Below are 57671 nucleotides of genomic sequence, written 5' to 3'. Positions count from 1 at the left end.
TTTACTACATATCAAAAAGGGGATTGGCACCCGAATAGGTATAATCTGGGTTATTTTGACGTAATAATCATTAAAGAAGGATTGCTGCACATTGGCGAAGAGGACGAAGTGTGGAAGGTAACTAAAAATTACGCTCTCATTCTTGAACCGGATAAACATCATTTTCCCATTGAGGCATGTACAGAACAAACCTCCTTTTACTGGTTCCATTTTCAAACCAATAGCATGTGGTGCGCACAATCCTCGCCCAATCCTATTATACCCAGCACCCCCATTCCCGAGCTGCACTTTCATTCAGAACATACGACCATTCATTTGCCCAAAATTCAAAAAGTGGTGAATCCACATGAGCTATTTTCGAAATTAGACTATTTACTAGCCTCTACTTTAAAACCTAGAAAACTGGCACTATGGGAGGCCCAACAGACGTTTGCGAGTGTTTTCCAGAGTTTGGAGTATGATCAGAATAATAAAGACAGCTCCTCTAAGTTGGCGGAACAAATCGAAATATACCTAAAACAGAATTACAAAAATACAATCACCAATAAAGATTTGGAGACCCATTTTCACGTACATCAGAACTATCTCGCCAGATGCATGAAGGTCGCTTTCCAGCGCACACCGCTTGAGTATTTAATGGATTATCGCCTGGATCAAGGACGCAGTCTTTTGCTGCAAACTGACTGGTCTGTCCAACAAATTACGGAGGAAACGGGATTCTCCCAAGCAAGCTATTTCTCCAAATGCTTTAAAGAAAAATTCGGAATGTCTCCAAAGAATTACAGACAACAATACTGGAAACCAGTCCATTGAATGCTTACACCTCCTTTACATTCTCTTTACATTTTCATTGTATCCTTTTGATATTCTCGCTTTATACTGAGTCGGTTATATCATTTTTACTTCAGAAAAGGGGCATACATATGAAGTCAACTAAACTAGCATTATTAGCCATGTTAACGGGGATTCTGGTATCACCAGAACTGACCCATGCGGCAGACATTCAGCCATCCGGGTATGCACCACTACGAACACAGGCAGATAAAATGGGGGCGACAATTACATGGGACAGTGATGACCAGTCTGTTTTGGTCAAATTGAAAAATGGCATTGTCGGGACCTTTACAGTGGGTGAGAAGCAATATCGTTTAGCTGGACTAAGCGGAAAAGCGGACCGGGAAATTAAAATAGTGAATGGAAATGTATATCTTCCTACAAAACTTCTTACAGCGCTTGAAGCAGAGAACAGCAAATATGCAGATCCTAAGGACGCAGTTCCCACCTATAAAGTAATCCCCTCTGCCGAAACAGAAGCTGTGGAAGATGGAGAAGACGCAGCCGACGACCCTGCAATCTGGCTCAACCCGGTCGATCCGGAGAAAAGTAGAATTTTAGCAACCAATAAAGGCGGCGGGATTTTAGTCTATGATCTGGAAGGTAAGCAACTGCAAAACATGAAGGTCGGAAAAATGAATAACGTGGATCTTCGTTACGGTTTCACATTGGGCGGCAAAAAAATTGATATCGCAGGGGCAACCAATCGAACCAACAACACGATCGATATCTTTTCCATTGACGGTGCATCAGGAAAGCTGACCAACGTGGTTGGCAAACCTATTAAAGCATCTATGAAAGAAGTGTACGGATTCAGCTTATACCATAGCCTCAAGACAGATAAATTTTACGCGCTCGTGTTGGGCAAAGAGGGTGAATTTGAGCAATATGAGCTGACTGACGACGGAAGCGGCAAAATTGCAGGTAAGCTTGTCCGCCAGTTCAAGCTGAATACGCAATCCGAAGGCATGGTTGCTGATGATGAATATGGTACGATCTACATCGCTGAAGAGGATTACGCTATTTGGAAGTATAGTGCCGAGCCAGACGGTTCAACCGAGCCGCTGCGACGTGTGGATATTGCAGATGGGCGCAGACTTCACGATGACATAGAGGGACTTACATTGTATTACGGTAAAGATGGCAAAGGGTACCTCATGGCCTCCAGCCAAGGAAACAGCAGCTATGCGATCTATGAACGACAAGGAGACAATGCATATATAAGCAACTTCACGATTAGCGCGAGCCCTACCGTTGATGGTACGTCTGTCACAGACGGTATTGATGTTCTTGGCTACGGATTAGGCAAAAATTTCCCGCATGGTATCTTCGTTGCACAAGATGACGAAAATCTCCAAAATGGAAAAAAGTTGAATCAGAACTTTAAAATGGTGCCCTGGGAGCGAATCGCTACGGGAGCCCCTACCCCGCTAACGATAGACGATGGCATCAACCCGCGTGAATTGGTAAACAGAAGCACACAGTAATGCCCTTCGGGGAAATCAACTCAACATTCCGACTCTATTGATAGAAAAAAAGAGGTGTTCCAAAAGCCATAAACCGGCTACTTGGGACACCCCTTTTTGTTTTTAAGCGAGAAAAGGTTTAAGATCCAGCACCAGCACATTTACCGAGTTGGCCGGTAAGTCTAAGAGGACAGAATCTGTATGAAGCGTGATCTGCTGTTCGGTAGGCATTACCTTCTCATCATTCTTCTTGTTCACGTTAGGTACATGAACAAGCGAGGAATCGCCAGTTAGTGTAACCAGCTTAGCGATGGACTCAACACTCAAATCTTGTAGATTCAGCTGTATTACCTTATCCACGTTGTCGGCATTCACCAGCTTCACGTATACATGCTCAGCATCTTGGGTTACCGAGTTGAACACGTCTCTGTTGTAAGCCTCCAGCTTGTAGTCCAGCACCTTGCTGGTTGTCTCGCCGTCGGTGTATGAGCAAATCAGATTACTACCCGTTTCACCGCCGTAGTTCACTGTTATGGTGTAGTCCGTGTTGTCAGCCAACTCTTCATAGCTAGCTGCTCTCAAGTTACCTGCCGCTGTACTGGAAGAGTAGTCACCCAAGGTATAGCCTTCTATGCCTTGCTTGTAAACCTTCATGCCGGTAGCCTTGCCGCCATAGCCGATCGCGTATTCAACGACGTCCTTTTTCTCCGCAGAAATATCGGTGAGACCCGCACCCACATAAAAGCCGTCCGTGCCGGAAATGCGGGAAGCGACCACCTCTACCTTGTAATTGCTCCAGCTGTCGTTCAAGATGTACAGACCATTCAGACCGCTATCCTGAGCTTTGAGGACAAGCCCCTTGCCTTCCTCCACCGTAGAGCCCACGGAACCGGGAATGACCTGCCAGGCCGAATTCAATTCCTGGGTAAAGTCTTGATCCAGCAGCACACTACCGTCATGGTTGGAAGTAACAGTCACACGCTTAATCATAACCTCGGCATTGCCTGTCGCGATTTCAATTCCACCCTGAGGAATGAGATCCGTTGGCTTGCCGTTTTTGTAAGTAGAGAAAGAAGTGCTCAATACTTTATTCCCCAAATATTTAGCATACATTTGCTGTACATAGTAGTTCGGCGTAAACCACACCGTTTCGTCATCGAACCAGATGCAGTCTGGCGTCCATCTGTAGGTTCCATCTGTCAGCACCTTGTTAAACAGCGGTGCATAGGCAGCCAACCGAACGACATCGGCATTATTTTCGAAGCCCGTCATAACCGCTGCCTCTGCTACAGCGCCTGCCAATGTATTTTTATCCGTTGAGGCGTACTCCCCGACAAAAACCTTTGATGTTGCTTTCCAATTTATACTGCCGTCCGCATTATAAGCTCTGTAGTAGTAGTTATAGCGGTCCACGTTATTCAGCAGGTACTCGTTAGAACGATAATAGTGCTCATCTGCAATGGTGTCCATGTAGTCCTTTTGCTTCTCATACCAGGTTACCGTTTCTTCCGTCACCTGGTTACCATCTGCAAAAGCAACCTTAGCCGAACCGGTCAAATTACCGCTTAAGAACTTCCAGCCCTGCTGATATGCATCGTCGTCTGCTTGAGCGCCAACCGTGGAGATGATGTGTAGCTCATAACCCGGATAGTTTTTCTTCATGTACTCATCAATCGATGTCTTGAACACTTCAAAGTTGGCAAAAAACTCTGTACCCCAGTTCTCGTTACCTACACCCAAATAACGCAGATCGAACGGAGCTTCATGGCCCATTTTTTTTCGCATAGCAGCCCATTCATTATGTTCAAAATCCACACTAATCGCAAAGTCGATCAGATCCGTAAAGTTCTTAATATAGTATTCTCTCAATGCGCCTCCAGCGGGATGAGCATAATCCGAGCGGGCTTGGCAGAGCACGCCGCAGGCCATAACCGGAAGCGGAGCTGCATTCAGGTCTTCTGCCAACTGGAAATATTCCATATAACCGAGGCCCATGGTCATCATATAGCCCCATACATTAAAGTTTTCCTTGCGCAGCTCGATATCCCCAATCGATTCCTTCCAATCGTATACGTTTTCCCATATAAATGAACCCTCGGAAATACAACCACCTGGAAACCGCAAAAACTTCGGATGCATGCCAACCAGTGCGTTCACCAAATCTTTTCTCAGTCGGTAGTTAGGATTACCCTGGAAGTTAGCATGTGCCGATGGGGATTGCTCTTCCTCTCCTGCGCCCCATACATCTTGTGGGAATAAAGAAACCATATCAACCGAAATGTCCCCTTCAAATGTAAGCGCCAGCTGCCCGAGAACCGTAGCTGAGCCTGTCAGCACAAGCTTGGAATCGATGCCGTACTTCTTCCACGTGTTGCCGCCCTCCACCTGTATCGTAACCGAATCACTAATAGCCTTTTCATTTGAGTCTTGCAGTTGCAGTGTGATTGTGCCCGCTGAATCGGCCTTCGCCCAGATGGTAAACTCATATTTGGCACCCTCTTGGATGGACATGGCACAATTCTGGTTAGAATCCGAAAAGCCCTTGTTCCGAATCGTTGCACCATCCGCTACCGTCACATAATAAGAGTTCACTTCTTTGTCTTTTGCGCCTAAAAACTCATTTAATCCACCGCTATGTTGTGGAGTCATCTTATCCGTATCACCAGACCAAGCGAACAACGGGTTGCGGTTCCGTCCGGTAGAGCAGCCGCATTCACCGGAAGCATGGGAATACGTATCGAACTCGAAAGATTCGAAGGATCGATTCTGAATGAGTTCTGCATAAATCCCGCCATCTGCTGCGTTATTGATATCTTCATAGAACAAGCCGTACATCACTTCGCTGACATCCACTACTTCCTTATTTCCATGAATGGTCAGCGTGTACGGAGGTAGCTGTTCAGGAAGAACGGATACCTCAAAGCTCTCTTCAATCTTACTTAAGCCCTTCGTCAATAGAGCCGTGACGGTAACCCCTTGTGCGGAGGTAATCGCCTGAATCTGGCCATTGTCAGAGAGTATACTAGGCTGGCTGGATTTCCAGGTTACTTCTACTCTTCCGCCCATCAGAACCGTTGGCAGAGTTATGTCCTTGGTTACAATCGTCGTCGGAAAGGACAAATATTTATCTCTGGCAAGCTTCACGATCTCTTCATCTGTCAACGAATCGCACATGACCTCAATGACTTCATCCGCCGTCAGGCCTGCTTTATAAATTCGAAAGTCTGAAACGGAGCCGGCAAAGTCTACATCCGCCGCATGCTGGGAGCGACCGATAAAATTGTTGCTGTAGTTAGACGAGTCTGTAAACGTTTCGAACCATTTACGCAGCTTGGCATAGTTGCCGCTGGAAGTTTGACTAATGGAACCGTCCGCTACCACCTCACCATTGACATATACCACCGGACCCGCACTGCTTAATGTGCCGCCTTCTGTACCGATTACGGACAAGGCTATATGCATCCACTCATCCCTGACAAAGCCCCTTCCCGGGTCTACGGACAAATCTACCTCGGTGAAAAGAGTTCCGCGCAGATTCCGTGTCATGAACATATAGGGCCCTGTATGGGCTTTACCAAAGTCAAAAACACGTTCCCACATATCTGTGAATCTGCCGAAGTTGACCCAAGCAGTAACCGTCACACCGGTGTTATCGCTTACATCTTTGAATAGATCGGAAGGAAGCTGGATATACGATGTACCGTTGGGGCCTCCCTCAAGCGTCAAAGCTGCTCTACCGGTAGCATGGGAAATCGTAGGTGTTACTGTGCCTGAAGCAACCCCATCGTTACCTTGCCCTGAGCTATCTTTGCCGACGTTCTCTGCATCATCAAACTTGTAACGTGCAATGATTTGATCTTGGAATTTGGTCATCTTCGTTGCTCCTATACCTATAGTTTATTAATGTAATGACTAATTAGTTAATATAAATACATACTATATAGTTATAGTACCTTATCCTGAGTACCTTTTTCAATCCAATAAATCGGATTTATGAAGAAAATACTTGAACAAACTACATAAAAAAGCAGCCATCACAGAAGATACTCTGCGATAACTGCCTTTTGGCTTGCAGGATTGCTTGACCCAGTCGGAACTTTTCCGAAATAAAGAAGCTTGGTCGTAGCTATGGTTATCCGTTCAATTTTTGTCCACAATTCGGACAGAAATTAGCTCCTTCGTTTTTTGTACCGCAATTCGGACAAAAATTGGGCTTATTACCGTCTCCAGATGGAGAGGGGGCAGCAGGTGTAGGCTGAGTCTCAACCGAAGGCTTTGGGTTCGGGTTCAAATTTTTCATCATTTCATTTGCTATATTCATCCCCATCATCATACTCGCCATATCTGAGGCAGCACCACCGCCTTTTACATTACCCGATGCAATCCCGTCCGTCATCGTCACTTGCTGGTACTTTTGCAGATTACCGATCATTTCATGAGAAGCTGTCTTCGTGATCATATCTTGGATTTCTTGAGGATAATTGAAGCTCATCACATGAAAGCCAGTAATCGTCATACCATTGTCCATCACTTGCATATCCAGATCTTCTTGAATACCATTTGAAATGTCAGAGGCATTCGCCTGCAGATTAAACATGTCCTTTCCTTCTCTGCTGATCCACTTCATTAATAACTGATCCAATACTGAAGTAATGCGTATTTTCACATCCTCAACGAGATAACTGTCCTTCACTCCAGCAATTTTATCGATGAGCGTAACATAATCGTTCACTTTAAAATTAAATGTGCCATTGGCACGGATCGGCATACCGCCTGGCAGCTGGGGAGTCGGGATCAGCACTGGATTCTGCGTCCCCCATTTGACAGTAAACTCCTTCGTATTAACGAATAAGACCTCTACCCTCATGCCACTGTTAAAACCAAATTTAAACCCTTTTAAGGTGGACAGAAATGGAATAATGTCAGAGTCCATGTTATACGACCCTTCATTCTCAAAAATACCCTCTATTTTGCCGTTATTTACAAAAATCGCGTCTTGACCGGAGCGGATAATTAACTTACTTCCTTTTTTAATTTCACGATTACTCCACTTCCAGAAAATCATATCATCTCTAAATTCTTCCCATTCTACTACATTTGCAAATTGGTTTCTGAAGAATCCCATACTGTATCCATCCTTTCAGTTAAAATGATCCTCTGCTGCCGCTATGCGAATGACCGCCGCTGGTGGTTCCGCCTCCTCCGCCTGATGAACTGCTGCTACTGCTCTTTTCAATCTTCCGCTTCGTTGTCGTTGTGTGAGTGTACAGATCTTGATGTGCCAGAACCCCTGACGTGCTTGCATCCTCATAGGTCTGCCGATTTACCGTAACCCGACCGCCAGAATTGGAAACCATCTTACCCACGATCAACGCCGCCAATCCCAGCGCTACCGCCAAATGAAGCCATCCTTTAAAAAATATACTGTCTGGATTCACCCCTGGACGGATGGCCAAATATTTGTGCGCACTCAGAATATACTTTTGAAATGCCAGCCCATAGTTGCCGTTCGTCAGATCCGGGCTAATCTCATGGCGTATTTTAGTAAGCCTGTCATCATCCAGATACCGTTCTGCCTTATAAAATCCGGCCAAGTACACCTCTCTATTTCTCATATCCATCGTTAAAATGACCGCGTTCCCATGAGATCTGTCATACCCAGGGCCATGGTCATCATAAAAGTCCTGCGTCATTTTCATAACATCCATATTGTCGGGATTGAGAGTAGTATAAATAATAATGTCCGTTTCTCTTTTCGCTCCGTATTGATTAGCCATAGTGTTCAACACATCATACTCTTCCTGATTGAGCAGACCCGCTTCATCATAAATCAATGGCTTCATTTCTGTCGTTGCTGGTTCGCCCTTCATTTCCATCGGAACTGCCAGAAAAACAGCAAAGAACAACAAGACGGCTATAATGGCTCTATGCTTTTTCAATAGAATTCCCCTCCCATCATCAGCCAAGTGATTAATCTTAATGAGAAGAGAGTAATGCCGAAAATGCCTGCAAACCAAGCTGTTACTTTGAACTTGCTGATCGGAGGCTTACCGACTACCTTGCCCGTCTGTCCGTTCATAGCAAACGTATGCTCCAATTGATTGTAGTCATAGTGTATGACCCATACCGGGAGTAGAACATAATCCGCTTGTTTTAATGTAGTATCAATTTGCTTTTCCGTATAACTCACGGACGTATACTCCGACACCGTAGAATGAATATAAGCATCAATATATTCCTTCACTTTCTCTTTAACTCGCGGGAAGAGCTCTTCTTCGTTATAACTGTACTTCTCCGCAATATAACCTGCTAGATATGGCGTTTTAAAGGGTTTTAGCTGATCGTATGGAAAAGGCTCCAATTTATCCATCAGCTCGTCGTTCATTTTCTCCGCAGCATCAATCGGAACCTTTACATAATTCAAACGGATTTTCCGATATACATCAAAATGCTTCGTTTCCGTATATTCGTAGTCTCCGCTCGTATAGGTTCTCACTTGGGTACCTTCACCTTGAACCTCAATTTTATTATGTAATTCATATAACCAGAAGGGCACATACATCCCGGTTATTCCCTTGATTCGGTCTGCTATCATGAACCGATTCGGCGTCAGACGGCCATTCTTACACCATTTTTTGAAAGCATCTATGGCCTCCTCCTTACTGATCGAAAAAGGAATAACCTGCGCCGGAGCCAGCTTCCCGGTCAGTCGGTCTCCAAGAACCACGGCAGAACCACAAAAGCTGCACACCGTTGCACTCGTCTCCACTTCGGTCATAATCACTGCTCCGCAGTTATTACAATGATACTCATGGGCCTCATCTTCTGAAAAAATACGATTTATCAGAGGATCAGGAATAGATTCGATATTGTCCTCTCTTCCGCAACTATGACAGGATAACATCCCTGTCTCACCGTCAAAGACCATGCCGCTGCCGCAGTTGGGGCATTTGTATTCGATAACCGGCATCTGCTCACCTCTTCATGTAGATACTGTTATGATTCCTTATAAAGAATCCAGGTCGTCCTTCGTTCCTGCCCGAAGCTCGGCTATAGCCATCGCTTCATCATACGCTCTGTTCACCTGCTCTTCCATGACCTCAAAAGCAGAATTCTTGCTGCCCATAGAGTTCAAGGCTTGCTGTGCTTTGGCAACCGCCATCTTCCCTTTAAGTTCAGCGTGCCGCGCTTCTAGTTGCTCCATATCGGACACCAACTTCTCCTGCATTTGTTTCATATTTACGGCGTTTGTCGAAGCTAAATCATAGGATGTTTGTAATTGTTCCAATTTCTCCGCCTGCAAACCTTTTCTCTCCAGAAACTTTCGAGCTTCCTCTTCATTACCAGCTTCCACAGACTTACTGGCATAATGCTGGAGCTTTTTGATCTCGGCTTTGCATTCATCCAGTGCTCTTTTCGTCCTTCTCTCATCAGCCAACACTGAAGCCGTCTCCGCTTTCACCTTGCCTAGATCACTGTTCAAATTCCGCATATAATCGTCAATGGTTTTCTCCGAATCTCCCACCTTATCCATTAAGGCGTTAACATTCATTTTCATAATATCCCTAAACCTTGACAAAATCCCCATGATGACCTCCTTCGAAAGGACTACATTCAACCATATCATACATCAAATCCGGTAAAAAATGTTCATCATAGCTCTATATACTGGCCCATTGATCACTTTCAGATGTGTGTTCGTTTTATTATAAAAGCAAAGGGTCCAAAAACCCGCGACAGATTTTTGAACCCTTCTATTTATTGTTCCTGATTATAGTTCTTCATAGGACTTGGGGTCCTGTCCCCATATCCGTCCATCCTCACTGCTAAATGCCGAAATCACGTTCATTTCCTCTGGAGACAACTCAAAGTCAAAAATATCTAGATTCTCCGTTTGGTGTTTTAAAGAAGAGGCCTTAGGGATCGGGATTGCTCCAAGTTGGATATGCCAACGTAAAATCGCTTGTGTAGTCGTTTTATTATGAGCAGAAGCAATTTTCCCAATCTCTTCATTCTCCAGCATGCTGTGACCGCGCCCCAAGGGGCTCCATGATTCCGTCACGATGCCCTGTTCAGCATCTTTTGCACGCTGATGTTCCTGATTAAATAATGGATGCAATTCAACTTGATTTAAGCTCGGCGTGACACCTGTTTCCCGAATTAAACGTTCATTATGCTCGGGCAAGAAATTGCAGACCCCAATGGAACGGATATAGCCCCTTTTCTTCGCCTCAATTAACGCCTGCCAAGCTTCAACATATCGATCAATTTGGGGATTCGGCCAATGGATCAGATAAAGATCATAATAGTCCAGGCCTCCTCTATATAATGACTCTTCGATCGTTACAATGGCCTCTTGGTAAGCATGTCGGCGACCCGGTAGTTTGGAGCAAATCAACAATTCCTCTCTGGGCACAGAGCTCTGCTGGACCGCTTTCCCGACAGCACCCTCATTTTCATAGTTGAACGCTGTGTCGATCAGACGGTAACCTGCATCAATCGCGCCGGTAATCGCCTTGACTCCATCTGCACCCTTAATTCCAGCAGTCCCAAATCCAATGACGGGCACTTTAATGCCATCATTCAATACCTTCTCCGGAATTTGTTGGTTCATAATTACAGCCTCCTTTACTATTCTCATATAACATAACACCTCTTCAAAGCTCCGGCAAAATATAGCAATCCATTCCGTTCTCTGTATATGTATATACCCACTAGCTCGTAACTTCCCTACCAAGTTCTCTGTGTGCTAAATCAAAAAGCGCCTGATCCCCATTGAAATCATACCTGAAGTCAAGGGGGCAGGCACTTGTACCACTACCAAATCATATATTCCACTTCATGCTTGATGGCTTGGTTGTCCAACACAAAGTTGAAGTGTCTGTATTTTTATTTCAAGCCATTCCATACCCAGTTCTCTACCTCTGGTAGGTCAATACCCTCTTCGCGAATGAATTGATGATGTTTCTTAATCGTAGCATCCATTTCATCCACAGTGTTGGTGTACTTCCCAGCGTCAGGTAAGTTGAGAGCAGCTTCCTTCACTAAGTCAAAACGATCCATTTGATTCAATACACGCATATCAAATGGTGTCGTAATATCGCCATTCTCACGGTATCCATGTACATGCAAGTTATGATTATGACGATCAAAGAACAGATCTTTGATCAGACCTTCGTAACCATGGAAAGCGAAAACAACGGGTTTGTCTTTTGTGAAAAAATGATCAAACTCAGCGTCGGATAATCCACGCGGGTCTAGTTTTTGACTTCTCAGTTTCAGCAAATCTACCACGTTGATGTACCGAATCTTCAAGTCAGGCAGTTTTTCATGCAAAATAGAAATTGCAGCTAAACTTTCAATCGTTGGCTCTGTACCAGCAGAAGCAATGACAAGGTCAGGTTCTCCACCTTGATCTGTACTTGCCCAGTCAATGATCTTCAACCCTTTATCCACCAATTCTTTCGCTTCATCAGCACTAAACCATTGTGGACGTGGATGTTTAGATGAAACAATCAAATTGATCTTTTGACGATCATTTAAAATGGTGTCGAAAACAGCCAACAAGGAATTGGCATCCGCTGGCAGATACTCCCGAATAAATTCTGGTTTTTTATCAGCCAAATGACCTAACAAACCTGGATCTTGGTGTGTATACCCATTATGATCCTGTTGGAACACTGTTGAAGTTGCTACGACATTCAATGATGGGATATCTGCACGCCATCCTTGATCCGTTGCTTTACGCAGCCACTTAAAGTGCTGGGTGATCATCGAGTCAACCACACGCAGGAAGGCTTCGTAACTTGCAAAGAAACCATGGCGACCTGTTAATACATAACCTTCCAGCAATCCTTCAGCTTGGTGTTCGGATAATTGAGAATCAATTACGCGGCCATAGGATGATAAGAATTCATCATTAGGTTCAATAATTTGGTCCATCCATTGGCGTTTGGTTACTTCAAAAACAGGAGCCAAGCGATTAGACATCGTTTCATCCGGTCCGAAGATTCTGAAATTACGATTTTCTTCATTTAAGAGAACCACATCTTTAACGTATTTCCCTAAAACCGACATATCTTGCGCAATCACTTTACCAGGTACGGAATTATCCAGCGTATAGTTACGGAAATCCGGTAATTTCAAGTCTTTAATGAGGTTACCCGCATTCGCAACAGGGTTCATTCCCATACGTTTATCGCCTGTAGGCAGAATTTCAGCAAGCTCAGGGTTTAAACGACCGTTTTCGTCGAACAATTCCTCTGGTCTATAGCTATTCAGCCATTCTAACAAAGCAGGTGCGTGCTGCATATTTTTTTGATCAACCGGAATTGGAACCTGATGGGCACGGAATGAATTTTCATTCGGCACGTTGTCCCATTCCTTCGGACCCGTCCAACCTTTAGGTGAACGGAAGACAATCATCGGCCACGCCGGACGAGTAAGGTCATTATTTTCACGCGCATTCTTTTGAATGGCTTCAATCTTCTCGATAGCCGTATCCAGTACTTTCGCCATTTCTGGATGCATGAGATCCGGATTTTCACCTTCAACAAAGAACGGCTCCCAACCCAAACCTTTAAAGTATGAGGTCAATTCTTCTTTTGATTGACGAGACATAATCGTTGGGTTACTAATCTTAAAGCCATTCAAGTGCAAGATTGGTAGCACTGCACCATCCGTGATGGGGTTGATAAATCGGTTAGAGAACCACGAAGCGGCTAATGGACCCGTTTCAGCTTCACCATCCCCAATAACAACAGCCGAAATCAGATCAGGATTATCCAGAATGGCACCTACACCATGAGAAAGGGAGTAGCCTAATTCTCCACCTTCATGGATAGATCCAGGTGTTTCAGGAGCAGCATGTGAAGCAATACCGCCAGGGAAAGAGAATTGTTTGAACAATTTCTTCATACCTGAGATATCTTGTGTAATTTGCGGATAGATTTCAGTGTAGCTTCCATCCAGATAAGAATTTGAAACCATAACCTGGCCGCCGTGACCAGGACCTTCAATGTAAAGCATGCTCAAATCATATTTATTAATAACACGATTTAGATGTGCATAAATAAAGTTTTGGCCCGGAATTGTGCCCCAGTGTCCAATAGGCTTAACCTTCACATCTGAATCTTTTAAAGGCTCTCTCAACAAAGGATTATCTTTTAAATACAGCTGACCTACCGAAATGTAGTTCGTTGCACGCCAATATGCATCAAGTTTTTCTAAATATGTTTTAGATGAATAATCTGCTAACACGGGTGATAACGACATGGTGTCCACTCCCTAAGTAGTTTTGTTTGTAATTTATTTCCGGAAATTTCATCTACATGTACATCATAACGCTACGCTGATTAAATTCAACCTTTTTCACAAGTGATACGGTCCAATTTTGTGAAATTTTGAACATACTATGAAATATAAATTAAAAAGACAGTAAAAAAGCTCTTACATTAAAATATATAGAATTATTAACCAATAAAATTTGCAATAACGAGGCAATCGCAGACTCCAATCCTTTTCTCAAAACCATAAAAAAAAGACCGGAGAATTCTCCAGTCTTATCATTAGTGAACCGATACAAAGGTGTTAAATTTCAAATATTTGTAATGAAATCGCATATGAGAAAACTCAAATGGCGTACCGTTATCTAAAAAGAACACACCTTCCATAATACCTACAGGCTCATTTTCATTTAAATGTAGCAGCTTTTGATCATTCTCTTGAGACGGTTCTGCAAAAATGGATAAAAAAGATTTGGTGACGGCCAAGTTCCGTGAGTCTTCCAAATAATTAAAAATGGAACCCTCGATAATTGTCTGATTTAAATTCTGGACAATTTTAATGGGGATATAGCCCGTTTCAATCATAAAAGGATCATCATCAAATAGACGTAAGCGAACAATTTTGTAAACAAAATCATGAGTCTCCAAAAACAAATCGCGCTGTAACTCTTCTGTTGGCGGAATGACCTCAAAACTCAGTACTTTGATTTTTGGCTTTTTACCATGCATTTGAAAATTATCAGTGACCCCTAGATTAGAGCCTTCGTAGTTAAAGATAGATTCATTTCTTATGTATAATGGATTAATAAATGTCCCGGAACCTTGTTTTTTGAAAATGATTCCGACATTCTCCATTTTAGTCAGAGCACGTTTAATTGAACTACGACTAACCTGGTAAGTCTCACTAAGACTACGTTCATCTGGCAATCTCATATCTGCAAACTTTCCTGCAAAAATTTTCATCTTGAGATCGTCAATAATTTGCTTATAGACAAATTGTGTCATATAGTACTCCTCTTTCAGGTCTTCTATAACTCTATATAGTTTACCATAACTTGCCCATTTCATCTCATGTTTGTTTCTATATGCTGAGTGGGCTTTCAGCGGATAGGAAGTACCCTCACTTTTACTTTACATCTCTATGCATAATACCATGATTACACATACATAACACCACTGAACGTACCTGCAAAACAGCAGAAGATACAGAACCCCCACCTTAATATCGGTAATAAGACCAAGCCTGTTTCGAACCTGGAGGGATGTTTGACTAGACCAGGCTAAAATCCTTGAATACATTGTTATTATTTATCTTGTTCAAGCGTTTTCTAATAAGAATGGTGGGGGGAGATCATATTGGCTATCCGCTACAGCGTCATCATTCCAACCTATAATCGAGCCCAGCAATTGTTGCTTACACTCGCTTCATTTGAGACACAAACCTATCCAAAGCAACTATTCGAAGTCATTGTAGCTGATGACGGTTCTACAGACGGAACAAAAGAAATGGTCGAAGGCTTCAAAGCATCCTATCCTCTTATCTATGTGTCACATCAGGAACAACGCGGTCGATCTGCCGTTCGAAATTTGGGACTGCGCCGTGCAAAAGGGCTGTACATCATCTTCTGCGACGCTGACTTTGTAGTGTTACCGGAATTCATTAGGATCGTGAGCCGTTATCACCGTAAATATCCCAAGTCCGTGCTTTCAGGCATTCCTCACTCGTGGGACGATGCTTTTACCCACTATTACCCTGACTTTTCCCCTGAAGAAAAAGAACAATGTCGCAACATACTTACGCAGTCCAACTTATGGAATGCTGACTATGAAGCAGCGAACGAAATTACTCCGATCATAACCCCAGAAGATATCCTTCACCAAACGGGTGCACTGTCTAAAGTAGTTAGTCCCACAAGGGTTCCTCCCAATACGCAGAAACAATTTGCCTCAACGGACGTAGCCCCCTGGATGCTGCTGGTTACTCGTTGTGTAGCCATCAGACGCAGTCACTTGATTCGTATTAGAGGTTTCAATGAACGGTTTGTGCTGTATGGACTCGAAGACTGGGACCTTGGCTATAGACTACATCGCTTGAAAATCCCTTTTTATTGCATCAAAGAGGTGGTCGGATATCATCAGGAACATCCAACCTATCTTAGAGGTAACGTGTTAAATACGGAAAATCTGAGAATCATGTATGAAACCTACGGATTCAATGACTCCTCGTTAAATTTATTCGCCCTTATCCCTCCATCCGAGGATTTTGAGACCTACAAAAATACATTGCGGGTATTGCGCAGGGGATTCCGCTCTAGGTTAACACGCTCATCAGCACTGTTATTAAGAAGAACACTACGCATTGCAGCCAAGCAGTTCTACGATCAAAGCCATACTCATGCATACAAAAAATCATTACACTTGATAAAAAAGAAAGCAGCGAACCGGAAAAGTCGAGTCGCTCATGTGTTACGAGAAATGCTAGTGAAGTCTGAAAAGCTGGTGGAGTAGCAAGAGGCCGGAAGGACACGAAACACATGAATTTTTCCCGTAATAAAAAGACTCCTCCATCTGAGAGCAGGCCAAACTCGGCAAGCTGTCTTATGGAAGAGTCATATGCAACTTTTTCTTACTTTTGTTTTTCCGTTAATGTTCTCACTTTAATAGGATGCAGATTCGCCTCGATTTGAGCCCGCTGCGGTTCATACCACTCTGGCAGCATTAATTCCTGTCCCAAAGATTCAGCAGGTTCATCGTTAGCAAATCCCGGTGGGTCTGTAGCAATTTCAAATAAGATGCCGCCCGCTTCTCTGAAATATATCGCATTAAAATATTGGCGGTCTATGATTGGAGTCGGCTGATAGCCATAATGCTGGACTGCGTTTCTCCATTCTTCATGTTGTTCAAAATCTTTTGCACGCCACGCAATGTGATGTACCGTGCCTGCTCCACCAAAGCCTAAACCCATTTTGGCGAGCGGAACATCTACGATGTTGCCGATTTCTCCTACGGACTGATAACGGGCATATTCGGCGTCTTCAGCGATTTTCGTAAATCCGAGTATGCTCTCCAATGCATCCATCGTTCTCTGTGGGTTGACGCTAAATAGCACGGCGCCTCCAAACCCCTTAATTGCTTTATCAGCCGAAATACCACCGTAAGACCAAGTACTGTTCGCTCCCGCTTCACGTTCGACAAGCTCAAGACGTAGACCCTCATTATCCTCAAATTGAAGATATTGTTCAGAAAAACGGCTCGTTTTCGTAACTTGAATATCAAAGCTTTCCAAACGATGCTGCCAAAAATCAAGTGAACCTGGGGGTACTACATACGAGGTTATGCCCACCTGGCCACCTCCGATTTGCCCTTTGGAAGTTCCTGGTGCAGGAAAAAAAGTAATGATCGTTCCAGGACTTCCTGCCTCGCTACCAAAGTACAAGTGGTAAACCTCAGGAGCATCGAAGTTGATTGTTTTCTTCACTAACCGAAGTCCCAGGACGCCGGCATAGAAGTCGACATTTTCCTGCGGATTACCGGCAAAAGCTGTAATATGATGGATACCTGTAGTTTGAAGTGACATATGAAACCCTCCTTTAATCGTAGAAACCTTTATTTTTATTGTTGATGACTTTTAATGACCTAAATATCATGTTTTATCTAAGTAATGCATCGATGGAATATGAACCTGCTCCTGTCAACGCAATACCGATTACAACTGCAATAAGAACTAGCGGATATTCATAGCCATTAGCTGTTGCCCAGATCCCGTTTGGGCCATGTACTTTGAAAATTGCTCCAAGCATAGTCACCGTAATCAACAATGCAGCCAGTGGAGTGAGTAGTCCTACAGCAAATAGAGCTCCTCCCAACAATTCCATCAACCCAGCAGACACTGCCATGAATACTCCGGGCTTAATGCCAATCGATTCCATCCAACCGCCCGTACCCTTTGGACCATAGCCGCCAAACCACCCAAAAAGCTTCTGTGCTCCGTGCCCCACCAATAACAATCCAACCACCAAACGTATCAGTAACAATCCACTTGCCAACATAAAAATCACCCTCCATATTATATTTATTTAAAGATTATTAAATTAGAGATATTAGACAAAATTAAACTTATTGTTTAGTGACTCGGGCCTGTTCTTTTCTAAGTTTTTCAGGAGTAACATCATCTCCATTCGGATCATAAATCGTAGCATTCAAGAGAATGCTTTGTACAGAGCCCCGAAAGATTTGAAGGTATTCTTTGCGAAGATCCGTTTGTTCCGTTTTTTCGATTTCAGTTAATCCGACTTCCTTTGCTTTTTTTGCGAGCTGATTAATTCTTTCTAAAATGGTGATCATGTATATACCTCCCTATTCAAAATTTTCTGGTTGTTTTATCTTTAATTTATTTATCTTGATTTAAAGATATAATACTTTTCTATCCGTGTCAATACTTTTTCGAAAAGAAAAGAAGATGAACGCTTGAGTTGCTTTTAAAGGTGAAAGAAAAAACAGCCGGAACACTTAGAAATATCTTTAAGCTACAAGTTGTGTAAAACCTCTTCAACTCAATTAATAAAGCCATAATAAAAAGCCACCAACCAGAATCACTGGCTGATGACTTTCTTGTCTTACTCAAATGGAGGCGAGGGGAGTCGAACCCCTGTCCGAAGATAACGACACATAAGCTTCTACGGGTGTAGTGACAGTTTTGATGTCACCCTAGAAACTCCCTGTCACCGGATTCCCTTCGGGTCAGCCTGATTATCTTCTTCAGCTCACCGCAGGCGGAGATGAGACAGCGTATTCCACTATTTGTTAGCCCCTATCCCAGTCACATGGACGATGCTGGGTAGAAGCACGCACACAGTTTCTTAGGCTGCGAAAGCGTAGTTGTTTTGTTGTTTGCCGTTTAATAGGCTTTAGCGTTGATGAAGCGGACGCGTCCCCACTACCCGCTACCCATGCTCGAACTATCCCCGTCGAATCCATAAACGCCCCCTTATTATAAAAGGGCTCCACGGATAAAACCGGAAATACCGGAGCATAAGCATGCATAATATCAAAAGCTGAATCCTAGGATTCAACACTCGAACAAAGTTAAAAGCTTTAAAACTGACTACTTCGTTAGTATACCATATTACAGGTCATTACGAAACGAAATGAAGCCATTTAAGCCTTATAAAATAGCACCATTACAGGAACAAGTAACTTCTCCACGTAATTTGTACCAGATCTAATAATACAGCAACTTATCTCGCAATTTTCTGCTTCTCACGCAAAGCACGTTGGATATCACGCTGTGCATCGCGTTTAGCGGCAGCATCACGTTTGTCATACTGCTTCTTACCTCTACCCAGTCCGAGCAGAAGCTTGGCATAACCATTACGAACATAAATCTTGAGCGGTACAATCGTGTAACCTTCCTGTTTGGACAGACCGATAAGCTTGCGAATCTGCTCTTTATGCAACAGCAGCTTACGCGTACGGGTCGGATCGGTAGGATTATTGCGATTACCTTGTTCAAAAGGGCTGATATGCATATTGTGAATATGAATTTCGCCATTACGGATCGTAGCAAATGCATCACTTATATTAGAGCGACCATTCCGTAGAGACTTAATTTCTGTTCCCGTTAGCACCATGCCCGCCTCGTAAGTGTCCTCAATAAAATAGTCATGGGAAGCTTTTTTGTTCTGGGCGAGCACTTTCCCGTCTGCCTTCTTACCCATGAATACCACTCCTTATGAATAACGTAATTCACTCTTGAAATCCAGGCATCAAAATCCGGCTACAAAGAGCTACCTAGAAATATATTGTAACAAATTTCAGATGGTAAAAGCAAGAAAGGTCAAGCCTTCTACATTTCTAACTGCACTTATATCACACTTAAAACCAAGCGGCTTCCATCCAATACAGCAGACAGAAACCGCCCGTATAACCTATGCTTCAAGTCAGCTTCATTCACTGCAATGGAAGCTCCAGCCTTCAAAGTAAGTAAGCTCTAGCTACCTACTTCTTCTTTTTCCGCACAAAGCCCGCGGTGCTATTGCCACCACTTCCGCCCTTATTCTTCCGCTTGCGACGTGCTGCGCCTTCACCGTTTGGTCTGGCATCACTCCCTGGTGTAGCTGCTCCGCCGATGAAAATACCGCTGGCAGACGTCTTCTTCCGTCGCTTGCTTGCCCCGGATGCTGGCGAGTTATACCCGCCCTTGCCACTGCCAAAGCCGAAGTTGCTAGCTGAGCCGGCTCCAGCTCCGTTTCCGCCGCCGCGTCCTGAACGACCTGCGGTGCTAATCCCTCCGTTACCAGCGCCAGCTTCTTTTGGCTTCCCGGTAACATCACGACCGCCTTTACGCTCTTTGCCAGTCTTGTCCTTGCCGCCCTTGCGGTCACGCCCTTCTCGGCCTTTGCCTTTACCACGGCTCTCGCCACGCGCAAAGTCTCCACCCTGTCCTGTACCGCCAGTCCGTTCACGGCGTTGCCGTTGCTTCATATCGACAAGTTCAAAGTCAATTGTGTAATCTTCCATATTCACACGCGCGACGCGAACTTTAACCTCATCCCCAATGCGGAACACCTTGGAGGTGCGTTCGCCAATCAACGCCATATGCTGCTCGTCAAAATGATAATAGTCGTCCGTAAGCGCACTCAGACGCGTCAGGCCCTCCACTGTATTGTCGAGCTCAATGAACATTCCGAAGCTGGTTACACTGCTGATGATCCCCTCGAATTCCTCGCCGACCTTGTCCAGCATGTATTCAGCCTTTTTCATCTGCTCTGTATCACGCTCTGCATCCACAGCTACGCGTTCACGCTCGGAAGATTGCTGCGCAATATCAGGCATACGTGCAGTTAAATATTCCTGACGCTCGGCTGTTAAAGCCCCGCCATTCTCCAATACCTCACGAATGACACGGTGAATCACCAAGTCAGGGTAACGACGGATCGGCGATGTAAAATGAGAGTAATACTCCGCTGCCAATCCAAAATGTCCTGTCGACTCCGCATCATACTTTGCCTGCTTCATCGAACGTAGCATCATCGTGCTAAGCACGGTTTGCTCCTTCGTACCCTGAATGTCTTCTAGCAACGTTTGTAGCGCACGCGGATGAATGGAATTTCCTCTACCTTTGATCTGATGCCCAAAATTAGCTGCGAAAGCCATAAAGTTTTGCAGCTTCTCTGGATCTGGGTCCTCATGAATCCGGTACAAGAAAGGTACTTTGAGCCAATGAAAATGTTCGGCTACCGTTTCATTGGCCGCCAACATAAACTCTTCAATAATTTGTTCAGCTATCGTACGATCTCTCTTTACAATATCGACAGCTTTGCCTTCATTATCCACAATCACTTTAGCTTCATCAAAGTCAAAATCAACCGCGCCTCGGCGCATTCGATTAGCACGTAGCTTCAATGCCAATTCCTTCATCGTGCTGAATACATCAATGAGATCCTTGTACCGTTCCATCAGTTCAGCATCTTCCTCTTCGAGGATTTTGCGAACGTTAGTGTACGTCATCCGTTCCTTCGTTTTAATCACACTGGTGAAAATATCATGCTTTACAACCTTCATATGCTCATTGAATTCCATCTCACAGGATAAAGTCAGTCGATCCACCTGTGGATTCAAAGAACATATTCCGTTCGAAAGTCGATGTGGAAGCATAGGAATGACACGGTCAACCAAATACACGCTACAACCGCGGTTATATGCCTCCTGATCCAGCTTGGAGTTCTCACGCACATAATACCCTACGTCGGCAATATGAACGCCCAGACGGTAGTTTCCGTTCGGCAAGCGCTCTACATTGACAGCATCATCCAGGTCTTTGGCATCCTCACCATCAATGGTAACAATGATCTTATCACGCAGATCGCGCCGTCCCTGACGTACAATCTCTTCTTCCGTAATCGCGTCGGGAGCATTCTCCGCTTCCTCTGTCACTTCATCTGGAAAAGCTTCCGGAAGCTGATGCTTACGAATAACTGACAAAATGTCGACGCCCGGATCATCCTTATGACCCAAAACCTCCAACACTTCGCCTTCCGCTGCTGCTCGTCCTTCTGGATAGCTCACAATACGCACAACGACCTTTTGACCGTTTACAGCTCCATTGAAGCTTGTTTTTGGAATGAAAATATCTCGGTTAATACGCTTATCATCCGGCAAAACGAAACCGTATGCTTCGTGGCTCTGAAACACGCCTACTACTTGAAGCACTGCGCGCTTCACGATCCGTACAACTTCACCTTCTAGTCGACCGCCCGCAGGTCCCTTCGAGGACACTCTTACCAGTACCGTATCTCCATTCATCGCACTCTTTAAATCATTGGCATGAATATATACATCCGGGTGCTCCCGGTCCTCTGGAATCAGAAAAGCAAATCCCTTGGCATGAGCCTGCAAACGCCCACGCTGCAAATCCATTCGTTCCGGCACACCATAACGGTTTGTGCGGGTCAGCAGAATTTTCCCCTCTTCCTCCAAAGCATTCAAAAGCTTAAGAAATTCACGAAAATCTTCCGCATCCTTAATATCAAAGTGCTGCTCCAGCTCCTGGTAAGTCATGGGTTTGTATGCGGTCTCGCGCATAAAATCGAGTAGTTGTTGCTCTGTTATCATAATATTGTCCACCTCGGGTGACCTTTAATTTTCAGTAATAAATCCGCATGTCCTTGTTCCTTGTTCCTGATACAAGGCTCTTAATATACTCATACCCTAGTATACACGAATTTAATCGACGGCATCCCTGCCTGTCCAAAATCTAAAAAAAGCCCCCGTTTCCCGCGAAACGAAGGCTTAAGGTACATATTTATCTTATTTTGCAAAAAATGCAACTAAAACAGAAACGATCATGAAACCCGCACCCAAAACAGCAGTTGCGCGTTGTAAAATCAAATCCATACCGCGAGCTTTTGTCTTGCCGAACAGATGCTCAGCACCGCCAGAGATGGCACCGGACAAACCTGCGCTTTTCCCCTTTTGCAGTAAAACAACCGCAATAACAGCAATCGAGAACACAACGAGCAGCACTTTCAAAAAGATTTCCATGAAAAATCCCACCTCCTGAGCTTATACATCTGTTTTGCAAAACAACACAGCCTCTTTTATGAAAACATGTACATATCATGTTATAAATAGCCGGAAATTAACGCAAAACACTATTTTTATTCTACCACAGCTTCCAGTAGATAACAACAGCTATAGCAAGTCACTCAGCCATTAAGCCTTTGCAAAGTTATAAATTCTCATACACATCCATAATAACAAAAAACAGACCTGCTCGCGGTGGCGAGTAGGCCTGTTTTATTCATGCGAAAAAGCTTTGAGCGTTCAGACTTCATGATCATAAACCATGAGTCAAGAGACGCCATCAGCATTTTTGCGCAATATTATTTTTTCAGGTTGTAGAAAGATTTCAGGCCGTGGTATTGAGCCAGTTCACCCAGTTGATCCTCAATGCGGAGCAATTGGTTGTACTTCGCAATACGGTCAGTACGGGAAGGAGCACCTGTTTTAATTTGGCCTGCATTTGTTGCAACAGCGATATCAGCGATTGTGCTGTCTTCGGATTCACCGGAACGGTGAGAGATAACAGCTGTGTATCCTGCACGTTTAGCCAATTCGATAGCATCAAATGTTTCAGTCAGCGTACCGATTTGGTTTACTTTGATCAGGATGGAGTTACCGATGTTTTCATCGATACCTTTAGCCAGACGCTCTGTGTTTGTTACGAACAGGTCGTCACCAACCAGTTGGATTTTGTTGCCCAATTTTTCAGTGAGCAATTTCCAACCTTCCCAGTCATCTTCGGAGCAACCATCTTCAATAGTGATGATTGGGTATTTATCAACCCAAGAAGCAAGCAGGTCAACGAACTCAGCAGAAGTGAAGGATTTTCCTTCGCCTTCCAAAGTGTATTTTCCATCTTTGAAGAACTCAGTGGAGGCAACGTCCATACCGAGGAATACGTCAACACCTGGTTTGTAACCAGCTTTTTCGATCGCTTCGATAATAGTGGACAGAGCTTCTTCGTTAGATTTGAAGTTAGGAGCAAAACCACCCTCATCACCAACAGCTGTGTTCAAACCTTTGGAGTTCAGTACAGATTTCAGGTTGTGGAAGATTTCTGCGCCTACACGCAGAGCTTCTTTAAATGTAGGAGCGCCTACAGGCAGAACCATGAACTCTTGTACGTCAACGTTATTGTCGGCATGAGCGCCACCGTTAACGATGTTCATCATTGGTACTGGCAATTGTTTAGCATTGAATCCGCCCAGGTAAGTGTACAGTGGCAAGCCCAGAGCTTCAGCAGCAGCGCGAGCTACAGCCATGGATACTGCCAGAATTGCGTTTGCACCCAATTTACCTTTGTTATGTGTACCATCCAATTTGATCATCAGCGTGTCGATTTCTACTTGGTTCACAGCATCCAAGCCGATTACTTCAGGAGCAATAATTTCGTTCACGTTTTTAACAGCTTGCAGAACGCCTTTACCCAGGTAACGGGATTTGTCGTTATCACGAAGCTCTACAGCTTCGTGAGCGCCTGTGGAGGCACCGGAAGGAACGATAGCACTACCGATAGCACCGGATTCCAGATAAACTTCAACTTCAACCGTAGGGTTACCACGGGAGTCGAGGACTTCGCGAGCGTACACGTCAGAAATAATAGTCATTTGTACTTAATCTCCTTTGTGAATCATGATTTGTTGGTCAAGCCTATACTTATTAAATCAAGCTTACTTGCGGGATGCAATCATAGATTTTCCTGTCATTTCCGCAGGTTGCGGAAGTTGCATCAAATCCAGAAGCGTTGGAGCTACGTCAGCAAGTATTCCATGCTCACGCAAAACGATATTTTCGTCAGTCAAAATGAACGGAACCGGATTAGTTGTGTGAGCTGTGAACGGACGTCCCTGCTCATCAATTTCCATATCCGCGTTACCATGGTCAGCAATGATAATAACCACGCCGCCTTTGGCTTTAACCGCATCTACAACACGTCCAACACATTCATCCGTCGTCTCTACCGCCTTAATCGTTGGCTCCAGCATACCGGAGTGTCCAACCATATCCGGATTGGCAAAGTTCAGGATAATCGCATCATGCTTGTCGGCTTCGATTTCCTTAACAGCAGCATCCGCTACTTCATACGCACTCATTTCCGGCTGTAAGTCATATGTAGCCACTTTAGGCGAGTTGATCAAAATACGAGTTTCGCCAGGAAGCTCCACATCACGTCCGCCACTGAAAAAGAAAGTAACGTGCGGATATTTTTCAGTCTCAGCAATACGCAATTGCTTTTTGTTGTTTTGAACCAACACTTCACCAAACGTGTTATCCAGGTTTTTCGGTTCGTAAGCTACAAAGCCTTCAACCGTTTCGCTGAACAACGTCAGGCAAACAAAGTGCAAATCTTTAGGCCATTTCGGGCCACGGTCAAAACCACGGAAGTCCGCGTTTGTAAATACCTGAGACAGTTGAATCGCACGGTCAGGACGGAAATTGAGGAAGATAACAGAGTCATTGCTTTCGACCAGCCCTACAGGACTTCCGTCAGCCTTCACAATAACCGTTGGCTCCACAAATTCGTCGAACACTGATTTTTCATACGATTCTTTCAATGCTTCCATTGGATCTGTGTATTGAGGACCTTCTCCGTACACGATGGCACGGTAGGATTTCTCTACACGTTCCCAACGTTTGTCGCGGTCCATAGCATAATAGCGTCCTTGTACAGTCGCAATTTTACCTACGCCCACTTCTTGAATTTTAGCGATCAGCTGCTGCATGAAGCCTACGCCGCTATCAGGCATAACGTCGCGTCCATCCATGAAAGCATGAATGTACACTTCTGTTAAGCCTTCTTTTTTCGCCAAGTCCAGCATAGCGAACAGATGGCTGATATGGCTATGCACGCCGCCGTCGGACAGAAGTCCGTACAGGTGAAGTTTCGTGTTGTTCTTCTTGGCATGTTGCACTGCTTTAACCAGTGTTTCATTGTCGTAGAATTCACCTTCACGGATGGACTTCGAAATACGAGTCAAGTCTTGATATACAATCCGGCCTGCGCCGATGTTCAAGTGACCTACTTCGGAGTTACCCATTTGTCCTTCAGGCAGACCCACTGCTTCGCCAGAAGCCGTCAGCGTTGTATGAGGATACTGTTGTAAATACCGGTCGTAATTCGGTTTATTGGCCTGCGCAACCGCATTACCTTCTACGGTGTCACGCAATCCGAACCCGTCCATAATAATTAAAGCTACCGGTTTTGGTGCTGTCATCTTACTTCGCCCCCTCAACAAGCGCGATGTACGACGCCGGTTGAAGACTGGCACCGCCCACGAGCGCGCCGTCGATATCGCTTTGACCCAGGTACTCAGTAACATTTTCAGGTTTTACACTGCCACCATACTGAATACGTACAGCATTTGCTGTATTTTCATCATACAGCTCTTTAATCAGACTGCGGATATAGGAAATCACTTCATTCGCGTCCTGCGAAGTGGAGGATTTGCCTGTTCCGATGGCCCAGATCGGCTCATAAGCAACAACTACTTGTGCAGCCTGATCCTTAGCCAAACCAGCAAAAGCTGCTACAGTTTGCACTTTTACAACCTCTTTGGTTTGTCCAGCTTCACGATCTTCCAGCTTTTCGCCTACACACACGATTGGAGTCAGGCCATGACGGAATGCCGCATGAACCTTTTTGTTCACCGTTTCGTCTGTTTCATTAAAATATTCACGACGCTCGGAGTGTCCGATCACAACGTAATCTACGCCCAGATCTTTCAGCATCCCACCGCTAATTTCACCTGTAAATGCACCATCTTCTGCAAAGTGCAGGTTTTGTGCGCCAATTTTAATAGACGTACCTTTTACTGCTTCAACCAGAGCAGGAAGATTCGTAAATGGTGCGCAAATCACGCTTTCCACTCCTGCAACCTCTGCTTTGCCTTTGATCTCTTCGATGAAAGTTTTAGCTTCTGGTACGGTTTTAAACATCTTCCAGTTACCCGCGATAATCGGTGTTCTCAATGGTTTCAACTCCTAACTATTAGGTGCCCTAAAGCTTTATTCACGCATAGTGCGTTTGATTATTTATCGTTCAGTGCAACAACACCCGGAAGTGCTTTGCCTTCCATAAATTCCAGTGATGCGCCGCCACCAGTGGAGATATGATCCATTTTATCAGCCAAGTGGAATTTTTCAGCCGCAGCCGCAGAATCACCGCCACCAATGATGGTGTATGCTTCAGTAGTTGCGCAAGCTTCCGCTACTTCACGAGTACCACCAGCGAAAGGCTCGATTTCAAATACGCCCATTGGTCCGTTCCATACAACCAGTTTGGAGTTTTTGATCACATCTGCATAGATTTTACGTGTTTTCGGTCCGATATCCACGCCTTCCCAATCTGCAGGAATACCATCGATGTCCACAATGTTAGTATTCGCCGTAGCGCTGAAATCGTCAGAAATGACAATATCCACCGGAAGGTAGAATTTTTTGCCGAGCTTCTTCGCTTTTTCAATAAATCCAAGAGCTACGTCCAGTTTGGATTCATCCAGCAAAGATTGACCCACTTCATGACCTTGAGCTTTAAAAAATGTATAAGCCAAACCGCCGCCAATGATTACGTTATCTGCAATGTTCAGCAGGTTGTCGATCACGTCGATTTTGTCTTTTACTTTGGAACCGCCAATAATGGCTGTAAAAGGACGGTCTGGATTCGACAAAGCTTTACCAATAACAGACAATTCTCTTTCCATCAGCAAGCCAGAAACAGCCGGAAGAAGATGCGCGATACCTTCTGTGGAAGCATGAGCACGGTGTGCTGCACCAAATGCGTCATTCACGAAAACGTCGGCCAATTCAGCAAATTGCTTCGCCAATTCAGGATCATTCTTTTCTTCTCCTGCATAGAAACGTACATTTTCAAGCAACAGCACGTCGCCGTTTTGCAGTTCAGCCACTTTTGCTTTAACAGCTTCGCCTACCGATTCGTCCACTTTAACTACTGGCTTTTTCAGCAACTCAGACAAACGTACGCCAACAGGAGTTAGACGCATGGATTCAACAACCTGACCTTTTGGACGTCCAAAGTGACTTGCCAAAATAACTTTTGCACCTTTTTCAATCAGGTAGTTAATGGTTGGCAAGGTTTCACGAATACGCTTGTCATCCGTAATTTTACCGTCCTCAACCGGAACGTTAAAATCTACACGAACAAACACCCGTTTTCCATTCAGTTCTATATCACGTACGCTCTTTTTGTTCATCTCCATATTCCTCCGCACCCTTATAATTTTACGAATCAGGAATTTAAGGCACATTTGATATATAAAGAGCGGAAACAATAACCTGTTTCCGCTCTATGATGTTGCTCAATAAGACTGTTCTTATTTAGCCAGTTTAGCGAAGTATTCCAACGTGCGGATCAATTGTGCAGTGTAGGACATTTCATTGTCATACCAAGCTACAGTTTTCACCAGTTGTTTGTCGCCAACAGTCAGAACTTTAGTTTGAGTTGCATCAAACAAAGAACCGAAAGTGAGACCTTTGATGTCAGAAGAAACGATTTGATCTTCAGTGTATCCATAAGTTTCAGGATCGGAAGCTTCTTTCATCGCTGCGTTGATTTCTTCAGCAGTTACGTTTTTCTCCAGAACTGTTACCAGCTCAGTCAGGGAACCTGTAGGTACTGGAACACGTTGAGCCGCGCCATCCAGTTTACCTTTCAACTCAGGGATAACCAAACCGATTGCTTTAGCAGCACCAGTTGTGTTAGGAATGATGTTTTCAGCTGCTGCACGAGCACGACGGAAGTCACCTTTAGCATGTGGAGCATCCAAAGTGTTTTGGTCGCCAGTGTAAGCATGAATTGTAGTCATCAAACCTTCAACGATACCAAATTTATCTTGCAGTGTTTTAGCCATAGGAGCCAGGCAGTTAGTTGTGCAAGAAGCACCGGAGATTACAGTTTCAGTACCGTCCAGAATTTCATGGTTTACGTTGTAAACGACAGTTTTCATGTCGCCAGTAGCTGGAGCGGAGATAACAACTTTTTTAGCGCCGCCTTTCAAATGTTTCTCAGCAGCTTCTTTTGTTGTGAAGAAACCTGTGCATTCCAGAACGATGTCTACACCCAGGTCTCCCCAAGGCAGTTCTTCAGGGTTGCGGTTAGCCAAAACTTTAACTTCTTTACCATTTACTTTGAAGAAGCCGTCATGTACTTCTACTTGTCCTTGGAAATTACCTTGTGTTGTATCATATTTCAACAAATGTGCCAACATTTTGGAATCTGTCAAGTCATTGATTGCTACTACTTCAATACCTTCCACGTTTTGAATCCGGCGGAAAGCAAGGCGTCCAATACGTCCGAAACCGTTAATACCAACTTTAACTGTCATGAGTGAGTTCCTCCCAAAGTTCGTTTAGTTTAGTTTTATATATTCAAGACAGACCCGAAAGCCCGTCAAGACAACACCATTCATAAATCCATCTTAACCATTTAAGTAATGACTTACAATCTCGACAGCAGCGCCTTCGTCGGTGACTAGAATGTCTTCTTGCCCGAAACGCAGTACCGCATGAATAGCGGCCGCCTTGCTCTTGCCTCCAGCTACGCCTAGAACCGTATCGGTACGCCTGATGTCCTCTAATCGAAGTCCAAGCGTCAGCATTCTGTGAACAACGACGCCATCTTCGTTAAAGTAATAACCAAACGATTCGGCAACGGCCCCCTCACTGCTGATCTGAGCAAAGGTTTCGGGATCAAGTTTACGTCTATGTGCCATCGCTATGGCGTTGCCTATCCCGTGAATGATGATACGACTCTCGCGAATCAGGTTCAATATATCCTGAATGTTCGTATCTTCAAGCAAGGAGTTGTAAGCATGATTGCTGAGCAAATCCGGTACATGGAGCAGACGGTATTGAGCGCCTACCTTGCGAGCCATTGTGGAAGCAATTGTGTTGGCCTGCATTTCCATGCTTTCTCCCAAACCCCCGCGTGCCGGTACAAACCACCCACCCTTAAGTGGGCCATTAGAAGGTAGTGCCAGTTGTTCCGCCACGTCGGCAATCGTCGTGCCACCTGTTACAGCGACCACATCCTCGTCGTCCATAACACTCAGCAACGCTTTTGCTCCAGCGCGCCCCAGCTCCTGCTTTGTTAACGGAGAAGCATCCGAATCCCCTGGAACGACAACCACCTTCCTCAAACCATAGGCTTGACGAATCTGGTCCTCCAATTGGGACAGGCCGAACAAGTTGTTCGCAATCGGCTCCAGCTGTTCCAGCAGATCCAGTCCTGCTTTGCTCACCTTCATGCCCACACTCTCAATCTCAATTAGCCCTTGAGCTTTAAGAAGATCGGTTTCGGCGCGCAACACGCGCTCAGTCATGTTCAGTGAAGCTGCCAGTGTTCTGCGTCCAACAACATCGGACAGCATAATCTGATGCAGGATCGTGTACCTTTTTTTCAAAACATCCATGAGGTCGGGCAGAAGCTGCTTCTGTATTTCTAATATCTTTCGCATGCTTTCCACTCCCGCACACTTCTAAGTTCTGTCTCTAATGCTTTATCTCTAACTGGTCTTAAAACGTCCCGGGATAACTTTTTAAGTCCCACGTATATCTTAACCAATATTTGCTCCACATGCAAGTCTATCTGAACCTATATTTCTCAACCATTTGCCTGAATATGCGCATTTAATAAAAGCTTGCAATTCACTGCTGTATATCATATAATCATCTTTGTTTCCAATTAGCTGTTTAATTAGTTAGTTGTTTGCATTGATTGAACTATGCGCCCGTGGTCCAACGGATATGACGTAGGCCTCCGGAGCCTGAGATCGAGGTTCGATTCCTCGCGGGCGCGCCATTTTAAATGAACGCATAAATGCTTCTACATAATGTTTTAACCAATAAGAGCGCTGAGGGCTCTTTTTTTTAATCATTAGTTTGACTTTCTTTGACTTTTTGTTTGAAATTGTTTATCATGTGGTTAATACGGTAACAGTTTATAAATAAGGGACGTGTAATCGGCATGTCCACCAAATCCACTAACGATATTTAAGGGAGGTTTTTTGACGTGAGCTATGTTCCTATGGTAGTAGAACAAAGTAACCGCGGCGAACGCGCCTATGACATTTATTCCAGACTGTTGAAGGATCGCATTATTTTGTTAGGCTCGGACGTCAATGACGTTGTAGCCAACTCTATTATTGCGCAAATGCTGTTTTTGGCTGCCGAAGATCCTGAAAAAGATATTCACTTGTATATTAACAGTCCTGGCGGTTCCATTACAGCTGGTATGGCCATTTTCGATACGATGCAGTATATTAAACCTGACGTATCTACGATTTGCGTAGGTATGGCGGCTTCCATGGGCGCGTTCTTGCTGAATGCAGGCGCCAAAGGTAAACGTTTCGCTTTGCCAAACAGTGAAATTATGATTCACCAACCACTGGGTGGTGCACAAGGCCAGGCAACGGATATTGAAATCCGCGCACGCCGCATTCTGAAAATGCGTGATAAACTGAACCGCATTCTCGCAGATCGCACAGGCCAACCACTGGAGCGCATTGAAAAAGATACAGACCGTGACTACTTCATGTCTGCTGATGATGCCAAGGAATACGGTATTATTGATAAAGTGCTAACTAGCTCCTCTCCAGAAGGTGTATAAGGGAAGAAATTCACCTCTCGTTAACTGGTAAATGAAAAAGCTGCTCCGGATGTTCTTATCCGGTAGGCAGCTTTTTTGCTTTATTGTTTTTTTAGGTTATAGACAATTGAACTTGTTTATTTCTACTATTCATTCTGTCCCGCAAAAGGCTTTCCGCCTTGAGGCAGCAATTGACCGAACGAGTAGGTAAACTCCGGAATTCCATACGCGTATGGCGCATAATCATACAAATCAAACACGATTGTTACTCCACTGCTCGTCACATAAAAATTCTGATCTGCCGCCAGCTCTTTAAATTTGCCGAATCCTTCGCCAGCCTGAAGCGCATCGATTTTTTTCTTCAAATCAGCATTGAGGAACTTTTTATAGTTCGGATTTGCCTTCAAAACGTCAGACAATTGCAGCAGTTTACCATCAGCGAGCGAGAACGTATATCCTTTACGTGCCGTCATGCCATGTGCGCCACCCGTATACGAGTAGTCCTGCATAATCACACTCAGAATACCATCTTTGTTATAGGCAATCGCAAAATCGTTTCCAAACTCATACGGTCTTTCTGTTGTAGCCTCTCCCTCAGCCATCATCTTTTTACCTGCTGCCAATATACCCTCTGCATGCTTTTTAAGCACATTGTTAATGGCCTGTTGAGCCTCAGGATTCAGCTGACTGCCGCTGATTTGCGGGTACTTAATCTTGTAGGACACCTTCGCATTACTCGAAGCCGGAAGTGTTTGAGACGCAATGGTGATCGGATTTAGCTGGCTTTTACTCAGCGTTACTGTTTTCTGAGCAGCATTCCATTGAGCATCTATGCCTAGATAGTCTTTCAGCAGACTCATAGGAATGTATAGCTTCCCAGCGATCTGTTTGGCATCCATGCTACGTGTATTGATTCCATTGACGTTGACGTAGGCATCCGAGGAAGAAGCCATAATGTAAAGTTTATTGTACCCGCTACCTACGGTATATGTCGTTGTTTTCGCATCATAGCTTACTGGAATCCCCAGGCTGTCACGCAGTGCGGCCACCGGAATCATTGTACTCCCGTTCACTTGAACACCTTTAGCGGGCAACGTTTTACCATTCCATTGGATGGTGATTCCTGGTTGCTGTGTTGTCGCTTGTTTGGTCGATGCTGCCTGGATATAGGAAACGGGAACAGCTGCGACTCCTGCTAAAATCCCAGCTGCCAGCAGTGCTGAACCCCATTTTTTCGCATGCTTACTCATATTAAGTATTCCTCCTGTTATTGATCTGTATTGTGTATGTGTGATAATTACTTTTCTTATTATATCTATACCCTATTGTATGTAGTTTACAATCTGTACACTCTCCGATTTCAATATGTACACCTAATAACCCTTAGCTATGACAGACTCATTACAAAAAGGTTTCGATATACAAAAAGAGCCAGCAAGCCAGCCTACGCATGATGCAGGCCGCTTGTGGCTTCGTTTGATGATCTGTATTAGTTCATTTCGTACTGAGCCGACACCTGAACTTTCACTGTTACTTGTCCCGATTGGATCTCTGTCCCGCCACCTGCTACGTCCAAGAGCGATTTTGACATGGCATTTTCACGTTGTGTAAAGACTTGTGCTTCTCCGCCATCTACCGTCACACTCACAAGGGCACCTAACCCGCGTTTGGCTGCTTTAGCTACAGCACTGGCTTTAGATTGTGCGCTTCCCAATGCCTTAGTAATGGCTTCCTCTTCATAAGTCGAAGGATCTTCCACGGAAAAACGTACATTATCTACGTTATTGGCTCCAGACTTGGTCGCCTCATCCAATAACTGACCAATTTTATCCAAATCGCGGTATTTGACGGAAAGTGTATGGTTGGCAGTGTAGCCTTTGAGCTTCTGCCCTTCTTTTTCGTTATAGGTGTAGTTAGGCTGTACATAAAACTGGCTGGTCTGAATGTCATCTGCGCTGATGCTCCACTTTTCTTTCAGCAGTTGTGTAACCTTGTTCAATTTTGTAGCATTGGCTTTTTGAGCAGCCGCTGCCGTATTCCCTTCCGATTGTACACCGATAGAGAGATAAGCAATATCGGGCTTCGCCAATACTTCCCCGCTTCCAGTCACATTAATTACACCGTTTACCGTCGAAGCTGTTGACGCAGCATAAGCACGATCTGCCCCTGTCCATAATCCTCCTGCTACTCCCCCTGCCATTAATGCTCCTGCGAGAACTGCCGTGGCTACTGTTTTTGTCCAAAGTCTCATTGAATTCAACCTCTTTCTTGTAAATGTTTGTACCTTCCAGACGGAAATGACGGAAAAAGGTTGCAGCCAAGCATACATATTTCCGAAACAGAGCATGACCATGGAAATTTTAATTATTTATAACTTGAACTTAATACAGTCTCTATATTCAACAAATCCACACATAGAACAGTTAACGGAGGAGCGTTCGAAGACTTTTTTCTGGATACAAAAAAAGCCCCAAAGGGGCTTTTCACTAAGAGCATACACCATATTACAAAGCAAATCTTTGTTTATTGATTTTCCAGCTCTACCTTACTAACCAGACTTACTAAAGCGTTTACAGCCTGTTCGGCGTCCGCACCTTCAGCACTAATATTGATTTCAGTACCTGTACTGATCGCAAGACTCATAATACCCATGATACTCTTGGCATTAACTTTTTTGTCTTCTTTTTCCACAAAAATCTCAGATGAATATTTATTCGCTTCCTGTACGAACAACGCAGCAGGTCTGGCGTGCAGTCCTGTTTTCAAGCGTACGACTACCGGATGTTTTGACATGTCAGCTTACCCCCTCATCAAATAAATCTGGACACTACTTACTCCATTTTATTTATCACATTATAACATTAACCCGGGACAGACACTAGAAAAAAAACTAAAAAAACCGGGGCTAAAAGCCCCATGGACACTCTTTTTACGGAATCAGGCCATTTTCGCCCCTAATTTTGTCAGCCATCTCATCAATTTTGCGAAGCCGATGATTTACACCCGATTTACTCACGACCCCTTTGAGCATTTCCCCGACTTCTTTCAAATTCAAATCGGGATGAGCGAGCCGAATTTCTGCCACTTCTCGCAGTTTATCCGGCAAGGTCTCCAAACCAACTTCCCTCTCCAGCAACTTAATATTCTCAATTTGCCGGACAGCAGCTCCGATCGTCTTGTTCAAATTAGCCGTTTCACAATTGACAATGCGATTTACAGAATTGCGCATATCACGCATAATGCGTACATCTTCAAATTTGAACAAGGCTTGATGCGCCCCAATGATGCTAAGCAGCTCAATGATCTTCTCGCCTTCCTTGATGTAGAGAATAAAACCTTTTTTTCGCTCAATACAGCGAGCATTTAGATGAAATTCATTCGCAAGATCAACGAGTGCCTGACAATGCTCCTCATACATCGAAGAAATTTCAAGGTGGTAAGACGATCCTTCAGGATTGTTGACAGAGCCACCTGCCATAAAGGCGCCCCGCAAATAAGCCCTCTTACAACAGTTTTTCCGAACGATATCCCGATTAATCCCGTCAGTGAATAAGAAACCTTCTGTGACGATATAAAGATTCTTTAGCAGTTGCTGCACACCATTGGGAATACGGACAATGTACACATTATTTTTTTTCAAGCGCATTTTTTTCCGTACAAGCAGTTCGATATGAAGTTGAAAATGCTTCTTGATCAAGGAGTAAATCCGCCTTGCAATCGCGGCATTTTCTGTGGACACGTCCAATATCACCCTTTTATTCGACAGTTGTACGGATCCGAGCATACGTATAAGTGCAGATAGTTCCGCTTTCTCACAGCAGGACTGGCTTTCAATCATCGTAAGCTCTTTTTTCGTTTGTGCCGCAAAGGACAAGGGACTCACCTCCTTCTTAATATCCAGTTTTGTACCAATTGGTAAATATGCTGGCTCAATTTGTCGGCATCATGCCGTAAATACGTGCGGAACAGAACTAATGTATCTGCCACCACTTTATATCCCCGGTCGGTCAGTTCACCCATGTCTACTTGAACTGGCTTGGCTCCCTGCTCGGCATACATTTCCTGTACTTGGGGTGGAATTTCTCCGTTATTTACAATGACATAGTCGAAGAGATGATGCCCTACATGCTCAAAAATAGCTTGCAGGTGATCTCCTACCGTATAACCATCGGTTTCCCCAGGCTGGGTCATAACGTTACAGACAAATATTTTGATAGCGTCTGATTTTACTACAGCTTCAGCGAGTTTAGGTACAAGCAAATTTGGTAATATGCTGGTATATAGACTGCCGGGGCCAATCAAAATCGCATCGGCTTCATTAATGGCCTCTACAGCCTCAGGCAACGGCTCCACGTGAGTCGGTTCAAGAAAGACGCGTTTGATTCGTCCGCCCGCTTCCGGGATCTTGGACTCCCCGGTAATCACCGTGCCATCCTCCATCTCAGCGCTTAACACAACGCCTTCCTCGGCTGCCGGTAGCACACGTCCCCGGACAGCAAATACACGGCTAAGCTCACGCACCGCCGTTACAAAGTCTCCCGATATATCGGTCATCGCTGCTAAAATCAGATTACCCAGGCTATGGCCTGACAATCCTGATCCCGCACCGAAACGGTATTTCAGCATATCTGACATCACTGGTTCCACGTCAGCCAAGGCAGTCAGCACATTGCGAATATCCCCTGGAGGGGGCATCTGCAGCTCACTGCGCAAAATCCCGGAACTTCCGCCATCGTCAGCGACTGTAACAATAGCCGTAATATCTAGCGGCTTTTGCTTTAAGCCCCGCAGCATGACGGACAAGCCGGTTCCGCCGCCCATAACAACAATACGTGGGCGCTCCCGTTGTGATCCGGTCTCTTTCATGATTTCACCTCATTAATGCCGGTCCCGATCAGCATCCCGATGCGAAACAGAAACAGATTCTGTCTCGCTGGCACCCAGCATTTTTCCTAAATACTCCGATATTGCAACAGAACGATGCTTACCGCCAGTACAGCCAATGCCAATAATGACCTGGCTTTTGCCTTCTTTGCGATATTGCGGAATCAAAAAGTGTAACATATCCAGCAACTTGGTCAAGAATGCCTGAGTCTCGGGCCATTTCATGACATAATCATATACATCGCTATCCTGTCCCGTGTGGGGACGTAGTTGGTCCACGTAGTGGGGATTAGGCAGGAAGCGCACATCGAATATAAGATCGGCATCAATGGGAATACCATACTTGAAGCCAAAAGAAGTAATGTTCACGGAAAGCATACTGCTCTCCAGATGAGAAAATCGCGAAATAATCCTCGCCTTTAAGGTTGCAGGCTTCATCACACTTGTATCAATAACCTGTGTAGCTGAGCTTTTTAGTTCTTCCAACATCTTGCGCTCCAACCGAATCCCATCCAAAGGCATGCCGTCTGGAGCCAACGGATGACGTCTACGGCTTTCCTTATACCGCTGTACGAGAACGCCATCATTCGCATTTAAGAATAAAATTTCACAATGAATCGTAAAATGATCTTTAATATAATTCAAAGATTCCGACAAGGCAGTGAAAAATTCTCGTCCGCGTAAATCAATTACGAGTGCCACCTTGCCTATTTTACCGTTCGACTGCTCAATCAACTCGGCAAATTTGGGAATCAGTACAGGAGGCAAATTATCAACGCAGAAGAAGCCCAAGTCTTCCAGGCTCTGAACCGCAATGGTCTTCCCTGCGCCTGACATCCCCGTAATAATAATGAGCGTTGCCCACGGCGCAGCATTTTTTAGGTTGTCTGTCATATGGACTTCCCTCTCCTTTTGCTTCTTCGCTCTATACCAGTACCCGTATTATCAATAACCTGTGGATCAGGAGCGTAGCAGCAACCCTGCAGCCCCTACGATACCTGCGTCATTGCCTAACACCGCTGGTACGATATATACACCTTTTTGAAGCGGTTCAGGTGCCAGCTTGGCGTATACGCGACGCATCTCTTCAAATAAAAAGTCGCCTGCTTTAGAAACACCGCCGCCTATAATAAACAACTCTGGATTAAGCACAGCGGCAACCGCTGCCATGGATTTCCCCAAATAAAAGGCAGCCCGGTTCACGATACGCAGCGCGACTTCATCTCCAGCTTTAGCAGCATCAAATACTTCCTTGGCAGCAATTTGATCTTCCAGCGCCAGAGAGGTCCTGTCGCCACGTTCCACAGCGTCCTTGGCCATACGAATGATGCCTGTTGCGGAAGATACAGTTTCCAAGCAACCCATTTTGCCGCATCCACACTGAATAGCCTCCAGATCAGGTACGACACTGATATGGCCAATTTCTCCGGCCATGCCCGAAGAACCTTGGTATATTTTACCGTTTATAATAATACCGCCACCTACGCCTGTTCCCAGGGTATAGCATACGCAGTTTTCTATGCCTTTGCCTGCACCAGCCCAAGCCTCACCCAGCGCAGCAACATTCGCATCGTTGTCTATTTTCACAGGCTTGCCAATCCGGTTCTCTAGGAGCGCACGGATCGGTACGTCACGAAAGCCAATATTAGGAGCGAGGACAATAATACCATCACGAACATTCGTAAAACCTGCAACGCCTGCACCGACACCCTTTAGTTGATCCCACTCATAAGGAGATTGCTCAACAATATGCCGCACATATTTTTCGATATTACCGATGACAACGTCTACACCTTTATCGGTTTCGGTTGGTCCCTCATATGTGTGCAAAAGCTGTCCGTTTTCATTACAAATGCCGACTTTAATCGCGGTACCGCCCAAATCGACACCTACATAGATACTTTCAGACATGTTCCAAGCCACCTTTGTGTTTACTTAAAAACCTGGTATGAAATATATGCTTACAATTCCTACTTCATAATAGTAATCCTACGTTCCAACTATAATTGAAGCCCCCGTTACGGTCAAGGACACTTCCTTGTTGAAAAGTGTACGATTAGCGGAACTTTTAACCTCATGCACCCATAAAAAGGAGAAAGCCTGTGCAAACGCAGCAGGCTTTCTCTTCCTGAACAAAAGATACGGCATAACAGAGGCTTCCTTCGCTCTCCCGTTAGCCTTTTTGTGTACGATAGACACTCTTTTATTGATCCAGTGTTTCGCTCCAGTCGTGAACAGCACTGCCTTCGAGATACTTCTCGCAGTCCATAGCCGCCATACATCCCGTTCCCGCAGCCGTAATAGCTTGACGGTAACGGTTATCCTGTACATCCCCACAGGCAAAAACTCCGGGGATATTCGTTTCTGTTGTGCCTGGCTTCACTACAATATAGCCGTGTTCATCGGTATGGATTTGTCCGTTCAGGAAACCTGTGTTCGGTGTATGCCCGATGGCTACGAATACGCCATCGACCTCAATCAGCTCATCCTGATTGGTCTCATTATTGTGTACCTTCAAACCCTTTAAGCCAGCTTCTCCCGTCACAACTTCCAGAGGAGTCCGGTTTAATGCCCAATGTACTTTTTCGTTCTCACGCGCGCGATCTTGCATAATTTTGGACGCCCGCAACTCATCGCGACGATGGACCAAGGTTACACTGGAAGCAAAACGGGTCAAGAAGCTCGCTTCCTCCATGGCTGAATCGCCACCGCCAACCACGACAATCTTTTTCCCGCGGAAAAAGAAGCCATCGCAAGTTGCGCACGTGCTGACTCCGCGACCTACATTGTCTTGCTCACCCGGGATGCCTAGATATTTGGCGGACGCACCTGTAGCAATAATGACCGACTCCGCCTCAATGATGCCTTTACCCTCTACCTTCACTTTAAAAGGACGTTTGCTGAAATCCACTTCCTCAACCCAACCGGAGGTAAATTCAGCGCCAAAACGTTCAGCCTGCTTGCGCATATTATCCATCAGTTCAGGCCCGAGGATACCTTGCTCAAAACCCGGGAAATTTTCAATTTCGGTCGTTGTAGTAAGCTGCCCACCGGGCTGCATCCCTTCAATGATCAGCGGATTCATGTTAGCGCGTGCCAAATAAATAGCGGCTGTGTAGCCTGCAGGACCTGTACCAATAATTATGGATTTATACATACGTTTGTTGCCTCCTTTAAGTGATGTTTGGAGCAGGTCTCAAACCTGCTTTTTAAACGTGGAGAGCGGTTGCTTCAGCTTCTGTTTGATACCACACACGCTGTCAATCTGGCGTGCATAGCGGCTTACGGTCGATACGGAAATACCATAACGATCGGCTACTTCCTGATAGGTGACTGAATGATGATGCATTTTAGCTGTCAAATATTCCAGCGCCGCTGCCCATCCCTCAGTATGCTGAACCATCGGAACTTCCGGGGCAAGCCGATCCAAATACTCCAGCCAAAGCGATCTCAAATCGTGCTGCATGGCCGGATCTGATGGCTTGCTCATGACGGTCAGTACCTTATCCAGCACTGCCTGCCATTGTGGATCGACCGGGGAAGCAGATACACCACCTTCAATTGTATGCGGATCGTTCTCAACCTCCAACTGATCAGAATGTTCCGTTTCCGGGTACATTTTCTGCTCACCCTGCTCCTCCAGTTCTTGCAATACTTGCAAGGCACGGCGTTTCAGCTCATCCTCCTGGTCCGGGTCTTCTACGAAGGACTCCAGTGCCTGACGCACCTCATCATCACCGATCAAGCTTAACGCCTGAATGACCTGAAGCTGAGTCGCCCGATCCCCGTGGCGCAAGGCCCAGAAGAAGGATGACCGGATTAGCGGGTCCTTCTTCATACTGTCAGGCACCTGGTCAGCACCAAACTTCTCCCACATGCGGAATTGCTCCTCAAACGGGAGATGATAATGATAGCTGAGCACTTGCAGCGGTGTACCCTCCTGCTGGAGTTCCTCCAGTCGGGACAGGAAAAACCGCGGAACTTCCGAGGAAGCATCCTGTTTTTGCAAATGACTCCACAACCGCCGAGCTTCCGCATATCTTCCGGTATTGCTAGCAGCTACCGCCGTGTAATGGTACAAAGAAGCATCTGCATTGTTCTCTCCATCGCCATGAAGCAACCTGCGGAAATGTCTGTAGGCCTCCTCATGGCGTCCGAGAATCCCCATAGTGGTCGCCAGCTTGAATACCTGCTCCTCCTGAAACGGTATAGTAACCGCCAAAGTCTGCACCAGACGATCCAATTCCGGGCCGCCGCCCTCGTGCTGATAAAAGATCGCCAAGTTGCACAATGCGTGTAAATTACCCGGCTCATCTTCCAGCACTTGAATAATGGTAGCCTTAGCATTTTGGAACAATCCCATGTAGTAATACGCCAGCGCCAGATTATTCCGCGCAGCGAACATATCCGGTTGTTCCTCTGAAATTTGCTTGAGCAACTGGGCTGCCTGAGCAAATTTCCCCTCCTCCAGCAGGACACGAGCCTGATCATGCTCTACTACTCCCTGCCGGGCCTTAATGCGGTTCAGCTTCGTTGGACGGTCCAGCTCATAATAGAGCAGCTCCATCATTTCCTCCGCTTCATCAAGAAACTGGCCTTCTTCGTCCTCCTCCAGGTACGTGACCAATGCTTTCTCCGCTTCTTCAAACTGCTCCATATTAGCGTAATTATTCGCCATATAGAAATAACACTCTGTCATCGACGAGTCTACGTCACTCAGAACAGAGGACAGGATCTCATTCGAACCTGCATAATCCCCCATCTCTGATAATATACCCGCCATATTGCAATGATTCACCGGATTATCCGGTTCATATTCAACGGCTTTGCGAAAATATTTCAATGCCTTGTCATAATGATTGCGATCAAGCGAGCGCACAGCTTTCTCAAAAAAGAAAGATGCGTCGAAACGCAAAGCAATAATTTTAGGGCTAGGTTCCGATACTCGCAGATGTTTCCCTTTCATAAATAACCAAGGCACCTCCTTTAAAAGTAACTGGCATGTTCATACCCTTCAGTATACCACAACTTCAAAACGACTTGACAGTCGATCCTGCCTCATTCCAAAAATCGGATACACTCTTGTATACCTATAGATATGTATATAAGAATACGCTAAATAGCCGAGCGCTTTTTCCCTGTATAAATAGGGAGCGTTCGGCTAACCACTGGAAATGATACATAGACCCAATAAACGTAATAATTAAAGCGTCAGCGGCACCAGCGAGCGCTCGCGATGCTGAAATACGGCAAGCTCGCGATAGCCGACTTCATATAGAAGCGCGCGTGCCTTCTCCAAGTGCTCGGACAGCTTCGCCGGATCATGAGCATCCGATCCTACGGTCAGCGGGATGCCTAGCGAAAAAGCTTCTTCCAGCATGCGGCGGCTCGGGAACATCTCGGCACAGGGCTTCGAAAGCCCTGATGCATTCAGTTCCATCGCCCGACCGCTACGGGCAACGGCTGAAATTGCGGCACGCTCCAGTTCACGCAGCTCCTCCATTTCCTCCGGCCTCGGATGATAGCCGAAGCGCTTAATGACATCCAAATGACCCATGATGTCATACAAACCGGTAGCTACTGCCTTGGAAATCGCATCATAATACATGCGGTACACCTCAAGCACATTTTTGCCTTCCCAATGGTGTACCTGACGGAAGTCCGTGACATCCCATTCACCGAGAAAGTGGACGGAACCAATCACATAATCCCAGGGATACGCGGTGATGATGTCTTCGATTTCTCGTTCCCAGCCCTCGATGTAGTCGCCTTCCAAGCCAACACGAATATCAATTTGCCCTTTAAAACGTTCCTTCAGTTCCAAACATTCTTCCACGTATCGGGGCAGCTCCTCCATAGGCATTGCCATTTCCGGGTAATAGTCAGCCGGTTTTACATGCAGTAGTGGCATGTGATCGGACAAGCCGAGCTGATCCAGCCCTAGCCGAATTCCCTGCTGTACATACTCTTCCAGACTCCCTATGGCATGCCCGCAGCGGGCGTGATGCGTATGATAGTCAATTTTCATGCGACCCTCCCCCTTTCAACACTACAACAAACCGTACTAATCACGACGAGGACGTTCATGACGGCGATTCAGCTCAGCCAGCACGTCATCGAGCGGTAGCTTGCGCTCCTGCAACAGCACCAGCAGGTGATAAATCAAATCGCTGACCTCCAGGCGCAGTTCGTCATTATCTTTATTTTTGGCGGCAATGATTGTCTCGGATGCTTCTTCGCCAACCTTTTTCAAGATTTTGTCTACACCTTTATCAAAAAGATAAGTCGTGTAGGCCCCTTCAGGACGTGTCTCTTCGCGCTCCTTAATAATCGCCTCCAGCTGGGCAAGTACCTCAAAGCGGTCTGCTGAAGCACTGGAAACATCATTTACCAACGTGTGGTCTCCTGCATTTCCTGCAATAGGTGCTACAGCCGTTCCTGGCGCGGAAATATTACGAAAAAAACAGCTCGTTGCTCCTGTATGACAGGCAGGACCGCTCGGAATGACACGTACCAACAGGGCATCACCGTCACAATCCAGCTGGATGGAGGTGATTTTTTGTGTATTCCCCGAAGTAGCCCCCTTGTGCCACAGCTCCTGTCTGGAACGTGACCAGAACCAGGTCTCTCCCGACTCCAAAGATAGTTTCAGCGACTCGCGGTTCATGTAGGCCAGCGTAAGCACCTGAAGCGTAGCATCATCCTGCACAATCGCCGAGACAAGTCCTGCCTCATTCCAGCGTACATTATCCAGTATCTGCTCCAGAGATAGCTGTTGGTTCAATTCGTTGCTCATCGTATCTCCACTCCTCTGCGCTTCAAATCCCGTTTTAGCTCAGGGATTCCTATTTCTTTATAGTGAAAAATCGTTGCTGCTAATCCAGCATCCGCTTTGCCCGCCGTAAACACGTCATAGAAATGCTCCTGTTTGCCTGCTCCACCAGAAGCGATAACTGGAATCCCGACGGTATCCGATACCGCGGAAGTCAGTGGCAGGTCAAAGCCGTCCTTGGTTCCGTCCGCATTCATGCTGGTCAGCAGAATCTCACCGGCTCCCAACTGTTCAGCTTCCTTGGCCCAAGCCAAGGCTCGGATACCAGATGGCGTGCGGCCTCCGTGCGTATACACTTCCCACTCGCCCCACGCCCCGTTGTACTTGGCATCAATGGCAACAACGATACATTGTGAGCCAAAGCTGCGCGCACCCTCCGCAATCAGCTGAGGGTTACGGACAGCTGCCGTATTTACGCCAATTTTATCAGCTCCGGCACGCAAAATGCGTTTCATATCATCGACATGAGATATCCCGCCACCTACGGTGAAAGGAATGGCAATCTCCCCGGCTGTCTGACGAACTACTTCTTCCATGGTGGCACGCCCTTCAACTGAAGCAGAAATATCCAGAAATACGATTTCGTCCGCCCCTTCTCGATCATAAAGTGCCGCCAATTCCACCGGATCGCCTGCATCGCGTAAGTTCACAAAATTAACGCCCTTAACCACCCTGCCATCCTTTACATCCAAGCAGGGAATAATACGTTTAGCCAACATGCCTACTCCCCCTATGCCTTTGCTACAGCTTGTACCGCGACCTGTAAATCAATGCTGCCCGTATACAATGCCTTACCCACAATAGCACCGCCTACACCCTCTTTCGCATAGGTGCTCAGCGTGATTAGATCGTCCATCTTGCTGACACCGCCGGAAGCGATCACGGTTCGTCCACTGCTTTTCGCAAGCGCTACGATCGCCTCCACATTCGGGCCTTGCATCATTCCGTCGCGGGAAATGTCTGTAAAAATGAAGGTTTCCGCTCCCTTGGAGGCCAACTCAGCAGCCAATTCGTCCGCTCGAACCTCCGAGGTTTCAAGCCATCCGCGCGTGGCCACATAGCCATTCCGTGCATCCAGACCAATGGCGATCCGATCACCGTAGGTACCCAATACTGCTTCCGTAAAAGCACGGTCCTCAATCGCTGCCGTACCCAAGATCACACGGCTCACGCCCAGCGACAACAGTCGCTCTACATGTTCACGTGTACGCAAGCCGCCACCCACTTGTACAGGCACTTGCACCGCAGAAGCAATGCGCCCAATGAGCTCATCGTTCACCGGTTGACCTGCTTTAGCACCGTCCAAATCAACCAAATGAATGTAAGAGCCGCCCAAACGCTCCCATTCTTGGGCAACCTCCACCGGGTTTTCGTTGTATATCGTCTCCTGGTTATAATCTCCTTGTACCAGTCGTACACATTTGCCATCGCGAATATCAATCGCCGGGTATATCGTGAACAAAGTATGACCCCCTTGTGAGCTATTCAACATCTATATGCCTTTACATCCATCAACGACCAAAGTTGGCGTACCACCAACTGCATACTCACGAATCGTTACGCTCGCTTTTCTACTTCCGCTAGTTCTAAAAACTGACGAAGCAGTTGCATCCCCATTTCCCCGCTTTTCTCTGGGTGGAACTGCATGCCATATACATGGCCTCTGCCCACGATAGCCGTTACGGGCCCACCATAATCGGTCACCGCCAGCAGGTCACTTTCGACCTCCGGCTTCGCATGATAGGAATGTACAAAATACACATGTCCTTCCTCCAAGCCCTGTAACAACGGGTGGTCCGGCTGAATCATACACAGACGATTCCAGCCCATATGCGGCACTTTAACCCCCAGATCAGGAGCAAATCGAACGACCTCGCCTGGTAAAATATTAAGCCCTTCGTGACTGCCGTATTCTTCACCACGAGTGAACAACAGTTGCATTCCTAGACAAACACCGAGCAGTGGTTGTCCAGCGCTGGCAACATCCTGAATCACCCGATCCAGTCCGCTGGAACGCAAATGCTCCATAGCATCCCCGAATGCTCCTACACCCGGCAAAATCACACCGCTGGAGGAACGAATCACTTGGGCATCTCCTGTTACTACAGCCTCATAGCCAAGACGTTCAACGGCCTTGCTCACACTATGCAGATTGCCTCTGCCGTAATCCACAATGGCAATGGACATGGGCTACAGCACTCCCTTCGTTGAAGGCACTCCCGTCACCCGCGGATCAATGGATGTCGCTTCATCCAGTGCACGTCCCAGTGCTTTGAACACCGCTTCAATCATATGGTGGGTATTTTGCCCGTAGTGAACGATGACGTGTAGCGTCATGCGAGCCTCCAACGCAAATTTCCACAGAAATTCATGCACCAGCTCCGTCGAAAAGCTCCCTACCTGCTGTGACGGATACTCCGCACGATACTCAAAGTGAGGGCGGTTACTCAGATCAATGACAACCTGCGCGAGCGCCTCATCCATCGGTACAAAGACGCTGGCATAGCGCTTGATTCCTTTTTTATCACCCAACGCTTCCAGCAAGGTTTGCCCCAGACAAATACCAATATCCTCTACGGTATGATGATCGTCGATATCAACATCCCCTCTGGCCTGTACATTCAGGTCAAAGTGTCCGTGCTTGGTGAATAAATCCAGCATGTGATTCAGAAACGGAACATCCGTTTCAATCTCAGCTTGCCCTGTGCCGTCTACTGCAAAAGATAGCTGAATATCCGTTTCGTTCGTCTTTCGGCTGACGCTGCCTGTACGTTCTGTTACGTTATTTTCGTTCCCCATCGCCATCCACCGCCTTCTTTTCATTGTCCAATCGAACTTGTATCGCCCGTGCGTGTCCTTCCAGTCCTTCATGGCGCGCAAGCTGCATAATCGTCTCTCCATTGCGCAGCAGTGCTTCCTTGCTGTAATAGATCATACTCGACTTCTTGATAAAATCATCAATATCCACTGGGGAAGAAAACCGCGCCGTTCCATTCGTCGGGATAATGTGGTTAGGTCCGGCAAAATAATCGCCTACTGGCTCCGAGCTGTATGCTCCCAGGAAAATAGCTCCCGCGTTTTCAATCAGACCCACATGCTCCATCGGCTGCTCTGTCATAATTTCCAAATGTTCCGGCGCCAGTCGGTTTACAATATGGATGCCCTCTTCCAAAGTGTCGACGACAATGATAGCCCCATATGCCTCCACCGATGCAGCAGCAATATCTCTGCGCGGTAGCTCTGCCAATTGGCGCTGTACTTCAGCTGATACTTCTTCGGCCAAGCGTTGCGAAGGCGTAACCAGTATGGCTGAGGCCATTTCGTCATGTTCTGCCTGTGAAAGCAGGTCAGCTGCTACATAAGAGGCATTTGCTGTATCGTCAGCCAACACGACAATTTCACTTGGTCCCGCTATACTGTCGATATCCACCGCGCCATATACCTCGCGCTTCGCCAGCGCTACATAAATGTTGCCGGGACCACAAATTTTATCGACTGGCTCAATGCTATGTGTTCCGTAAGCGAGAGAGGCAATCGCCTGCGCTCCGCCAACCCTATATATTTCCGTTACACCAGCCTCTGCCGCAGCTACCAGTGTATATGGATCTATCCCTGCTTTGCCGCCTGTCGCCGGGGGTGTCACCATAACAATCTCCGGTACACCAGCCACCTGAGCGGGAATGACATTCATCAGCACTGAGGATGGATAGGCTGCTTTACCGCCCGGAACATACACGCCTACACGTTTCAACGGTCGGATAATTTGACCGAGCAAGCTACCATCTGGCTGTAAGTCCATCCACGAATTACGTTTTTGCTTCACGTGAAAAGCACGGATATTATCCGCCGCCTCTCGAATCGCCTGTAAAAATGAAGGCTCTACCTTATCATATGCCGCCTTCAATTCTTCCTCCGTCACACGAAGTTGCTCTGCTATCAGCGATACACCATCAAACGATTGCGTATATCGCAGGACAGCCTCATCCCCCTCTTGGCGTACCGACTGAATAATGGTACGCACAGCCTCATTTTGCTCAGGTGTGCCGTAATCCACCTCCCGTTGGAGACTGAAATCACGGGCTGATACGATCTTCATTTGTCCATTCCCCCTTACTTGCAGCTTGCAGAATGCCCCTTTAACCCTTGGCTTATTCCTTTAGTCCATTTACTCCCGGGGTGCCACCGCATTTGGAATCACCTGATGCAATCGATCACACAATGCCTGAATCGAGCTGTTTTTCATCCGGTAGCTGACCCGATTGGCAATCAGACGACTGGTAATATCCAGTATGCTGATCTGCTCGACCAATCCATTCTCCCGCAAGGTCTGACCCGTTTCCACCATATCAACAATGCGGTCTGCCAGACCAATTAACGGCGCCAGCTCAATGGAGCCATTCAGCTTAATAACCTCCACCTGCTGGCCTTGCTCCCGAAAATACTGGGAAGCCACGTTCGGATATTTTGTAGCGACCCGCTGACGAATACCTGGCTGCCAATCTGGTAAAGCAATCACCGACATCCGACAACGGGCAATCCCGAGATCCAGCAGTTCATACACATCCTTGTTTTCTTCCAGCAAAACATCCTTGCCCACAATGCCAATGTCCGCCGCCCCGTACTCCACATACGTAGGAACATCAACGGGCTTCGCCATAATAAATTCCATGCCCAGTTCGGGCAGTGGGATGACCAGCTTGCGCGTCTCGTCCACATCCAGCGGAATGGGAACCCCCGCTCGGCGAAATAGCTCAGAAGCCTGCTTATAAATCCGTCCCTTTGGCATGGCTACCTTCAATGTTTCCGTCACGGCAATTCCCTCCTTTGTACTGGCTGTCTTCCTTCAGCTGTATAGCTGTATACCTCTGCGTACAGGCCCTGCTGCTCACGACGTCGATCTTCCGGTCCGTCCGTGAGCCCTGTCACCACAGTAAGACCTGTTGCGCGTAGCTGTGCCGCTACGGATAACGCCTCTTGGCGTCCCTGTTCGTCATAGCGGATAAGTATAGGAAGCTTCGCCTCCATTTGAATACCATCCACACCATCGACGATCCGGTTCGTTTTCAATGCAAATCCTGTTGCAGGTACGGATCGACCAAACTGCTGAAGCAGATTGTCATAGCGGCCTCCGTTGCATACCGGGAACCCAATCTCCGCCGCATAGCCCTCAAAAGTCATTCCTGTATAATATGAAAAATCCCCGATCATGGTAAGGTCGATTAACACATGCTCAGATACGCCGTAAGCCTCCAGCACTTCCCACACCTCGCACAAATGTGCAATGGATTGAATCGTCTGCTGCTCCACACTAAGACGGGTAGCCTGGTCACAAATTTCTTTTCCACCGCGCAACCGAAGAATAGCTTCCAACTTATCCCGATGTTCGGGAGCCAAGCACAAAGCTTCGATCGCTGTTCGGTAGCCCACTACATCACGACTGAGCAACAGTTCCTTTAGCGCTTGTTGTTCAGCCTGGCGGCCTGGAATGATTTCCTCAAATAAGCCGTTCAGGAATCCCACATGCCCCATCGCAATTTTAAAAGAGGTCACCCCTGCTGCCTGTAATGATGCAATTGCCAATGCTACAACTTCTGCATCAGCCTCAGGCGAATCATCACCCACCAGTTCCACACCCGTCTGAAAAAACTCCGCTTCTCTTCCTGCCTCTTCCTCAATCGCCCGAAATACATTTGCGTGATAGGAAAGTCGGAGAGGTACTTCCTCTTCCTTTAGCAACGAAGATACCACCCTTGCAATTGGAGCGGTCATATCCGATCGCAGCACCAACGTGGTGCCCCGGTTATTGAGTAATTTAAACAGCTTCCGATCGGAAGTAGAACTAGCCACTCCCACCGTATCGTAGTATTCCATCGTAGGCGTCATAATCTGGCGGTAACCCCAACGCTCCATGCATTCGAGTACATTCAGTTCAATGGCCCGCAGCTTCGACACTGCACGCGGAAGATAATCTCGAACCCCTACAGGGATCTCGAATCCTTTTGGCTTAGACATCTCTATCACCTCATGATTTCACAATATCTTTATCATGGTAAAGTGCTAACAAACTAAAGTATATTCGATATATTATCATGCTCTACTTGTGAACGTCAACCGAACGGCGCAGCCCTTTTTTACAGATTCGCCAAGCTGCTGCCCCTCTCTATATTTTATCCAATGCAAAATACATGAATCCTACATGAAAAACATCTATCAACGTATTTTCACGGAGCAAGACCGCGCCTACGTTAATTTTTTTGTGCATATTGAGTTGTTCAGTTCTACTGAAAATTTATAAATTCTATACTCAAAAAAAAGACTGCCAGCTTTAAGCTAACAGTCCAAATCAAAATATTTATCTATTCACCTGTTCATCTTTACTCCGGAAAGGAAACTTCGGAACCGTGCCCAAACCGATCCATGCAAATGGAACATATCGAAAACACAGCGTCACAATCAGCCATGAGCCAAACAGCGCCAACAACCATCCACCGGCAACGGAGAAGATATATTCTATCGGTGTTCCATGCAAATCTAACTTGCGATACACCCGCAGTAACGCCGGGTGAAGTAAATAAATACCGAAAGAACATGCCCCCAACCAACTGATTAACATTCGCAGCCTATCATTAGTATGACGATATAATAAAACCGAGCACTGAAACAACACTAATGCAGATACGAGGGCATGTGCATTACGGAGTAGTTCATAGATCAGTGAGTCTGCATAGATGCCTTTGCGATATGCTACAAACCATATTTGTACATAAGCTATACCCACGAGTAGCCAAGCCGCCCACAACCCCCACCAACTGATCAACTGACCACGTCTAATTACTGTACCTGACACTGGAAAAAGCCACCTTTTAAACCCTTCATATCCAATCGCTACAGCTGCGCCCAAGGCAAAATAACTGATATACGTAATCGCAAGACTTCCTCTTTCCTCTTGCCAAACGTATTTGTTCAGCAATACAAACCCCCATTGAATGACTAACCCTACTGCCAAAATGATACAGGCTGCTCTCCGTGGACTCGATATACAATGACATAAGCGCTGCACTCCCCACAACAACAGCGGGAAGACCAAATAAAATTGGATGATGATGATGACATAATACAAATGCGTATACGCCTTACCCGTTAACAGCACGAGTGGAAGATCACTGAGCGGCATTAGCCCGCGTGTTACCAAGGTCAAATAATACACAAGAGAAAACAAAACGTACGGTAACACAATAAACATCAGTCTTTTTCGGAAAAACACTAGCATATTCTTACCACGAAGCGGCCTATCGACATAATTGTAAAATAAAACAAACCCGCTCACAAAAATAAATACTGGCACCGCAAAGCTACTAAACATATTTAAAAATAGAAAAGGATAAAACAATAGAGAATGACGCGCATCAATTAAAGCCATTGAAGTCGCATGAATGGTAACAACGGCTGCAATTAATATTCCCCGGTAAATATCAAGCTCTGGTATACGTTCTTTTTTGACCAAATCAACACGCTCCCATATCGCCTTGCAAATATGTCTTTTATCAATTTTTAAACATAATCAACATGCATTACCCCACTTATTATACAGAAAAACAACACAAGAAAGACCCCTTAATACATAAGGGGCCTTCCTTATTGTGCTATTTACTACTCATCCACACCAGAGCGTCTTAAATCACGCAACGGATTGCCACCCACAAATGCACCTGCGGGCACGTCTTTATGCACGACCGCTCCAGCCGCTACGATAGCTCCGTCACCAATGGTGACACCCGGCAGAATGGTTGTGTTGGCGCCGATCAGCACATGATCACCAATCACCACTTTACCGATACGATACTCCTCAATGAGGTATTCGTGAGCCAGTATCGTCGTGTTATATCCAATGACCGAATTGTCCCCTATCGTAATATGCTCCGGAAAAAAAACATCCACCATCACCATCAGGCCGAAGGCCGCATGTTGCCCCACCTTCATTCCCAGCATTCTGCGGTAAATGACGTTTTTCAGAGAAAGCACAGGACAATACCGGGCAATCTGTATAAAAATAAAGTTCTTAATGCCTTTCCAGCGGCTCACCGTCCGATAAATCTGCCACAACGCATTGGGACCTTCTACAGGATAGCGGTTCACCTTTCTCACGATACGTTGACACCTTGAAGCTCCAGCTTCAGCAAATCCCGCATATCATACAACATGTAGTCAGGCCCATATCCGCGCAGAGTTTCCTCGCCCTTGAGCGACCAAGCTACACCAGCCGATTTCACACCTGCTGCCTGAGCTGACAAAATATCAAAAGAACTGTCTCCGACCATCAATGTATGCTCTGCTTCAGCATTCAAGCCTGCTAAGGCCTTAAGGACTGGCTCAGCGTGTGGCTTAGGATGCTCTACATCGTCCACCGTCACAATATAATCCATAGAGGAAGTCAGATTGAACAGATTAAGTACACGTATCGTGGATGGTCGTATTTTAGTGGTCACAACCCCTAGCTTAATTCCTCTCGCACGCAACTCCTGAATAACCTCAATGACATATGGAAATGGCTTCACCATTTGATCATGATGAATCTGATTATAAGCACGGTAGTCCTTAACTAGCCCAGATACATCCGTTAATCCCGAAAAAGTACGGAGTTGATCGTCCAGCGTTCCACCCATATGAGGAATAATATGCTCCCGCGTCAGCGGATCAGCATCCGGATGATTCAAAATGTGTAGAAATGTGCTAATAATCAACTCATTCGTATCCATGATGGTGCCGTCTAAATCAAACAAAATCGTATTTATCATAGATGCTCCTTCTTGTCCTCGTCCGTGTCTTCCTTAGGTAGCTTATCCGCCGTAGCTGTTGGAGGAACCGCATCTTGTCCTGGACGGGATACCTGTTCTGGCGTCACGTCAGGTACCTGATCAATCCCCGCTTTGCTAGAGATAATCGGATCGCTATACCGAGCAACAGATGTGCCCTTCCGGCGACGAACCAAAATGAAAATCACGGCAGCCACCACAATGAAAATAGGCAGCAATTGTGATATCCGTACGTTACCGTAACTTGGGTCCAGATGCCCTGGTTCAAACCCTAACCATACCATAGGAGACCACAGGGCATTTACAAAGGAAGCGAGCCAATCCGGTCCCTGAAAAGCCAAACTGTCCGTCCGTACACGCTCGATGAAAAAACGACCAATCGAGTACCAAATGAAGTAAAACGCAAACATTTCGCCTGCACGTACAAATTTCATACGACGAATGACGAGCAGCAAAATCACACCTACAATACTCCACAGTGATTCATATAAAAATGTAGGGTGATGAAACACCCCGTTAACGTTCATCTGATTCACAATGAAGTCCGGCAGATGCAGTTGATTTCGCAAAAAAGTCTCTTCCGTCGGTCCACCGTAGGCTTCCTGATTGACAAAATTACCCCAGCGTCCAATCGCTTGACCGATCAGTAGGCCTGGTGCACAAATATCAGCGATACGCCAGAAGTTATACCCTTTATACCGGAAATAAATGACCGCACATATAATGGCCCCGATCAAGGCACCGTATATCGCAATACCGCCATTCCAAATTTTAAAAACATCCCATAGATTATCTCGGTAGTCTTCCCATTTGAAGGCTACATAATAAATACGCGCTCCAATAATAGCTGATGGAACACCCAGAAGCAGCATATCCATAAAAAAGTCCTGCGGAATACCGAATCTTTTTCCTTCACGGATGGCGAGATATAAACCCACAAGCGCCGCCAGCCCCAAAATAAGCCCATACCAGTGGACCTTGATTGCCCCGATTGAAAAAGCGATCGGATTCAGCAGTAATGTTGCCGTTGACATATGTTTCTCTCACTCCTCGTTCTTCCTTGCAAACGAACAAACCAAACTTAATCCATCTCTTCCATATCTTCAGAAATCGTAGCAGTCAGCTTGTTTGTAAATTGCAGGGCTGCATTAACGCCCATTTGTTTCAAACGATAGTTCATCGCCGCCACCTCGATAATAACAGCCAAGTTTCGGCCCGGACGAACTGGGATCGTAACCAGTGGAACATCTGTATCAATAATGCGTGTCGTTTCCTCATCAAGACCAAGACGGTCATACTGCTTGTCCTGCTGCCATGCCTCCAGACGGACAACCAATGTAATCCGTTTGTTGTTACGAACTGCACCAGCACCAAACAGCGTCATCACATTAATAATGCCCACGCCACGAATTTCCAACAGGTGACGGATCAGCTCAGGTGCTGTACCATGCAGCTGAAAATCGGACGTTTGCCGAATTTCTACCGCATCATCTGCTACCAAGCGATGTCCACGCTTAACCAGCTCCAGCGCCGTTTCACTTTTACCAATTCCACTACTTCCTGTGATAAGCATTCCCACGCCATACACGTCACATAGTACACCATGAATAGTCGCCGTAGGAGCCAGCTTTCTTTCGAGAAAGCCTGTGATGCGGCTTGATAAAATCGTCGTCGCCATATTAGTGCGCAGTACAGGAATATCTCGCTCTGCGCTCGCCTCCACTAACTCAGCCGGTACCTCCAGACCACGTGTGATGATGATACATGGAGTCAGCTCTGTACACAGACGCTCCATCCGATCCCGTCGCTCCTCAGGAGGAAGCATCCCCAGAAAAGCCAACTCAGACCTTCCCAGAAGCTGTACCCGCTCCTGTGTATGATATTCAAAATACCCGGCCATCTCCAGACCTGGGCGATTCAAATCATCCACTGTGATCAGTCTTCGCAGACCTTTTTCACCAGAAATAACTTCCATTTGAAACTGCTGTACAAGCTCGGATACCTTTACCTGTTTAGCCATTGTATTCTCCCCTTCATCTGCAACACCGGATTCTATACGTCATTTGATTTATGTAGCTTTACCCTATTAACCAACAGCCCAACGCCAGTCTATGCTGCACTGCATCAATCCACACTCCACTTGATTTAACACTATGGTTCCAGGCTAACTCTATTCCGACAGCTGGGTTGATCCCATCTAGGACTCCTGCCAACGAACCTTGCCTGCATGTAGACCTGTACCATTGTACCCATCGTATCGGAATTTTCCAATGAATGCAATGCCGAAGCTAGTAGCCGTATACGATATACAAAAAGAGTCGCAGTTCTCCGCTTGGGGAAAACTACGACTCTCTTCCAGAGGCAAATTTTATTCGCCAACCAGAATACTCAATTCCGATTCCTTATCAAAAATATGAACCTTGTTCATATCAACAGCCAACTTTGCTTTGACACCATCACGAGTATTGGAACGTCCGTCTACACGGGCAATAATCGTATCATTTCCGGCACCGCTCAGGTACAACAGCATTTCATGACCGAGATTTTCCGTTACATCCACAGTGGATGTAAAGATCGTATTCGGAGAAGCCTCCAAGAATACAGGCTCTTCATGAATATCCTCAGGACGGATACCCAAGATCACATCTTTGCCGATATAGCCCTTCGCTTTTAAAATCTGTCCTTTACCTTCTGGTACGAACAGATCCAGACCTGGCGCAGTAAAATGCAATGCACCTGCTTTTTCAACCAGCTGACCTGTGATAAAGTTCATCGTAGGAGAGCCGATAAAACCAGCAACGAACAGATTCACTGGACGGTTGTACAGTTCATCTGGGGATGCAGCTTGTTGGATAATACCATCCTTCATAACTACAATCCGATCACCCATCGTCATGGCTTCAATCTGGTCATGTGTTACATAGATACAAGTGGTTTCAAGGCGTTTAACCAGTTTAGTGATTTCAGCACGCATTTGACCACGAAGTTTAGCATCCAAGTTGGAGAGCGGCTCATCCATCAGGAAGACTTGAGGATCGCGGACGATCGCACGGCCCAGAGCGACACGTTGGCGTTGACCACCGGACAGCGCCTTAGGTTTACGTTCCAGCAAGTGCTCGATATCGAGGATTTTGGCAGCTTCGCGTACTTTCTTGTCGATTTCTTCTTTCTTAACTTTGCGCAGTTTCAGACCAAACGCCATGTTCTGGTACACGCTCATGTGCGGATACAGGGCGTAGGATTGGAATACCATCGCGATATCGCGGTCCTTTGGAGCCACATCATTCACAACGCGATCCCCGATGTACAATTTACCATCTGAAATTTCCTCCAGACCAGCAATCATACGAAGTGTAGTAGACTTCCCGCAACCGGAGGGACCAACCAATACGAGGAATTCTTTATCTCGAATGTCCAAATTGACATCAACAACCGTAGCTTTATCTGCACCCGGATATTTTTTGAAAATATGCTCTAAACGTACACCAGCCATAGCTTTTGCCTCCTAAGATCAAGTTATGAAATCGAATACATTTCTTACTTGTATCTTACCCTAGTCCTTGTAGCGTGGCTATTCGCAAACTGCACAAAGATGCTATTTCCTTTTTGTCACTTTGTACAATAGCAGATAGAGCTTGACCAAAACTGCATCATTAAACGTCCGCACGTCCAATCCGGTCTCCTGTTTGATCTTGTCCAAACGGTAAATCAATGTATTTCGATGCACATAGAGACGCTTAGCTGTCTCACTCACATTACAATCCAATTGAAAAAAGATATCTAATGTAGCCATCGTTTCTGAGTCTTCCAGTATGACAGATGATTTCATTACCTGTTCTAAAAATAGTACACGTTGTTCCTTGGGAATGCGGCTTAATAGCCTTTCTAAATGAAGCTCCCATGAAAAGTGGATGTGCTCTGTTACATGAAAAATCTTGCCCAGATGTATCGTCTCCCATAACAAATTCAGCTCTTGGGGAAGACTTTGCAAAGGGATCGAAGGCTTAGAAACCGCCAAATGGAATACACCCACCCACTCATTCGCAATAAGCTCATATAGGCCCAAGCTAAAAGCCGTAAGAACCTCTTCCAGCGATTCCGTAAAATCTGCATCCCTGGATTCAGTGTCTTTATCCCGTTCATCGTCCGCTCCTAATAAAAGCTCCTTTTTAGCCATAATCAGCCAAGACTGTTCGTCCAATGGAGTAAGCAGCACTTCCCCTCCAAAATAGCTCGCGAACAATCGATGGAGCTGCGTATAGGTAATAGCCCCCTCCTGTGTTCCCTCGCCATTCAGTAAAATCGGAACCATACACGCTGATAGCGAATCACGAAGCTGCAATTCATCAGGAACCTCTTCTTCTCTGTTTAGATTGGCAGCCTGCTGTATGAGCCATTGTCCAAAACGATTCATCCGCTCTTCCTCGCTATAAACTGGGTTATCCGACAATTGTGGACCGTTCTGCCAGACCTGCTCCATGTTCCCCAATAGCGCTTCTACCAGTTTCCGTTCTCGATCCGTCAAATATCTGGCCTCTACCACAAAGGCAGCCAGTTCACCTGCCGACGCACGAAACGGAAAATATAGCTTGTTGTCATGGACAAACGATCTATCCGGTATAACTGAATCGGCTGTCTCTCCCTCTGCCATCATTTCCGGGTACCAAGGCACTATGGTAAAAGGCGCTTGAATAATATTCTGAAGCTGTTGTTGAATCCATTCTGTATCCAGAGTCACGCGATCACCACTTCACTTTTTTAGAATATAGAATAAGCACTAAGCGAACATAATGAACTCATTATAACCTGTCGATACCGTAAAATAAAAAAGCTATATTAAAACATAACTTAAAACAATACAAAAAAAGCCATCAACTATAGGTTGATGACTTCTGATGAGCCATGAAGGACTCGAACCTTCGACACCCTGATTAAAAGTCAGGTGCTCTACCAACTGAGCTAATGGCTCGTAAAACTGGTGGAGGATGATGGATTCGAACCACCGAACCCGTAAGGGAGCAGATTTACAGTCTGATGCGTTTGGCCACTTCGCTAATCCTCCATATAAAGGTGGCTCGGGACGGAATCGAACCGCCGACACGAGGATTTTCAGTCCTCTGCTCTACCGACTGAGCTACCGAGCCATATCCATTAACAAAAAAATAAAGTGCGGAGGGATACCCCTTCCCACTTTAGTACGGTAAAACTATTGAATTGAAAAATGGCGGAACTGACGGGATTCGAACCCGCGATCTCCTGCGTGACAGGCAGGCATGTTAGGCCTCTACACCACAGTTCCCTATATTTTTCAAAATTCAAAAATGGTGCCGGCGAGAGGACTTGAACCCCCAACCTACTGATTACAAGTCAGTTGCTCTACCAGTTGAGCTACACCGGCACAATGGTGGAGGCTGAGGGGATCGAACCCCCGACCCTCTGCTTGTAAGGCAGATGCTCTCCCAGCTGAGCTAAGCCTCCTGGGTATGTATGGTAGCGGCGGAGGGGATCGAACCCCCGACCTCACGGGTATGAACCGTACGCTCTAGCCAGCTGAGCTACACCGCCATAACATAATATTTCGCTAGCTTGTCTAAATGGCGGAGAGAGAGGGATTCGAACCCTCGCACCACTTTCGCAGTCTAACCCCTTAGCAGAGGGTCCCCTTATAGCCACTTGGGTATCTCTCCATATAAATGGACTCGCTTAGCAAAACTCCGCAAGTTATTCTTTAACTCACCAAAGTGATTTGGAATATCAAGCGCAATTTCAAGGTTACACCCTGAAAACTGGATCCGAAACTTATTTGCGTTTTATTTTAGGATAAGCCCTCGACCGATTAGTATTGGTCAGCTCCATGCATTACTGCACTTCCACCCCCAACCTATCTACCTC

General features: G+C 45.9%; 50 protein-coding genes, 9 tRNA genes and 1 other RNA gene (1 of these 60 running past the window's edge). 5 read left to right on the top strand and 55 right to left on the bottom strand.

Annotated features, from left to right (window positions below):
• Both ACL9RM_RS18425 and ACL9RM_RS18420 read left to right on the top strand, forming a co-directional pair.
• Positions 1-813: the 3' portion of a helix-turn-helix transcriptional regulator gene (locus ACL9RM_RS18425; RefSeq protein WP_061830230.1), read on the top strand. The gene continues 63 nt to the left of window position 1, outside the view; the window shows 813 of its 876 coding nt (coding positions 64-876); the start codon falls outside the window, past its left edge; it ends in the stop codon at positions 811-813.
• A gap of 110 nt (positions 814-923) precedes the next feature.
• Positions 924-2321: a phytase gene (locus ACL9RM_RS18420; RefSeq protein ID WP_250267177.1), complete on the top strand. Its 1398-nt coding sequence runs from the start codon at positions 924-926 to the stop codon at positions 2319-2321.
• 102 nt (positions 2322-2423) lie between these two features.
• Here the strand turns inward: ACL9RM_RS18420 and ACL9RM_RS18415 are convergent, their stop codons facing one another.
• From ACL9RM_RS18415 to ACL9RM_RS18380, 8 genes are all read right to left on the bottom strand, one after another.
• Positions 2424-6173, bottom strand: coding sequence for an alpha-L-arabinofuranosidase C-terminal domain-containing protein (locus ACL9RM_RS18415; protein WP_250267176.1), 3750 nt, complete (start codon positions 6171-6173; stop codon positions 2424-2426).
• A gap of 259 nt (positions 6174-6432) precedes the next feature.
• Positions 6433-7425 (bottom strand): SPFH domain-containing protein, encoded by a 993-nt coding sequence (locus ACL9RM_RS18410; protein ID WP_250267175.1) that lies wholly within the window; start codon positions 7423-7425, stop codon positions 6433-6435.
• A 19-nt stretch (positions 7426-7444) separates the two neighbouring features.
• On the bottom strand, positions 7445-8239 hold the full coding sequence (locus tag ACL9RM_RS18405) for a TPM domain-containing protein (protein ID WP_235306924.1): 795 nt from the start codon (positions 8237-8239) through the stop codon (positions 7445-7447).
• Complete coding sequence (locus ACL9RM_RS18400; RefSeq protein ID WP_235306923.1) at positions 8236-9270, bottom strand: TFIIB-type zinc ribbon-containing protein; 1035 nt, start codon at positions 9268-9270, stop codon at positions 8236-8238. Before ACL9RM_RS18400 ends, ACL9RM_RS18405 begins: the two co-directional genes overlap by 4 nt.
• Before the next feature lie 36 nt (positions 9271-9306).
• Positions 9307-9888 (bottom strand): PspA/IM30 family protein, encoded by a 582-nt coding sequence (locus ACL9RM_RS18395; RefSeq protein WP_235306922.1) that lies wholly within the window; start codon positions 9886-9888, stop codon positions 9307-9309.
• A 183-nt stretch (positions 9889-10071) separates the two neighbouring features.
• Positions 10072-10914: an aldo/keto reductase gene (locus tag ACL9RM_RS18390; RefSeq protein ID WP_250267174.1), complete on the bottom strand. Its 843-nt coding sequence runs from the start codon at positions 10912-10914 to the stop codon at positions 10072-10074.
• A gap of 275 nt (positions 10915-11189) precedes the next feature.
• Positions 11190-13574, bottom strand: a complete 2385-nt coding sequence (locus ACL9RM_RS18385; protein ID WP_250267173.1) for a phosphoketolase family protein — start codon at positions 13572-13574, stop codon at positions 11190-11192.
• Between the two features lie 293 nt (positions 13575-13867).
• Positions 13868-14590, bottom strand: a complete 723-nt coding sequence (locus ACL9RM_RS18380) for a GntR family transcriptional regulator (protein ID WP_023986502.1) — start codon at positions 14588-14590, stop codon at positions 13868-13870.
• A gap of 351 nt (positions 14591-14941) precedes the next feature.
• On the opposite strand from ACL9RM_RS18380, the gene ACL9RM_RS18375 reads away from it, so the two are divergent.
• The gene (locus tag ACL9RM_RS18375) at positions 14942-16093 is read left to right on the top strand and encodes a glycosyltransferase family 2 protein (RefSeq protein WP_250267172.1); all 1152 of its coding nucleotides are present in this window, start codon (positions 14942-14944) and stop codon (positions 16091-16093) included.
• Positions 16094-16211: 118 nt separating this feature from the next.
• Here ACL9RM_RS18375 and ACL9RM_RS18370 read toward each other — a convergent pair whose 3' ends face one another.
• The 13 genes from ACL9RM_RS18370 to ACL9RM_RS18310 all read right to left on the bottom strand — a co-directional run bounded on the left by ACL9RM_RS18370 (position 16212) and on the right by ACL9RM_RS18310 (position 30120).
• The gene (locus tag ACL9RM_RS18370; RefSeq protein WP_250267171.1) at positions 16212-17162 is read right to left on the bottom strand and encodes a ring-cleaving dioxygenase; all 951 of its coding nucleotides are present in this window, start codon (positions 17160-17162) and stop codon (positions 16212-16214) included.
• A 73-nt stretch (positions 17163-17235) separates the two neighbouring features.
• Positions 17236-17634 (bottom strand): DoxX family protein, encoded by a 399-nt coding sequence (locus tag ACL9RM_RS18365; RefSeq protein WP_061830219.1) that lies wholly within the window; start codon positions 17632-17634, stop codon positions 17236-17238.
• 67 nt (positions 17635-17701) lie between these two features.
• Positions 17702-17929 (bottom strand): DUF896 domain-containing protein, encoded by a 228-nt coding sequence (locus ACL9RM_RS18360; RefSeq protein WP_190298397.1) that lies wholly within the window; start codon positions 17927-17929, stop codon positions 17702-17704.
• A 278-nt stretch (positions 17930-18207) separates the two neighbouring features.
• Positions 18208-18572, bottom strand: a transfer-messenger RNA (tmRNA) gene (gene ssrA / locus ACL9RM_RS18355).
• 250 nt (positions 18573-18822) lie between these two features.
• The gene (gene smpB, locus ACL9RM_RS18350) at positions 18823-19302 is read right to left on the bottom strand and encodes an SsrA-binding protein SmpB (protein WP_013308270.1); all 480 of its coding nucleotides are present in this window, start codon (positions 19300-19302) and stop codon (positions 18823-18825) included.
• 280 nt (positions 19303-19582) lie between these two features.
• The gene (rnr, locus tag ACL9RM_RS18345) at positions 19583-22198 is read right to left on the bottom strand and encodes a ribonuclease R (RefSeq protein WP_250267170.1); all 2616 of its coding nucleotides are present in this window, start codon (positions 22196-22198) and stop codon (positions 19583-19585) included.
• 195 nt (positions 22199-22393) lie between these two features.
• Complete coding sequence (gene secG, locus ACL9RM_RS18340; protein ID WP_013308268.1) at positions 22394-22627, bottom strand: preprotein translocase subunit SecG; 234 nt, start codon at positions 22625-22627, stop codon at positions 22394-22396.
• A gap of 341 nt (positions 22628-22968) precedes the next feature.
• A complete protein-coding gene (eno, locus tag ACL9RM_RS18335) occupies positions 22969-24255 on the bottom strand; it encodes a phosphopyruvate hydratase (protein WP_013308266.1) in 1287 nt (428 codons plus the stop codon).
• A gap of 63 nt (positions 24256-24318) precedes the next feature.
• Positions 24319-25863, bottom strand: a complete 1545-nt coding sequence (gpmI, locus tag ACL9RM_RS18330; RefSeq protein ID WP_013308265.1) for a 2,3-bisphosphoglycerate-independent phosphoglycerate mutase — start codon at positions 25861-25863, stop codon at positions 24319-24321.
• Between the two features lies 1 nt (position 25864).
• The gene (tpiA, locus tag ACL9RM_RS18325) at positions 25865-26617 is read right to left on the bottom strand and encodes a triose-phosphate isomerase (protein WP_013308264.1); all 753 of its coding nucleotides are present in this window, start codon (positions 26615-26617) and stop codon (positions 25865-25867) included.
• A gap of 59 nt (positions 26618-26676) precedes the next feature.
• Entirely contained in the window at positions 26677-27858 is a 1182-nt protein-coding gene (locus tag ACL9RM_RS18320) for a phosphoglycerate kinase (protein ID WP_250267169.1), read from the bottom strand.
• Between the two features lie 120 nt (positions 27859-27978).
• Positions 27979-28989, bottom strand: coding sequence for a type I glyceraldehyde-3-phosphate dehydrogenase (gap, locus tag ACL9RM_RS18315; protein ID WP_023986488.1), 1011 nt, complete (start codon positions 28987-28989; stop codon positions 27979-27981).
• Positions 28990-29082: 93 nt separating this feature from the next.
• Positions 29083-30120, bottom strand: a complete 1038-nt coding sequence (locus tag ACL9RM_RS18310; protein WP_250267168.1) for a sugar-binding transcriptional regulator — start codon at positions 30118-30120, stop codon at positions 29083-29085.
• A gap of 269 nt (positions 30121-30389) precedes the next feature.
• Here ACL9RM_RS18310 and ACL9RM_RS18305 point away from each other — a divergent pair.
• A tRNA-Arg gene (locus ACL9RM_RS18305) sits at positions 30390-30464 on the top strand.
• A 210-nt stretch (positions 30465-30674) separates the two neighbouring features.
• Positions 30675-31271: an ATP-dependent Clp endopeptidase proteolytic subunit ClpP gene (gene clpP, locus ACL9RM_RS18300; protein ID WP_013368815.1), complete on the top strand. Its 597-nt coding sequence runs from the start codon at positions 30675-30677 to the stop codon at positions 31269-31271.
• A gap of 125 nt (positions 31272-31396) precedes the next feature.
• Here the strand turns inward: clpP and ACL9RM_RS18295 are convergent, their stop codons facing one another.
• From ACL9RM_RS18295 to ACL9RM_RS18130, 34 genes are all read right to left on the bottom strand, one after another.
• Entirely contained in the window at positions 31397-32500 is a 1104-nt protein-coding gene (locus tag ACL9RM_RS18295; RefSeq protein ID WP_250267167.1) for a PdaC/SigV domain-containing protein, read from the bottom strand.
• Between the two features lie 239 nt (positions 32501-32739).
• Positions 32740-33501, bottom strand: a complete 762-nt coding sequence (locus ACL9RM_RS18290) for an SIMPL domain-containing protein (protein ID WP_250267166.1) — start codon at positions 33499-33501, stop codon at positions 32740-32742.
• Positions 33502-33773: 272 nt separating this feature from the next.
• Positions 33774-34043: an HPr family phosphocarrier protein gene (locus ACL9RM_RS18285; RefSeq protein WP_013368811.1), complete on the bottom strand. Its 270-nt coding sequence runs from the start codon at positions 34041-34043 to the stop codon at positions 33774-33776.
• Between the two features lie 136 nt (positions 34044-34179).
• Positions 34180-35124, bottom strand: a complete 945-nt coding sequence (gene whiA, locus ACL9RM_RS18280) for a DNA-binding protein WhiA (protein ID WP_250267165.1) — start codon at positions 35122-35124, stop codon at positions 34180-34182.
• A gap of 5 nt (positions 35125-35129) precedes the next feature.
• Positions 35130-36116: a gluconeogenesis factor YvcK family protein gene (locus ACL9RM_RS18275; RefSeq protein ID WP_023986485.1), complete on the bottom strand. Its 987-nt coding sequence runs from the start codon at positions 36114-36116 to the stop codon at positions 35130-35132.
• 12 nt (positions 36117-36128) lie between these two features.
• Complete coding sequence (gene rapZ, locus ACL9RM_RS18270; protein WP_013308254.1) at positions 36129-37028, bottom strand: RNase adapter RapZ; 900 nt, start codon at positions 37026-37028, stop codon at positions 36129-36131.
• Positions 37029-37094: 66 nt separating this feature from the next.
• On the bottom strand, positions 37095-38045 hold the full coding sequence (locus tag ACL9RM_RS18265; RefSeq protein WP_013308253.1) for an ROK family glucokinase: 951 nt from the start codon (positions 38043-38045) through the stop codon (positions 37095-37097).
• Positions 38046-38123: 78 nt separating this feature from the next.
• A complete protein-coding gene (locus ACL9RM_RS18260; protein WP_322197560.1) occupies positions 38124-38333 on the bottom strand; it encodes a hypothetical protein in 210 nt (69 codons plus the stop codon).
• A 4-nt stretch (positions 38334-38337) separates the two neighbouring features.
• The gene (trxB, locus tag ACL9RM_RS18255) at positions 38338-39291 is read right to left on the bottom strand and encodes a thioredoxin-disulfide reductase (protein ID WP_013308252.1); all 954 of its coding nucleotides are present in this window, start codon (positions 39289-39291) and stop codon (positions 38338-38340) included.
• A gap of 39 nt (positions 39292-39330) precedes the next feature.
• Positions 39331-41100: a tetratricopeptide repeat protein gene (locus ACL9RM_RS18250; RefSeq protein ID WP_250267164.1), complete on the bottom strand. Its 1770-nt coding sequence runs from the start codon at positions 41098-41100 to the stop codon at positions 39331-39333.
• Positions 41101-41337: 237 nt separating this feature from the next.
• Positions 41338-42162 (bottom strand): histidinol-phosphatase HisJ, encoded by an 825-nt coding sequence (hisJ, locus tag ACL9RM_RS18245; RefSeq protein ID WP_250267163.1) that lies wholly within the window; start codon positions 42160-42162, stop codon positions 41338-41340.
• A 36-nt stretch (positions 42163-42198) separates the two neighbouring features.
• Positions 42199-42930: a bifunctional phosphoribosyl-AMP cyclohydrolase/phosphoribosyl-ATP diphosphatase HisIE gene (gene hisIE / locus ACL9RM_RS18240; protein WP_250267162.1), complete on the bottom strand. Its 732-nt coding sequence runs from the start codon at positions 42928-42930 to the stop codon at positions 42199-42201.
• The gene (gene hisF / locus ACL9RM_RS18235; RefSeq protein ID WP_250267161.1) at positions 42927-43685 is read right to left on the bottom strand and encodes an imidazole glycerol phosphate synthase subunit HisF; all 759 of its coding nucleotides are present in this window, start codon (positions 43683-43685) and stop codon (positions 42927-42929) included. Before hisF ends, hisIE begins: the two co-directional genes overlap by 4 nt.
• A gap of 11 nt (positions 43686-43696) precedes the next feature.
• Positions 43697-44428: a 1-(5-phosphoribosyl)-5-[(5-phosphoribosylamino)methylideneamino]imidazole-4-carboxamide isomerase gene (gene hisA / locus ACL9RM_RS18230; RefSeq protein ID WP_023986478.1), complete on the bottom strand. Its 732-nt coding sequence runs from the start codon at positions 44426-44428 to the stop codon at positions 43697-43699.
• Between the two features lie 95 nt (positions 44429-44523).
• Positions 44524-45153, bottom strand: coding sequence for an imidazole glycerol phosphate synthase subunit HisH (gene hisH, locus ACL9RM_RS18225; RefSeq protein WP_250267160.1), 630 nt, complete (start codon positions 45151-45153; stop codon positions 44524-44526).
• Positions 45154-45156: 3 nt separating this feature from the next.
• The gene (gene hisB / locus ACL9RM_RS18220) at positions 45157-45765 is read right to left on the bottom strand and encodes an imidazoleglycerol-phosphate dehydratase HisB (RefSeq protein ID WP_061830248.1); all 609 of its coding nucleotides are present in this window, start codon (positions 45763-45765) and stop codon (positions 45157-45159) included.
• On the bottom strand, positions 45749-47062 hold the full coding sequence (hisD, locus tag ACL9RM_RS18215) for a histidinol dehydrogenase (protein WP_250267159.1): 1314 nt from the start codon (positions 47060-47062) through the stop codon (positions 45749-45751). The genes hisB and hisD overlap by 17 nt, the downstream gene beginning before the upstream one ends.
• A gap of 69 nt (positions 47063-47131) precedes the next feature.
• A complete protein-coding gene (gene hisG / locus ACL9RM_RS18210; protein ID WP_061830205.1) occupies positions 47132-47776 on the bottom strand; it encodes an ATP phosphoribosyltransferase in 645 nt (214 codons plus the stop codon).
• Positions 47773-48978, bottom strand: a complete 1206-nt coding sequence (locus ACL9RM_RS18205; RefSeq protein WP_250267158.1) for an ATP phosphoribosyltransferase regulatory subunit — start codon at positions 48976-48978, stop codon at positions 47773-47775. The genes hisG and ACL9RM_RS18205 overlap by 4 nt, the downstream gene beginning before the upstream one ends.
• A 340-nt stretch (positions 48979-49318) precedes the next feature.
• Positions 49319-50470: an acyltransferase gene (locus ACL9RM_RS18200; RefSeq protein WP_250267157.1), complete on the bottom strand. Its 1152-nt coding sequence runs from the start codon at positions 50468-50470 to the stop codon at positions 49319-49321.
• 146 nt (positions 50471-50616) lie between these two features.
• Positions 50617-51111: an acyltransferase gene (locus ACL9RM_RS18195; protein ID WP_250267156.1), complete on the bottom strand. Its 495-nt coding sequence runs from the start codon at positions 51109-51111 to the stop codon at positions 50617-50619.
• Complete coding sequence (gene ppaX / locus ACL9RM_RS18190) at positions 51108-51761, bottom strand: pyrophosphatase PpaX (protein ID WP_250267155.1); 654 nt, start codon at positions 51759-51761, stop codon at positions 51108-51110. The genes ACL9RM_RS18195 and ppaX overlap by 4 nt, the downstream gene beginning before the upstream one ends.
• Positions 51758-52813 (bottom strand): prolipoprotein diacylglyceryl transferase, encoded by a 1056-nt coding sequence (gene lgt / locus ACL9RM_RS18185; RefSeq protein ID WP_061830200.1) that lies wholly within the window; start codon positions 52811-52813, stop codon positions 51758-51760. Before lgt ends, ppaX begins: the two co-directional genes overlap by 4 nt.
• Before the next feature lie 47 nt (positions 52814-52860).
• The gene (gene hprK / locus ACL9RM_RS18180) at positions 52861-53799 is read right to left on the bottom strand and encodes an HPr(Ser) kinase/phosphatase (RefSeq protein WP_013308232.1); all 939 of its coding nucleotides are present in this window, start codon (positions 53797-53799) and stop codon (positions 52861-52863) included.
• A 348-nt stretch (positions 53800-54147) separates the two neighbouring features.
• Positions 54148-55272 (bottom strand): ABC transporter ATP-binding protein, encoded by a 1125-nt coding sequence (locus tag ACL9RM_RS18175; RefSeq protein WP_250267154.1) that lies wholly within the window; start codon positions 55270-55272, stop codon positions 54148-54150.
• Between the two features lie 102 nt (positions 55273-55374).
• Positions 55375-56517: a PucR family transcriptional regulator gene (locus ACL9RM_RS18170; protein ID WP_250267153.1), complete on the bottom strand. Its 1143-nt coding sequence runs from the start codon at positions 56515-56517 to the stop codon at positions 55375-55377.
• Positions 56518-56675: 158 nt separating this feature from the next.
• Positions 56676-56748: transfer RNA gene (locus ACL9RM_RS18165), tRNA-Lys, on the bottom strand.
• 7 nt (positions 56749-56755) lie between these two features.
• Positions 56756-56841 (bottom strand) — tRNA-Tyr (locus ACL9RM_RS18160).
• 9 nt (positions 56842-56850) lie between these two features.
• Positions 56851-56923: transfer RNA gene (locus tag ACL9RM_RS18155), tRNA-Phe, on the bottom strand.
• 78 nt (positions 56924-57001) lie between these two features.
• Positions 57002-57078 (bottom strand) — tRNA-Asp (locus ACL9RM_RS18150).
• A gap of 23 nt (positions 57079-57101) precedes the next feature.
• Positions 57102-57177: transfer RNA gene (locus tag ACL9RM_RS18145), tRNA-Thr, on the bottom strand.
• A gap of 4 nt (positions 57178-57181) precedes the next feature.
• Positions 57182-57257 (bottom strand) — tRNA-Val (locus ACL9RM_RS18140).
• A gap of 10 nt (positions 57258-57267) precedes the next feature.
• A tRNA-Met gene (locus ACL9RM_RS18135) sits at positions 57268-57344 on the bottom strand.
• Between the two features lie 30 nt (positions 57345-57374).
• A tRNA-Ser gene (locus ACL9RM_RS18130) sits at positions 57375-57466 on the bottom strand.
• Between the last annotated feature and the right edge of the window lie 205 nt (positions 57467-57671).

It is taken from the genome of Paenibacillus sp. S29, from assembly GCF_049319765.1.
Taxonomy (GTDB): domain Bacteria; phylum Bacillota; class Bacilli; order Paenibacillales; family Paenibacillaceae; genus Paenibacillus; species Paenibacillus polymyxa_B.
The sequence above is the reverse complement of the archived record's forward strand: the minus strand, read 5'-3'. Positions and strand labels throughout refer to the sequence as shown.

Excerpts from the sequence above, each read along its gene's own strand:
- ACL9RM_RS18420 (WP_250267177.1), top strand. The coding sequence starts at position 924 with ATGAAGTCAACTAAACTAGCATTATTAGCCATGTTAACGGGGATTCTG.
- ACL9RM_RS18415 (WP_250267176.1), bottom strand. The coding sequence starts at position 6,173 with ATGACCAAATTCCAAGATCAAATCATTGCACGTTACAAGTTTGATGAT.
- ACL9RM_RS18410 (WP_250267175.1), bottom strand. The coding sequence starts at position 7,425 with ATGGGATTCTTCAGAAACCAATTTGCAAATGTAGTAGAATGGGAAGAA.
- ACL9RM_RS18400 (WP_235306923.1), bottom strand. The coding sequence starts at position 9,270 with ATGCCGGTTATCGAATACAAATGCCCCAACTGCGGCAGCGGCATGGTC.
- ACL9RM_RS18395 (WP_235306922.1), bottom strand. The coding sequence starts at position 9,888 with ATGGGGATTTTGTCAAGGTTTAGGGATATTATGAAAATGAATGTTAAC.
- ACL9RM_RS18390 (WP_250267174.1), bottom strand. The coding sequence starts at position 10,914 with ATGAACCAACAAATTCCGGAGAAGGTATTGAATGATGGCATTAAAGTG.
- ACL9RM_RS18385 (WP_250267173.1), bottom strand. The coding sequence starts at position 13,574 with ATGTCGTTATCACCCGTGTTAGCAGATTATTCATCTAAAACATATTTA.
- ACL9RM_RS18380 (WP_023986502.1), bottom strand. The coding sequence starts at position 14,590 with ATGACACAATTTGTCTATAAGCAAATTATTGACGATCTCAAGATGAAA.
- ACL9RM_RS18370 (WP_250267171.1), bottom strand. The coding sequence starts at position 17,162 with ATGTCACTTCAAACTACAGGTATCCATCATATTACAGCTTTTGCCGGT.
- ACL9RM_RS18365 (WP_061830219.1), bottom strand. The coding sequence starts at position 17,634 with ATGTTGGCAAGTGGATTGTTACTGATACGTTTGGTGGTTGGATTGTTA.
- ACL9RM_RS18360 (WP_190298397.1), bottom strand. The coding sequence starts at position 17,929 with ATGATCACCATTTTAGAAAGAATTAATCAGCTCGCAAAAAAAGCAAAG.
- smpB (WP_013308270.1), bottom strand. The coding sequence starts at position 19,302 with ATGGGTAAGAAGGCAGACGGGAAAGTGCTCGCCCAGAACAAAAAAGCT.
- rnr (WP_250267170.1), bottom strand. The coding sequence starts at position 22,198 with ATGATAACAGAGCAACAACTACTCGATTTTATGCGCGAGACCGCATAC.
- secG (WP_013308268.1), bottom strand. The coding sequence starts at position 22,627 with ATGGAAATCTTTTTGAAAGTGCTGCTCGTTGTGTTCTCGATTGCTGTT.
- eno (WP_013308266.1), bottom strand. The coding sequence starts at position 24,255 with ATGACTATTATTTCTGACGTGTACGCTCGCGAAGTCCTCGACTCCCGT.
- gpmI (WP_013308265.1), bottom strand. The coding sequence starts at position 25,863 with ATGACAGCACCAAAACCGGTAGCTTTAATTATTATGGACGGGTTCGGA.
- ACL9RM_RS18320 (WP_250267169.1), bottom strand. The coding sequence starts at position 27,858 with ATGAACAAAAAGAGCGTACGTGATATAGAACTGAATGGAAAACGGGTG.
- gap (WP_023986488.1), bottom strand. The coding sequence starts at position 28,989 with ATGACAGTTAAAGTTGGTATTAACGGTTTCGGACGTATTGGACGCCTT.
- ACL9RM_RS18310 (WP_250267168.1), bottom strand. The coding sequence starts at position 30,120 with ATGCGAAAGATATTAGAAATACAGAAGCAGCTTCTGCCCGACCTCATG.
- ACL9RM_RS18295 (WP_250267167.1), bottom strand. The coding sequence starts at position 32,500 with ATGAGTAAGCATGCGAAAAAATGGGGTTCAGCACTGCTGGCAGCTGGG.
- ACL9RM_RS18290 (WP_250267166.1), bottom strand. The coding sequence starts at position 33,501 with ATGAGACTTTGGACAAAAACAGTAGCCACGGCAGTTCTCGCAGGAGCA.
- ACL9RM_RS18285 (WP_013368811.1), bottom strand. The coding sequence starts at position 34,043 with ATGTCAAAACATCCGGTAGTCGTACGCTTGAAAACAGGACTGCACGCC.
- ACL9RM_RS18275 (WP_023986485.1), bottom strand. The coding sequence starts at position 36,116 with ATGAAAGAGACCGGATCACAACGGGAGCGCCCACGTATTGTTGTTATG.
- rapZ (WP_013308254.1), bottom strand. The coding sequence starts at position 37,028 with ATGACAGACAACCTAAAAAATGCTGCGCCGTGGGCAACGCTCATTATT.
- ACL9RM_RS18265 (WP_013308253.1), bottom strand. The coding sequence starts at position 38,045 with ATGTCTGAAAGTATCTATGTAGGTGTCGATTTGGGCGGTACCGCGATT.
- trxB (WP_013308252.1), bottom strand. The coding sequence starts at position 39,291 with ATGTATAAATCCATAATTATTGGTACAGGTCCTGCAGGCTACACAGCC.
- ACL9RM_RS18250 (WP_250267164.1), bottom strand. The coding sequence starts at position 41,100 with ATGAAAGGGAAACATCTGCGAGTATCGGAACCTAGCCCTAAAATTATT.
- hisJ (WP_250267163.1), bottom strand. The coding sequence starts at position 42,162 with ATGAAAATTGACTATCATACGCATCACGCCCGCTGCGGGCATGCCATA.
- hisIE (WP_250267162.1), bottom strand. The coding sequence starts at position 42,930 with ATGAGCAACGAATTGAACCAACAGCTATCTCTGGAGCAGATACTGGAT.
- hisF (WP_250267161.1), bottom strand. The coding sequence starts at position 43,685 with ATGTTGGCTAAACGTATTATTCCCTGCTTGGATGTAAAGGATGGCAGG.
- hisH (WP_250267160.1), bottom strand. The coding sequence starts at position 45,153 with ATGTCCATTGCCATTGTGGATTACGGCAGAGGCAATCTGCATAGTGTG.
- hisB (WP_061830248.1), bottom strand. The coding sequence starts at position 45,765 with ATGGGGAACGAAAATAACGTAACAGAACGTACAGGCAGCGTCAGCCGA.
- hisD (WP_250267159.1), bottom strand. The coding sequence starts at position 47,062 with ATGAAGATCGTATCAGCCCGTGATTTCAGTCTCCAACGGGAGGTGGAT.
- ACL9RM_RS18205 (WP_250267158.1), bottom strand. The coding sequence starts at position 48,978 with ATGTCTAAGCCAAAAGGATTCGAGATCCCTGTAGGGGTTCGAGATTAT.
- ppaX (WP_250267155.1), bottom strand. The coding sequence starts at position 51,761 with ATGATAAATACGATTTTGTTTGATTTAGACGGCACCATCATGGATACG.
- lgt (WP_061830200.1), bottom strand. The coding sequence starts at position 52,813 with ATGTCAACGGCAACATTACTGCTGAATCCGATCGCTTTTTCAATCGGG.
- hprK (WP_013308232.1), bottom strand. The coding sequence starts at position 53,799 with ATGGCTAAACAGGTAAAGGTATCCGAGCTTGTACAGCAGTTTCAAATG.
- ACL9RM_RS18175 (WP_250267154.1), bottom strand. The coding sequence starts at position 55,272 with ATGGCTGGTGTACGTTTAGAGCATATTTTCAAAAAATATCCGGGTGCA.